The sequence below is a fragment of the Rugamonas violacea genome (assembly GCF_016461825.1).
In the GTDB taxonomy this organism is placed as follows: Bacteria; Pseudomonadota; Gammaproteobacteria; order Burkholderiales; family Burkholderiaceae_D; genus Rugamonas.
Window position 1 is genome coordinate 5,159 of record NZ_JAEMNU010000134.1, and the last position, 55,691, is coordinate 60,849.

Below are 55,691 nucleotides of genomic sequence, written 5' to 3' on the forward strand. Positions count from 1 at the left end.
CGAGGCGCCGGCGGCGCCGGCCCATGCCGGCGGCGCCGGCGCGGCCGGGCCGGCGCGGCAGCCGCTGCAGCAGCGCCTGTATCCCAACCTGCGGCCGGTCGGCTTGGACCCGAACGCGCGGGAGCAGGCTTTTTCGCTGCACGAGTGGTATGGCAGCTACGGTATGCGCGGCAGCGGCGGCCGCGGCCTGTACGTGCCCAACGCGCGCTACGTCTTCGTGCGCACGCAGGGCGGCGAGACCTTGATGCATCCGCGCCTGCGCCATCCTGCGCTGGCGCGCGGCGAGCCGGTGCGCTACGCCGGCGAGGCCTACTTCGAGAGCGGCGCGCTGCGTTGGTGGAGCAACGCCTCGGGCCACTACCGGCCCGACCCGCAGCACGCGCCGCAGGCCGGGCTGCCGATGGCGCTGTTCCGCAGCTGGGACGACGTGGTGCGGCGCGGCACCCGGCCCGCCGGGCCGGCGCCGGGCAAGTGAGGGCGGCGCCGTCGGCCGCCGGTTGGTGTTGGCTGTTTTGCCGTACTGGTTTTGTATGCGTATTTAGTTGTGCCTTCGTATCCGGCGCCGGTGCCTGTTCCGACGCTCCTGTCCACCTGTCTTACAGTTAAAGGAGTTTGCGATGTCTAGCGAAAGCAGTCAAAAGTGGTTAGAACGGAACCGCCCGCCGCGCGTGCAGATCTGCTACGAGGTCGAAACCGGCGGCGCGCTGAAGAAGCGCGAATTGCCGCTGGTGGTCGGCATCCTGGCCAATCTGGAGGGGCGCGAGGATAGCGATGTGCGCAAGCTGACCGACCAGCGCTTCATCGAGATCGACCGCGACAACTTCGACGGCGTGATGGAGAAGATCGGGCCGAAGCTGGTCTTCGGCGAGTTCAAGACCCGGCCCGGCATCGCCACCGGCCAGATCGCCTTCACCAAACTGGACCACTTCGAGCCGGGCCACCTGGTCGAACATGTCGACGGCCTCAAGGAGCTGTACGGCCAACGCCAACGCCTGCGCGACCTGATGGCCAAGATCGACGGCAACCGCGACCTGCACGACGCCCTCACTTTGGAGCTGGACAAGACCTCCGGCCAGTTCGGCGGCTGGGTCGAGTTGGCGGCGGCCAAGCCGGGCGACAAGGGCGCCGCCGTCGATCCCGCCGGCTTGACGCCGGAGGCGCTGGCCGGCCTGGCGCCGGAAGCGCTGAAGGCCGCCAGCGACGAGCAGTTGAAGGCGCTCAGCGCCGAGCAGAAGGCCGCCCTCACCGAGGCGCAGAAGGCCGCCCTGTCCGACGAACAACGGGCGCTGCTCGGCTAGCTTGACAACATACACAGGACGCCGCGGCGTCCGCGAGGAGAATTGAGATGGCAGACGAAGTGGTAGACAACAAAACCGGCACCATCAGCGCCGAGAGCAAGGCCGTGCTGGACAAGATCATCAAGGACAGCAAGATGGTGCTGGACCCGAGCAACGCCGAGGCGATGGACGCCGCCGCCCACATGCTGCGCGAGTTCGCCCAGCAGGCGGCGGCCAACAAGATCAAGTCCGACGAGAAGAAGGGCATCCTGAAGGCGCTGGGCGACGCCGTCGCCAGGCTCGACGAGGAACTCAGCAGGGGCCTCAACGAATTGATGCACGCGCCGGAGTTCCAGCGCCTGGAGAGCACCTGGCGCGGCCTGCACGGCCTGGTCAAGAACAGCGAGACCGGCGAGCGGCTCAAGCTGCGCCTGCTCAACGCCAACAAGGGCGACCTGTTCGACGACCTGACCAAGGCGGTCGACGTCGACCAGAGCCAGTTGTTCAAGAAGATCTACGAGGAGGAGTACGGCACCTTCGGCGGCGCGCCCTACAGCATGCTGGTGGCCGACCTGAGCATCAGCCGCAGCCCGTCCGACATGATCCTGGTGAAGGAACTGGCGCGGGTGGCGGCGATGGCCCACGCGCCGCTGATCGCGGCGGCCGATCCGGCCCTGTTCGACCTGGCCGGTTTCGGCGACCTGGGCAAGCCGCGCGACCTGTCGAAGACCTTCGAGGCGGCCGACGCGGCCGAATGGCGCGCCTTCCGCAACAGCGAGGATTCGCGCTACGTGGCGCTGACCCTGCCGCGCTACCTGCTGCGCCTGCCGTATGGCGAAAAGACCCGCAAGGTCACCCAATTCACCTTCGAGGAATTCGGCGCCTTCAACTGGAGCTTCGACGCCGACGGCCTGGCCGTGCCGCCCACCGACGGCGACGCCAACCGGCGCCACAACGCCTACCTGTGGGGCAATCCGGCCTACCTGCTGGCGCAGCGCGTCACGGCCGCCTTCGCCCGCTACGGCTGGTCGGTGGCGATCCGCGGCGTCGAGGGCGGCGGCGCGGTGGAGGACCTGCCTGTGCACACCTTCAACACCGGCGAGGGCGACCTGGTGATGAAGTGCCCGACCGAGGTCACCATCACCGACCGCCGCGAGAAGGAGCTCAATGACCTGGGCTTCATCGCCGTGGTGCACAAGAAGAACGAGAACCTCGCCGCCTTCTTCGGCGGCCAGACCGTCAACAAGCCGATCAGCTACAACACGGCGCTGGCCAACGCCAACGCCGCGCTGTCGTCCAAGCTGCCGTGCATCCTGGCGGCGTCGCGCTTCGCCCACTACATCAAGGTGATCATGCGCGACAAGATCGGCAGCTTCGCCACGCGCGACAACGTCGAGACCTACCTCAACAACTGGATCGCCGACTACGTGCTGGTCAACGACAACGCCTCGCAGTCGCTGAAGGCGCAGTATCCGCTGCGCGAGGCGCGCATCGACGTCACCGAGGACCCCAACAAGCCGGGCGTGTACAAGGCCACGGTGTTCCTGCGGCCGCACTTCCAGCTCGAGGAGCTGACCGCCTCGATCCGCATGGTGGCGGAATTGCCCGCCTCGGCCGGCGCCTGAGCCGGCCGGCATGGCGCTACCACACAGGGCGCGGCCGTGGCCGCGCCTGATATTCAACCTTGGGGAGAACTGACGTGGATGTAATTATCTTGGATATGCCTGGTATCGGCGGCGAGTGCCAGTTGAAGGATTACGTGAGCAAGATCGAATGCCTGTCCTTCAGCCACGCGGTGGCGATGCAGATGACCAGCGACGTGAGCAACAAGGAGCGCACCTCGGGCAAGCCGAACGTGCAGGACTTCACGCTGTCGAAGTACCTCGACGTTTCCTCGCCGGTGCTGAACCAGGCGTGCTGCGAAGGCCGCAAGATCGGCGAATGCAAGGTGACGGTGGGGCGCAACGAGGGCGGCGCGGTGATGCCGATGATCGTCTTCACGCTCAAGGAGGTGCTGATTTCCAGCGTCAGCGCGGCATCCTCGGGCGGCGACAAGCCGGCCGAAACGCTGACCCTGAACTTCACCGCGATCCAGTGGGACTACACGGCGCAAAACACCGATTCCACCAAGCAGGGCAACGCCCCCGGCAAGTGGGACATGAAGACCAACACCGCGGCCTAAGGCATGGCCGATCTGGACCTGTTGCAGGGCGCCCGCGCGCCCCTGTTCGAGCGCTTCGGCGGCGACGCCGCCGAAGCCGGTTTCCTGCCGTGGCGGCCGGGCCGGCGCGACGGCCTGGAGCTGGCGCTGTCGGCGCTGGAACGCTCCATCGGCGCCGAGCTGGCGCGTCTGCTCAACACCCGCTGCGCCGCCTCGATGGCCCAGCTGGCCGAGCGCGAACGCACCGTGCTCGATTACGGCCTGCCGGATTATTCGGCCTATTACACCGGCAGCCTGGACGACCGGCAGCGCTTGACGGCGCTGGTGCGCTCGACCATCGTCGCCTTCGAGCCGCGTCTGCGCGATGTCGACGTCGAGCTGGCCTTGCCCGGCCACAGCCGCCAGGCGCTGGACGTGACGGTGCGCGCCGGGGTGATGCTGGAGGGCCGGCTCGAACCGGTGGCCTTCCAGGTCGCCGCCCTGGCCGAGAAAGGGGCGGCATGATGCGCAGCGGCGGCGACGAAATGCTGGACTACTATCAGCGCGAGCTGGACTACCTGCGCCACGCCGGCGCCGAATTCGCGCGGCGCCATCCGCAGGCGGCGGCGCGGCTGGAACTGGGTGGCGCCGAGTCGCCCGACCCGCATGTGGAACGGCTGCTGGAGGCCTTCGCCTTTTTGACCGGCCGGGTGCGGCGCGAACTCGACAGCGAATTCCCCGAGATCGCCAGCGCGCTGCTGGAGGCGCTGCTGCCGAACGTGACGGCGCCGCTGCCGTCGATGACCATCGTGCAGCTGGCGCCGGACCACAAGCAGGGCCTGGCCGCCGCCGGCCGCACCATCGAGGCGGGCACGCCGCTGCACGCGGCGGCGCGGCGCGCCGAGGCCGGCGGCGAGGAGATCAGTTGCCAGTTCCGCACCTGTTATCCGCTGACGGTATGGCCGCTGCAGGTCGACTACGCCGGACTGGAGGCGCCGCATCTGCACCGCGGCCTGGCCGAGCGGCCGGAAGTGGCCAGCGTGCTGCGCCTGCGGCTGCGCTGCGGCGCCGGCGCCAGCTTCGGCGCGGGCGAGGGCGCCATCGCGCCGGACAGCCTGCGCTTCCACCTGCATGGCGATTGGGACCGCGCCGGGCCGCTGTACGAACTGCTGTTGTGCCAGGTCGCCGAACTGCTGCTGGTGGCGCCGGACGGCGACTGCGCCGACGCCATGGGCGGCGCCGGCCAAACGGCGATGCGGGCGGGCTGGCGCGAGGTCGGCTACGCCGCCGACGAGGCGGTGCTGCCGGCCGCCGGCCAGGCCCACCCGGCCTACCGCCTGCTGCAAGAGTTCTTCGCCTTCCCGCGCAAGTTCCTCTTTTTCGAGGCGCATAATCTGGCCGCGCGGCTGCATGCGCTGAGCGCGCCGGCCGGCGGCATCGGCGACAGCGTCGACCTGCTGTTCCTGCTGAACGGCCAGGCGCCGTCCGGCCTGCGCGTCGGCGCCGGCGATTTCCTGCTCGGCTGCACGCCGGCCATCAACCTGTTCCCACGCACCAGCGAAACGCTGCGGCTGGACCAGCGCAGCGTCGAATACCGCCTCAGTCCCGACGCGCGGCGCGAGGCCAGCACCGAAATCCACAGCATCCTCTCGGTCGACGCCAGCTATGCCGACGGCCAGCCGGCCATGGCGCTGGCGCCTTACTACGGCTTCGGCCTGGCCCGCCCCGGCGAGGCGCCGCTCGACCACCACACGGCTTTATGGATGGCGCGCCGGGTGCCGGCCGCCGCGCCCGGCATGGGCGGCACCGAAATCCAGCTGTCCTTCGCCGAACTGGATCACCACCCGAGCCTGCCGCACGCCCCTCTGGTGTCCGCCCGCACGCTGTGCACCAACCGCGAACTGGCCGCCACGATCCGCCCCGATCCGCCCGGCGGCGCCACCTTCCTGGCGGCGCCGGCGGCCGGCGTGCTGCCGGTGCGCTGCCTGTACCAGCCCAGCCGCCAGCAAAGTCCGCCGCTCGACGGCGGCCAGCTGTGGCGGCTGGTCTCGCTGCTCCACCTGAACCAACTGACGTTGGAGCAGCTGTCGGCCGAGCCGGAGGCGGGCAGTCTGGCCACGCTGCGCCAGTTGCTCGAACTGTGCGCCAGCGTCGGCGCGCCCGGCGGCGCACGACATATCCGCGCGCTCAGGCGGGTGCAGTGCCGCCCGGTGGTGCGGCCGGTGCGCGGCGGGCCGGCGCCGGGCTTCCGCCGCGGCTTCGAGATCACCCTGGATCTGGCCGACGGCAATTACGGCGACGGCACGCCGCTGATGCTGGCCGCCGTGCTGCAACGCTTCTTCTGCCTGTACACCCCGATCAATTCCTTCGCCTGCGTCAACGCGACCCACGGCGAAGAGAAAGTCAAAGCATGGCCCCCCGCGACCGCCGCCTGTTGAGCGGACCGGCGGCGCAGCTGCTGCGCCGGCCGGCCGACTTCGACTTCTTCCAGGCCGTGCGCCTGCTGGAGGAGGCGCGCCCGGAAACGGTTTCGCTGGGCACCGGCAGCGAGCCGCGACGCGAGGCGGTGGCCCTGCGCTCGGCCATCGGCTTCGAGTTCCCGCTGGCCGATCTGATGCAGGCGCACGGCCCGGACGCCTACGAGCGCACGGTGCTGGAGGTGGCCTTCATGGGGTTGGCCGGCGCCGACGGGCCGCTGCCGGCGCCCTACACGGAGCTGGTGCAGCAGTGCGCCCGCGCCGACGGCGGCGTGGCCGGCATCGATCCGCCGCCGCGCTACGGCCCGGACGACGACGCCCGCGACTTCCTCGACATCTTCAACCACCGTCTGTTGTCCTTCTTCTACCGGGCGCGCAAAAAGCACCGGTTGGCGCTGGGCGCCTCGGGCGAGGCGCCGGTCGAGCGCATGTTGTACCGTCTGATCGGCTTCGGCGAGGGCCTGACCCTGCCGTGGTTGCGCCGGCCCGCCGCGCTTGGCGTCGGCGTCGGCGTCGGCGCCGGCCAGGGCGCCGCGCCGGCGGCGGTGGCGCCGGCCGCGCCGGTGGCCAGCCGCATGCTGCTGCGCTATGCCGGCCTGCTGGCCTGCCAGAGCCGCTCGATGGCCGGCCTGCTGGCCATGCTGGCCGACGCCTTCGCCGTGCCGGTCGAGGGGCAGGAGCATCGCGGCCGCTGGCTCGACATCGAGCCGCGCTTCCAGAGCGCGCTGGGGCCGCATCATGGCCGCAATTGCGCGCTCGGCGTCGACATGGTGCTCGGCGCGCGCGCCTGGGAGCCGGACGGCGCCATCGGCCTGCAGCTCGGCCCGATGGACCTGGAGCACTTTCGTTCCTTCCTGCCGGGTGGCGCGGCGCACGACGTGCTGACCTTCCTGGTGCGCTTTTATCTGCGCCAGGACCTGGATGTCCAGATCACGCTGCTGCTGACGGCCAGCGACGCCGAACTGGATCGCGCCGCACAACTGAACAGCGGCCAGTTGGGCTGGACCACCTGGTTGCGCCAACAGCGCGGCGCCAGGCAGGCCGTGGCGAGCGGGCCGCCGGCGCCGCGGCCATCCGCTGCGCCGACAGCATCGGCAACAGCGGCAACAGCGGCGGCAACGGCGGCGGCAGCGCTGGCGCCGCCGCAGCACCGCACCAGCTTCGCCTTGCCGCGCTGGGCCGCCGGGCGGGAGGCGCCATGAGCGGCGACGTCCTGGCCCTGGGTTTCAGCGGCGCCGGCGGCAAGCTGACGCTGGTCGGCCTGCACGGCGAGGAGGCCATGGGCGAGCTCTTCGTCTATCATCTGGAACTGTTTTCCGCCGACGCGGCGATCGATTTCTCCAGCGTGGTCGGGCAAAGCGCCAGCGCCAGCGTCACGCTGGCCGACGGCAAAAAACGCTACTTCAGCGGCGTGATCAGCCGCTTTGTGCAGGCCGGCGGCCTGCCGGGCGGCGCCAGCTACCGCGCCGAACTGCGGCCCTGGCTGTGGTGGTTGCTGCTGGAAGTGGACGCCCGCATCTTCCAGCAAAAGAGCGCGCCGGAGATCATCACCGCCCTGTTCGACGAATTCGGTTTCAGCGACTACCGCAACAGCCTGAGTGGCAGCTACAGCACGCGCGACTACTGCGTGCAGTACAACGAAAGCGCCTTCCACTTCGTCTCGCGGCTGATGGAAGAAGAGGGGATTTTTTACTACTTCGAACACGCCGCCGGCAGCCACACGCTGGTGTTGTTCGACGGCGGCGGGGAATATCCCGCCTGCACCGGCCTGACCAGCGCCCACTATCAGGAAACCGGCATCAGCCGCGACGCCTTTGACCTGGTGTACCGCTGCGAAGCCGAACAGTGCGCCGTGCCGGCCAAGTTCGCCAGCGGCGATTTCAGTTTCCAGACGCCGGACGCGCCGCTCAGCGCCGCCGCCGAAGGCAAGGGCGGCCGCATGCGCGTCTACGAATACCCCGGCGGCTATGCCGTGGCGGCCGACGGCGGCACCTTGGCGACGCGGCGCATGCAGTCGCTGGCGCAGGGCCGCCAGGCCATTCGCGGCGACAGCAGCTGCCGCGCCTTCACCGCCGGCCACCGTTTTGCGCTGGCCGGCCACTACCGCGCCGATCTGAACGCCGGCTATGTGCTGCAGCGGGTGCTGCACAATCTCAGCCACGACAGCTACAGCAACAGCTTCGACGCTTTTCCGCAGAGCCTGCCGTTCCGTTCGCCGTTGCGCACCTCGCGTGCGCGCATCCTCGGCACGCAGACGGCGACCGTGGTCGGCAAGGCCGGCGAGGAGATCTGGACCGACAGTTTCGGCCGCATCAAGGTGCAGTTCCACTGGGACCAGCGCGGCAAGAACGATGAGAACAGCTCCTGCTGGATCCGCGTGGCGCAAAGCTGGGCCGGCAAGGGCTGGGGCAATTTCTTCCTGCCGCGCATAGGCCAGGAGGTCGTCGTCAGCTTCCTCGACGGCGACCCGGACCGGCCGCTGGTCACCGGCGCCGTCTACAACGCCACGCAGACGGTGCCGGAGCCGCTGCCGGCCAATCAGACGCGCAGCACCATGCGCAGCCGTTCCAGCAAGGACGGCAAGGCCGGCAACGAGCTGCGCTTCGAGGACAAGCTCGACGCCGAGGAACTGTATCTGCACGCGCAGAAGGACATGAACACGGTGGTCGAAAACTGCCGCAGCACGCGGGTGGTCGAGGGCAAGGACAGCCTGGCGGTGGAAAAGGGCGAGCGCAGCGTCAACGTCAAGGGCGACGAGGAGCACGTCAACCAAGCCAATTTCACGCACAAGGTGACGGGCAACTTCACGCATCAGGTGACCGGCAACTACGAGTTGAAAGTGGATGGAAATTTAACCATCACGGTTGCAGGTAACATCAGCATCAAGACCGACGGCAGCTTCAGCTGCGAGGCCGGCACTTCGCTCAGCAACAAGTCCGGCACCAGCTTGGCCAACAATGCCGGCACCACCTTCGCCAACAAGGCCGGCACCAGCATGAACAACGAGGCCGGCACCTCGCTGGAGAACAAGGCCGGCACGACGATGGTCAACGAGGCCGGCATTTCGCTGACCAACAAGGGTTCCGCTTCGCAGACGGTCGATGGTGGCGGCATGCTGACCTTGAAGGGAGGGATCGTCAAGATCAACTGAGATGAGCAGCGTGCCCCCGCCATCGCCGCCGGCCGGTATCGTGCCGCCGAGCCCCGTCGCCAGTCCGCTCAACGGTCAGGTGGAAAGCCATACGCCGCAAGGCGCGCTGGCCAGCCGCGCCCAGTTCGTCGGCGGTTTGTTGGACGGTTTGCTGGTGCTGTACGACGAGATGCAGCGGCCGAGCCAGCGCGCGCTGTACCGGCGCGGCCTGCAGCACGGCAGGACGCAGTTGTTCGGCGACGGCCACCTGCTGGCCGAGGTCCAATACTGCGACGGCCTGCGCGAGGGCCTGAGCTGCACCTACGACGACGCGGAGCAGATCAGCAGCAAGGTGCAGTACGTCGCCGGCCGCCAGCACGGCGCCGCCAGCTACTACTATCCCGACGGCGCGCTGGCGCGCAGCGCGCAATTCTTCAACGGCCTGGCGCACGGCGAGCAGCGCGATTACAGCCCGGCCGGCAAGCTGCTGATGGTGACGCCTTACGTCAACGGCAAGCGCCACGGCGCGCAAACGCGTTTCCATCTGAACGGCGCGCGCCAGGAGGTGATTCATTTCAAGGACGGCAAGCCGGTGGGCGAGCCGGTTCTGTATAACGAACAGGGCGAGCCGATCGGCGCCGCGTCGGCCGGCGAGCCGCCGCGCCGATCGCTGCTGGCGCGTCTGATCGAAGGCTAGGAGCAAAAAATGGAATATCGATTTTCATTCAACAAACGCATGCTGGTCTGGCTGGGCGTGGCGCAGTTCCTGCTGTTGGCGCTGTGCTTCGCGATAGGGCTGGTGTCGGGACAGTATCGCAGCCACCAGGCGGCAGCGGCGCTGCCGTCCGCGCCGGCGACCACGTCGCCACATTCGCCGGCGACACCGCCGCAGGCCCAGGCGTCGGGCAAGATCAAGAGCGGCGGCATCGCGCTCAACGAGGGAGAGTGACATGGCCAATTCAAGGGGTGTACTGATTCAAGCGCATTTTGTACACGGCATCGTCGGCGCGCCGTCCTCCGGCGCGCGGTCCGGCGCCGTGCAGCGCCGCGCCGACGCCAACATCATACCGCTCGCCGCCGGCCAACTGCAGCTGGCCGGCAGCGTCGGCCGCGCCCTGCCGGACTCGGTGCAGCGCAAGATGGAGGCCTTCTTCAAGGCCGATTTTTCCGACGTGCGCATCTACCAGGGACCGCAGGCCCAGTCGATCGGCGCGCACGCCTTCACGATGGGATCGAGCATTTACTTCGCGCCGGGCCAGTATTCACCGGACACGGCGCGCGGCCAGCAACTGCTGGGCCATGAGCTGACCCACGTGCTGCAGCAGCGCGCCGGCCGGGTGCGCGCGCCGCAGGGCGGCGGCACGGTGGTGGTCAACGATCACGGGCTGGAGGCCGAAGCGGACCGCATGGGCAGCCGCGCGGCCGCGTTTCGTCTGCCGCCGGTGCAGGCCAAACTGGCGCCGCCCGGCATGCCGCAGCGCGCCCAGCAGGCGGTGGCCTTGCAGGCGCGCCAGGCCGGCCACAAGTTGGTGATCGGCGCGTACATGCACCAGGGCGCGGCCGGCGCCGGCGCCCCGCCCGACTTGGCCGGCCACGCCTTCGTTTCGCTGCAGGGGCCGGCCGGCGGCCGTCAGACCTGGGGCTTCTCGCCGGAGAACTACAGCCGCTACGACCCGCGCAAGGATCTGGGCAAGCTGCGCGCCGGCGTGCCCGGCGTGGTGCACCGCGACGACCAGGCCTTCTCCAAGCCGGGCGTGAAGACGCGCAGCTATGCGCTCAGCCCGGCCCAGGCCAAGGCGGCGATGGCCAAGATCGACGAATACCGCACGCGCCACTACAGCTTCAGCGCGCAGTCGCGCCAGTGCACCACCTTCGCCAGCGACGTGCTGCGCGCCGCCAACGTGGCCGGCGCGCCGGCCAGCCGCATGGCGCCGGCGGATTTCTACCGCAAGATTTGAGTCTGCCTAGAGTTGCGCGCGGTCGATGTCAAAGGGAGGCCGCAAGTCCGGCCTCCCTCATTTGACGACGATGCGGGCCCAGACATAGGTGACGGATGCGCCGGCATACGGCAGCAGCGCAATTTGGGCGACCGATAGCGCAGTATTTTTTTCGACATGGCCAATCTTGAAAAGAGCCTCTTTTTCTTTTTTATAGCCTTCCGGCGGCGTATCGCTGCATTCTTTTTTGCTTAGATATTCGGCGTCGATCAAAGACATCTCGTTCAACGTTACTAGTGCGTCGCCTCGCTGCGGGTAGGACGAATGGCGGTAAATATCGCTGTACTTGAAACGGAGCAGCGTATAACGGGCGCTCTTGACATCGTAACTGCCCAAGTAGACCCAGGCGAAACTGCAGTCCACGCCGGCCGCCGGAACGATTTTCCCCTTCGGCATATTACCCTCCGACGCTTTACCGATGGACGCGCCGTACGCGAGCACGCCAACCATCAAGACGAGAAATACAGACATTTTCGCGGCGACCGGAGCATTCCAAAAGAAGTAGGCGGCGATGAGCGAAATACAGATGATCGACAAGGCCAGAATTCCCAATGGACTCGCGGATGCCTGTTGAATAATGGACGGTAAAGTCTCGACGAATTTCAAGATGAGCTCCAGCAAGCCCTCGTGCGCGATATTGGACATTGTTTTCCTTTTCTATCCAGATAAATCCGTTTTCGAACACCGCCGGGGTCAACAAACACCGCCGGGGTCCACCGCCGGGGTCAGCACCGCCGGGGTCAGTGCCGACATTCGTACACGAACCCAGCATTAAAAAGTTCGGCGGAAAGGCTAGGGATGAGGTCGTGTCCGAATGTCGGCACTGACCCCGGCGTTCCTTACCCCGGGGTTTTGATACTACGCTTGGACTCTTGACCATGCGTTGCTTCCTTGGCTGCTTTGCTATTTTCGTTTGGAGAGCTCGGCGACGCGGCGCAGTTGTTCGCCGATCGGCGCCATGTCGGCGCTGAGCTTGGTTTGCACGGTGGCCAACTGCTTGCCCAGCGCGGCCAGCGATTTGTTCAGGTTGTCGTTCATCTCCTTTTGCAGCGCGCCGTTCTGCACGGCGCGCGCGCCGCTTTGGTCGAGCGCGCGTTTGCCCTGCGCCGCCAGCTGCGACTCGAAGTCGCTCAGTTGTTGGCGCAGCTGCGCCAGCGCCTCGGCGGACTGTTGCAGCGCCAGCTCCTGCCGTTGCGCCGCCGTCTCCAATCCTTCCTGGCGCGGACCGATGATCTCCAGACCCTGACGCAGTTGTGCACCGATGCCGGCCAGCGCCGTGCTGTCGGCCAGCAGTTCGCGGAAGGCCTGGGTGCCGCGCTCGACCTGCTCGGCCAGGCGCCGCGTGTGGTGCATGGTCTCCATCTGTTCGTTGCGCTGCTTGTCGTGCAGATCGAGATTGACGGCCACCATGTCGGACAAGGTGCGTAGCTGCAGGTTGAACTGCGCGACGATGCGTTGGTTGAAGTCGGCGATGACTTCGCCGAGCGCGGCGGCCAGCTGCTCCAGGCTGTGCTGGCTCAGCTGCTCGCCAAGGGCGAGGAAGTCGGCACGCAGCGCGTCGGCGGCGGCCAGTTGCGCCGCGTTGAAGGCGTGCTGGTTGCTGGTGTGGCGGTCGATTTGTTGGGTGAGTTGGATTTGCAGCGCGAGCAGGGTGCTGCTCTGCTGGGCCGACAGCGTCAGGCACTGGCGCTGGAAGCGCCACAGCGCCAAGCCAAGGCCGATCAGCACGATCATGGTCAGGACGGCGATAGCATTGGCTAGGCTCATTGACGATCTTTCTGCAAGTCGGTGCGGCGGCGTTGTGTGTGCCGTCTTGCCGCATAGCGCCGCTGTGGCGGGCGCTGGGGGAGCTGTCTATTTTAAGGCTGTCTTGTCAATTTTGCCAGCCTTGCCGCCAGCTTGTGCGAGCGGATCGCACACGCCCGACGGCGCCCGTTGCGGGCGCGCGTCGGCGGGCGCACTGGCGCGTGGAACTGCGGCTTAGAACTCGGCGTGCAGGCGCATGGCGTAGATGTTCACCGGACCGCGCGCGCGGTTGTAGGCCGGGTTGTTGGCACGCTGTAGATCGAGGCTCAGGCTGAGGTGCTGGTTCAAATGCGCCGAGTAGTAGGCTTCGACGATTTTCTCGGCACCGTAGCTAAGGCCACCGTCGCCGATCAGGATGCCGATGCCGCCCTGGCTGAAGTAGCCGCGCGCGGCGTGCGACAGGCCGTTGGCGACGGCGGCCACGCCGACGCTGTCCTGCGGCCGGCCCCAGCGCGCGCCGCCGACCACGGCGCCCAGCGACAGCGAGCGGTTGATCTCGGTGAACTCGTAGGCCTCCTTGCCGCCGTCGTTGACGCTGGCGCGGGCGAACAGGCCGACGTCGCCGTCCAGTTCCTGCTCCAGGTTGAGCGCCACGCCGCTGCGCCAGGCGCTGCGGCGCACCTGCGCCAGGTCCGGCACGCCGCCGTCGCGCCGGGCCAGCCGCACGGCGTCGTCGTAGCGCGCCATGTTGGCGTGGTTGGCGAAGCCGAGCAGCTTGATTTTGCCGGGGTGCTCGCGCCATTGGTAGCGTTGTTCCAGTTCGGCCACCAGCATGTAGGCCTTGCTGTCGACGCTGGTGATCTTGCCGTTCGGTTCACTCGACAGCTGGAACAGGCCGGCGCGCGCGCTGCGCGTGCCCCGGTTCCATTCCGCCGCCAGGCCGTAGCTGAAGCCCCAGGCGTCGGCGGCGTAGTCGAAGGCGCCGGCGTCGATCACCGACCAGTTGAGGAAATCGCCGCGCGGGTCGTGGGCGTAGCGGTTGCCGTCAAAGATGTCGGTGACGGAGAATTTGCCGAAGGTGACGGTGACATTGTCGCTGGCCTGGCTGCCGGCCAGCACGTTGGCGCCGCCGGCCAGCGCCTCGCGCTCCTCGCCGAGGGCGAACACGCTGCGCACGAAGGCGCGCGGCAGGCGCAGATAGGGCGTGTTGGCGCCGACCTTGTAGGCCTCGCCGCTGGGGAAGCCGGCCATGCCGACGGTGTTGGACAGGCCGAAGCCCTGGTCGATCTCCGGATTGATCCACAGCTCGGTGTTGCTGGCCAGGCGCAGGCCGGCGTACAGCGTGAGGTCGGTGGTCTGCTCGGTGCGGCCGTGGCCGTCCAGGCTGTTCTGGCCCTGGTAGGGCGCGTCGAAGCCGGAGTGTTTTTGCGTGACGTTGGTCAGTTGGCCGTGCAGCGCCCAGGTTTGCGGCGCGATGGTTTCGTCGGCGGCGGCGTGGCCGGCGGCGCCCAGCAGGCCGGCGGCCAGCTGCAGCATCAGTGGGGTGGTGTATTTTTTGCGGGTCATCGGGTGTGGTCCTTTCTGATGGTGTTCTGTTTTAGCCTTGGCCCAGCGTGGCGAACATGGCGACCACGGCCAGCGCCATGGCGCCGGTGGCCAGCCAGCCCAGCCACTTCAGGCGGCGGGTGATGACGAAGCGGCCCATGACGGCGACGCGCGCGCTCATCAACATCATCACGGCCATGATCGGCACCGAGATCACGCCGTTGACCACGGCGCTCCAGTACAGCGCCTTGATCGGATCGATCGGCATGAAGCCGAGCGCCACGCCGGCCAGGGTGGAGACGGCGATGATGGCGTAGAAGCGCTTGGCCATGGCCGGCTTGTGCTCCAGGCCCTTTTTCCAGTCGAAGGCGCCGGCCATGGCGTAGGCGGCCGAGCCGGCCAGCACCGGCACGGCCAGCAGGCCGGTGCCGATGATGCCGGCGGCGAACAGCAGGAAGGCGAACTCGCCGGCGATCGGACGCAGCGCCGTGGCGGCGTCGGCCGAGGTCTGGATGGTGTCGATGCCGTGCGCGTGCAAGGTCACGGCGGTGGTCAGGATGATGAAGAAGGCCACCAGGTTGGAGAAGCCCATGCCCAGCGCGGTGTCGATGCGAATGCGGCGGAAGCCGGCGCGGGCCTGCTCGGGCGCCTCGATCAGCGGCTGGCGGCCGGGCGTGGCCTGCATCTCTTCGACTTCCTGCGAGGCCTGCCAGAAGAACAGGTAGGGGCTGATGGTGGTGCCGAACACGGCGACCACGGTGGTGATGGTGGCGGCGTTCCACTCCAGCTTGGGCGCGATCAGGGCCAGGCCGACCTGCGGCCAGGAGATCTGCACGGCGAACGCCACGCCGACATAGGCCAGCAGGCCGAGAGTCAGCCATTTGAGCAGGCGCACGTAGCGGCTGTAGGGTACGAACACCTGCAGCAGCAGCGAGACGATGCCGAAGCCGGCGGCGTACAGGTGGGCCGGGCCGCCGGCCAGCAGGGCCAGCGCGTCGCCCATGGCGGCGACGTCGGCGGCGATGTTGATGGTGTTGGCCGCCAACAGCAGGCCGACAATGGCGTACAGCAGGGCGCGCGGGTAGTGCAGGCGGATGTTCCCGGCCAGCCCCTTGCCGGTGACGCGGCCGATGCGCGCGCTGATGATCTGGATGCCGACCATCAGCGGGTAGGTGAAGAACATGGTCCACAGCAGGTTCAGGCCGAACTGGGCGCCGGCCTGCGAATAGGTGGCGATGCCGCTCGGGTCGTCGTCGGCGGCGCCGGTGATCAGGCCGGGGCCGAGTTTTTTCAGCCAGCTGCGCAGGGGACGGGCGGCCGTCAAGCCGGCGAAGGGGAGGAACGATTTTTGCATACTAATTCTCGCTACAAGGGATGGCCGAGGCGCATCCGGTCGTGATCAAGCGCCCGTCGGTAAGGACGGGCACGACGTGTTTGACTTGTGGCGTAGTGATACTGACGAACGACGCTTGCATCCTGACAGCCCATCGTGACGCCTTGGTGACAAGGCGCGCGGCCACGCGACACGCGCACGGCAAAACCGGCGCGCCAAGGCGCGGGCCACGAGGGGCGAAACCAGGAGTGAGAACTTGCAGCATCAGCGGGGCGGAAGTACTCCGGCCCGGTGGGACGCCATCATCCGCGAGGAGCAAGATGACGGCAGAAGAAGGGTTCTGCGTTTATCTTGTTCCGGCGGTGCCAGCTAGGCGCTGGCCACTACAATCACCTGAACAACTGCCCATGACGGGGCTCCATAAAATGAAAACATCGTGAATGTAAGTGTTTGGCCCGGCAAAGTCAATCCGTAAAACCCTGATGGCGATCTTCGGCAGGTGGTTGGGTCGCGCTTAACATTCATTTTAAATACATGTTAAGATGTGTTCCTCCACATATGAAAGGAAGCACGCCATGCTATCGACCGAACACCGCGCCATCGTCACCGCCACCGTCCCCATCCTGGAGCAGGGCGGCGAGGCGCTGACCCGCCACTTCTACCTGAAACTGTTCGCCGACTTCCCCGAGGTGGCGCCGCTGTTCAACCAGGCGCACCAGCAGAATGGCGCCCAGCAGCGCGCGCTGGCCAACGGCATCCTGATGTATGCCAAGCATATCGACCGCCTGGAAGAACTGGGACCGCTGGCCTCGGCCATCGTCAACAAGCACGTCGCGCTGCAGATCCTGCCGCAGCACTATCCGATGGTCGGCGCCAGCCTGCTCAAGGCGATCCGCGAGGTGCTCGGCGCCGAGGTGGCGAGCGACGCGGTGATCGAGGCCTGGGCCGCCGCCTACGGCCAGCTGGCCGACCTGCTGATCGGCGAGGAGGCCGGCGTCTACGCGCGGCATGAGGCGGCGGCCGGCGGCTGGCGCGGCGCGCGCCGTTTCCAGATCGCCGCCAAGGTCGAGGAAAGCAGCGAGATCACCTCCTTCGTGCTCAAGCCGGCCGACGGCGGCGCCGTGCTCGAATTCGCGCCAGGCCAGTACATCGGCCTGCGCGTGCTGGTCGACGGCGCCGAGATGCGTCGCCAATATTCGCTGTCGGACGTCAGCAACGGCCGCGACTACCGCATCAGCGTCAAACGCGAAGAGGGCGGCAAGGTCTCCGGCCACCTGCACCGGTTGGTGGTGGGCGACAGCGTCGAGCTGTTCCCGCCGTCGGGCGACTTCACGCTGCGCGACAGCGCGCGGCCGCTGGTGCTGATCAGCGGCGGCGTCGGCATCACGCCGACCATCGCCATGCTGGGCGCGGCCTTGAAGACGGGACGGCCGGTGCACTTCATCCACGCCGCCCGCCACGCCGGCGTGCACGCCTTCCGCAGCCAGGTCGACCATCTGGCGCAGCGCCATGCGCAGATGACGCGCCATTACTGCTATGCCGAGGCGAGCGAGGGCGGCGCGCAGCCGGATGCCGTCGGCCTGCTCGACCGCGCCCAACTGGCCGCCTGGCTGCCGGCCACGCGCGACGTCGACGCCTACTTCCTCGGCCCGCTGCCGTTCATGCGCGCCGTCAAGGGCCACCTGAAGGAGCTCGGCGTGCCGGAGGCGCAGACCTACTACGAGTTCTTCGGCCCGGCCAGCGCGCTCAATTGAGCCATCGATCCGACCATTTGATCTGATGATGGCAGGAAGGGCGGCGGCAGATCGTGGCGGTGCACGCGCGCCAAGTCAGGTTGGCGGCCGGCGCCGACCTGGCCAACCTGGTCAACAAGCCGGTGTCGATCTTGCGCCAGCGCAGATGGCGGGCGGGCATTTTCCGGAGAATTTTGATCTGCGTCAAACGCGACCGATGACTTGGCGGGGGGCGCAAGTTACATTGAGTGGCCAGAGTTGCTGGCGCTACCACGGAGATTGTTCATGTTATCAAACCATGTTGTTGCCTGGATCGACCACGCACAGGCCCATGTCATCCACTTCAATCCCGCGGCGGCCGAGACCGAGGTCATCAAGACTCATTCCAGCCACCCGCACAACAAGGCCAACAGCGCCGAAAGCGCGCATTACTTCAACGCCGTCGCCAGCGCCTTGAACGGCGCCCGCGAGATCCTGCTGGTCGGCCCCGGCTTGGAAAAGCAGGCCTTCATGAAGCACCTGGAACAGCATCACCAAGGCGTCGCCAAATGCGTGATGGGTGTCGAGACGGTCGATCATCCGACCGACGGCCAACTGCTCAAGTACGCCCGCAAGTACTTCCTCAAAGTCGATCAGATGCTCTGATCGATACCGGGGTAAGCCATGCATAGCCAGTTCAGCCTAGCGTCGGAGCGCAGCATGACCGCAATGCGGCTGGAGCAGCCCGGCCTGGGCCTGGTGCTGCGGCGCGTGGCGATTCCCGTGCCGGCGCCGCACGAGCTGCTGCTGCGCGTAAGTGTCTGCGGCGTTTGCCGCAGCGACCTGCATATCGTCGACGGCGAGCTGCCGGCGCACCGCCTGCCGCTGATTCCGGGCCACGAGGTGGTCGGCCATGTGGTGCAGGCCGGCTCTCAGGCGAGCGGTTTCGCCGTCGGCGAGCGGGTCGGCGTCGCCTGGCTGGGCGGCAGCTGCGGCCATTGCGCTTATTGCGGTGACGGGCGCGAGAACCTGTGCGACGGCGCCAGCTTCACCGGCTACCACCGCGACGGCGGCTATGCCGAATACATGGTGGCGGACTCGCGCTATGTGTTCCGTTTGCCGGAACGGTACGACGACGAACAGGTGGCGCCGCTGCTATGCGCCGGCTTGATCGGCTACCGCGCCTACGCCATGGCGGGGCCGGGCAAGCGCCTCGGCCTGTATGGCTTCGGCGCGGCGGCCCACATCATTGCCCAGGTGGCGCGCCACCAGGGCCGCGAGGTGTACGCCTTCACCCGTCCGGGCGACGTGCGCGCGCAGAACTTCGCGCGTCAACTGCGTGTCGTTTGGGCCGGCGGTTCCGACGAGCCGACACCGGAGGAACTCGATACCGCCATCATCTTCGCCGCCAACGGTGATCTGCTGCCGAAGGCGCTGGGCGACGTCGGCAAGGGCGGCAGTGTGATCTGCGCCGGCATCCACATGAGCGACATCCGGAGTTTTCCGTACGCCTTGTTGTGGGGTGAGCGCAGCGTGCGCTCCGTCGCCAACCTGACGCGCGCCGACGGCGAGGCCTTCTTCCGCATCGCCGCCGAGCTACCGCTGCGCACCCGCACCACGGCGTTCGCGCTGCGCGACGCGCAGAAGGCGCTGGACGCGCTGCGCGCCGGCGACGTCGACGGCGCCGCCGTGCTGCGCTGCCGCGACTGACTGGATGTGGCTCTGCATGACACAGCAGAATCGGTAAATATGCCTCGCCATACCGAGCCACTTTATCCCGTGTCTAGACGAAGCGGCCACCGCCGTCAATGTGCAAGACTTCGGCATTCATGTAGCTATTGCTCAATAGCAATACAATCGCCTGCGCGACTTCATCCGGATAGCCGGCGCGGCCCCCAGGCAATGTATCGGCCGCCTGCTTGAATATCGCGGCGCGAACCTCCGTACCGAATGAGTCAAACAGTGGCGTTTCAACGAGGCCGGGCGAGATGACATTGACCCGGATCGGTTTGAGTTCGAGAGCCAGGGCTCGCGCCAGCGCTTCCACGCCGCGCACAGCGGCGGCGACGACCGCAGTGCCGTTATCCGCCGGACGGTCCGAATACTGCCCGCCCGTCAAGACGATCGAAGCGGTGGGCGGCATCAGCGGCAGGGCGGCTTTGATGGCATAGAGCGCGCCGGCGATACGTTCCTTGACCGCCGACAGTAGTTGGTCCGGATCCGTATCGGCCAACCTGCCGACAGGCAGACCACCGGCGGTGATCACCAGATGATCGACCCGCGTCATGCCGTCGAATACGGCTTCAACGCTTTTTCTATCCGCGATGTCGGCGACCGCTGTCCGGGCGCCGCCGATTTCGCCGGCAGCCGCCGCGAGCTTCGCCAGTGTTCGTCCGGCGAGGGTGACGGTGGCGCCTTGCGCTTTTACGGCCTTGGCCGTCGCCAGACCAATGCCTGTGCTGCCGCCAAATACGACGACATGGGCGCCGTCCAAGGATGTTTTCGTTACTGTGTTCATCAGGTTTCCTGGGAAAAGAGGGGTGGAGACGAAATGTTATGTCATTCCAAATGGCACAGGAACGTGAGAGAATTGAATATAGCCTATGCCACAGGAGAATGACTTGGATTCAATTCAGTCGCTGCGACTGTTCACGCGCGTGGTCGAATTGGGCAGTTTTTCGGCTGCGGCCCGCGAGGAAAATACCGGCCAACCGACGATCAGCAAGGTCATCGCCGCGCTGGAGCGCAAGCTTGGGGTCCGGTTGTTGGAGAGAACGACGACCAGTTTGACGCTGACCGACGAGGGCGCGCGGTTCTACGAGCGCAGCAAGCGCGTGATCGAGGAGTACGCCGACGCGGTGGCGGATGTGCGGGGTCAGACACAACGGCTTGCCGGAACGCTGCTGGTGAATGCGCCCGTGGGACTGGGAGAACTGCGCCTGAATGCCCTATTGCTCGAATTTCTTGCCACCTATCCCGAGATCGAAATCGAGCTCGTTCTGAACGACCGGGTGATCGATCTGATCGAGGAAGGGGTCGACGTGGCCATACGGCTTGGCGATGAGCTGCCGCCCCACGTCGTGGCGCGGCATATCGCGTCGTCGCCGCGTGTGCTGGTGGCGACGCCCGAATACATCAAGCGCAGCCAAAAGGTGCGCCGGCCCGAAGACCTGGCGCAGCACGAATACATTCGCTATGCGGGAATCGCCTCCGGAAGCATGATGGAATTTTCCAATGCAGCTGAAAAAATTGTCGTTGCGACCACGGGGCGTTATCGCGTCAACAGTTCGCTGGCCCTGCGCCAATGCTTTCTTGCGGGGATAGGCTTGGGTACAGCCCCGGCATGGTTGGTCCAGGATTTGATCGACACCGGTGCGCTGGTTCAGCTGCTCCCAAAATGGCAGATGGCTTCCCAGGCGGTTCACTTGGTGTACCCATCCCGCAAATACCAGCCGTTGAGGACGCGCACCTTGCTGCAGTTCCTGGCCGGGAGGGTCCCGCACCTGCCCGGGCTTCGCGCCGCCGTAAGTTAGCGGCTGCCACAACGGCCTTCACGCTTCAAATACCGTTTGCAGCTTTGGGTGCCAGCGCGCTCAGGCGGCCGTACAGTCGCACCGCCGCGAACAGGTTCCACCACAAGGCCAGGCAGGACGCGCACAGCAGCGCCGCCGCCGGCCGCGCCAGCATGGCCGGCTGGTAGCAGGCCGCCAGCAGCAGCGCCAACGCCAGCAGATGCAGGCCGAGCTGCCAGCGCGCGTGGCGCTCGGCGATGATGCGGTTCACCCCCGGCACCAGGCCGGCGGCGCGCGCCGGCGTCGGCTGCAGGTGATACCAGACCAGGAAGGGCACGATCTTGTACAGCATGCCGTTGATCGACGACAGTCCGAAGCCGACGATCATCAACACGCCCAGCGCCAGCGGCCTGGCCGTCGCCGCGTAGGGCAGCAGCCAGACCAGCGGCGCCGCCAGCAGGCTGGCCATGGCGCAGCGCCAGAAGATGGTGGTCGGTTCGGCGCGCGGCCGCTTGCGCCGCGCCAGCAGCCACAAGGTGCTCAGCGCGAACAGCGCGAACACGGCGCCCAGCAGCAGCGCCACGGCGCGGCGCGGCAGGCCATCGCCGGCATCGTCGCCGAGAGCGTAACCCAGGCTCAAGGCGGCGAGCAGCAGGAAGGCCAGCTTGCCGAACCAGCGCGTCAGGTAGGGCGGATACGGCTCGGTGACCTGGAACATTGGAATCACCTGGAAGGCGACGCCGGCCACCAGTACGCCTAGCCAACCGAGCAAGCCCCATGCGACATGCAGGTCGAGCAGGGTGGGTAGTGACGGCGTGTTCGGTGCGACGGGGAAGAAGGCGACGCTCCAGGCGGCGGCAACGGCGCGCGACGCCGCTGACACCGTTCTGGCGAAGCCGGCCGGCCAGGCGAAGGCGGCGGCCAGCAGGCCGCCCAGGGTGACGGTGACGGCCAGCGCGGCCAGCGCCAGGCGGATGCCGGTGACGGTGGGGCTGGCGTCGCCGCGCGCCTGTTGTTTGAGCTCGCCGGCGTGGCGCCATAGCCCCAATGCGCAGGCGGCGAGCAGCATCAGTAACGCCGGCAGCAGCGTGGCCAGGGCCAGCTGGAACAGCAGCGGACGTTGCAGCCAGAAGCCGGCCGCCAGCAGCAGGCTGCCGGCGCACAGGCCGAGGTGGGCGACGTTGCTGACCAGGGCGGCGCGCGGCAGGGCCACGCCGGCCACCACCGGCAGCAGTTGCAGCAGGGCGCCGACCATGGTCATGCTCAGGCAGCCCAGCGTCAGCAGATGGGTCAGCGCCAGCGTGGCCGGCGACCAGCGCGAACTGAGCGCGTCGGCGCCCTGCATCAGCAGCAGGCCGGCGGCCAAGGCGGCGAACAAGGGCGCGCTGAGGAAGTAGCGCAGCGGCGCCGACAGCGGTGGATTTCGCTCGAACGCCAGCACGCGCCGTACCGATGGCGTGGCGGCTGCGGCTACGGCTGTCAACGTTGAGCTTCCGCCTGTCCCGGACGGCCGGCGCGCAGCGGCTCCCAGATGCGTACTTCGAAGCGGTAGTCGTCGCGCACGGTGGTGTGGTGGGCGTAGCCGTTCTTCTCCAGGATGCCGTACAGCGGATGCGGCTCGCGGTCGATCAGCACGCACAGGCGCTGGCGGGGACCGATGCGGTCGAGCGCGTCCAACACGCGCACCATCGGCTCCGGCGGCGCCAGGCCGCCAACGTCAAGCACGCTTTCCTCCCAGTCGTCGCCTTCATCGTAGGGGAGGTTCATCATGCGACTCCTTCCAGTTGACTGTGGCCGAGCGGTGCCTGGTGGTGGCTGGATTTGGCCATGTCGGCCATCGCCGCCAGCACCGCCGCTACCTGCGGCGGCGCCAGCATGCGGTCGGCCATCGGGTAGAGGATGCCTTCCTCCTTCAGATTATGCTGGCGCATCAGCATGCGCAGCGTGTCGGCGTGGTCGAAGAAGTCGTCCTGCTCGCGCTGCGCGATGGCCGCGTGCATGTCCTGCAGGATGGCGCGCATGTGACCATGCTCGCCGCGCATGACGGCGGTGGGGCCGTTGGCGCTGCCCATGGCCTGCTCCAGCGCCGGGAACATCACCTGCTCCTCCATCGCCAGGTGGCCCTCCAGTTGGCGGCGGAACACGGCGAATTCGGCGCCGGCGCCGTCCCAGTCGCCTTGGTTGACCAGCGCCTCGGCGTGGGCGTAGCGCTGGTCGCAGTCGTGGTGATCCTGTTCCAGGTAATTGCCAATGCTGCTCATTCGATTTCCTTTTGCTTTCGTGTTGTTGTTGAGCACATTGTCACACTCGGCCAAGGTCGGTTTCTTTGATACACATCAAGAATTTCGAGGATGCCTGGACGCTAATGGGGCCGCCGCAGGGTAAAACGGGGGAACAGCGCCTCGACCTGGGCGATCACGTCCTGGCCGGGGTAGCCCGGCTGCGCGTGGGCCTTGAGCGCCGCGTCGTTGCAGCCCTCCGGCCGGAACTCCTGTAGCACGTAATTGCGCACGCCCATGCCGGCCAAGGTGCCGGCCAGCGCGACGATGTCGTGCGGCCGCAGCAGCGTCGGATGGATGGTGGTGCGGCACTCGTAGTCGACGCCGCTGTCGACGATGACGCGGGCGCAGGCCTGCGCCTGCTCGCCGCTGTCCGGCGCGCCGGTGATGCCGGCGTAGTGCGCGAACGGCGCCTTGATGTCGAAGCCGACCCAGTCGACCAGCGGCAGCACCTCGGCCAGCCGCTCGGGGTAGATACAGGCCGTGTGCAGGCCGATCTTGAAGCCGAGCGCGCGTGCCTGTCGCATGGCGCCGGCCAGCGCCGGGTCGATGGTCGGCTCGCCGCCGCTGAACACCACCGCGTCGATCAGGCCGACGCGGCGCTCGAGCAATGCGAGCACGTGCTGCCACGGCAAGGGGCTGTGCGCCGGGCGCGCCTGCAGATGCGGATTGTGGCAGTAGCCGCAGCGCCAGGGGCAGCCCTGCACGAACACCACGGCCGACAATTGGCCGGGGTAGTCGGTGGCGCTGAACGGCGTGATGCCGCCCACCTTCAACTGTCGCGTCGCCGGCGCCGTGGCGCCGCCGTCCATCCTCACCAGGCGCGCTTCCATCTTAGTGGCAGGCGGCCGCGCACGGCTCCTGGAAGTATTTGCGTTCGTAGAACTCGCCTTTTTTGCCGGTGTTGAAGGACGAGACGGGGCGGTGGTAGCCCATCACGCGGGTCCAGATTTCGCACGGTTGGCGTTCGCTGTCGTCCAGCATGACGGCTTGGTTGGCGGCGTGCAGGGTCAGGCTCAGATCGGTCATGGTGATTCCTTGGTCGTGGTGGTGGAAGTTGAAGTTGAGGTTGAAGTTGAGGTGCGCAGCGTCCGTCTAGGCTACGGCCAGCTGCTTTTTGGCGATCAGGTCGGCGTCGCATTTCGGGCAGAACTTGTGGCTGCCGTTCAGATAGCCGTGCTTCGGACAGATCGAGAAAGTCGGCGTGATCGTGATGTAGGGCAGGCCGAAGCGGCTCAGCGCGCGCTTGACCAAGGTGCGGCAGGCGTCCGCGCTCGACAGCGCCTCGGTCATGTACAGGTGCAGCACGGTGCCGCCGGTGTACTTGCGCTGCAGCGCGTCCTGCTGTTCCAGCGCCTCGAAGGGGTCGTCGGTGTAGCCGACCGGCAGTTGCGAGGAGTTGGTGTAGTAAGGCATATCCTCGGTGCCGGCCTGTAGGATCTCCGGATAGCGCTTGCGGTCCTCCTTGGCGAAGCGGTAGGTGGTGCCCTCGGCCGGCGTCGCCTCCAGGTTGTACATATGGCCGGTCTCCTCCTGGAATTCGAGCATGCGGGCGCGCACGTGGTCGAGCAGGCGCAGGGCGAAGTCGCGGCCCCAGGTGCTGGTGATGTCGTGCTGGTCGCCGCTGAAATTGCGGATCATCTCGTTGATGCCGTTCACGCCCAAGGTGGAGAAGTGGTTGCGCAGCGTGCCCAGGTAGCGTTTCGTGTACGGGAACAGGCCGTTGTCCATATGCCGCTGGATCACCTTGCGCTTGATTTCCAGGCTCTGTTTGCCCAGCTCCATCAGACGGTCCAGCGCGGCCAGCAGGCCGTCCTCGTCGCCCTGGTATAGATGGCCGAGGCGGGCGCAGTTGATCGTCACCACGCCGAGCGATCCGGTCTGCTCGGCCGAGCCGAACAGGCCGTTGCCGCGCTTGAGCAGTTCGCGCAGATCGAGCTGCAGGCGGCAGCACATCGAGCGGATCATGTTCGGCTTCAGCTCCGAGTTGATGAAGTTCTGGAAGTAGGGCAGGCCGTAGCGCGCCGTCATCTCGAACAGCAGCTCGGCGTTCGGGCTGTGCCAGGCGAAGTCCTCGGTGATGTTGTAGGTCGGGATGGGGAAGGTGAAGGCGCGGCCCTTGGCGTCGCCGGTCATCATGATCTCGATGTAGGCGCGGTTGATCATGTCCATCTCGTCTTGCAGCTCGCCGTAGCAGAAGGCCATCTCCTGGCCGGCGATCAGCGGCACCTGCTCGCGCAAGTCCTCCGGGCAGACCCAGTCGAAGGTCAGGTTGGTGAACGGCGTCTGGGTGCCCCAGCGCGACGGCACGTTGAGGTTGTAGATCAGCTCCTGGATGTACTGCTTGACGTCGGCGTAGCTCAGGCTGTCCTTGCGCACGTAGGGCGCCATGTAGGTGTCGAAGGAGCTGAAGGCCTGCGCGCCGGCCCACTCGTTTTGCAGCGTGCCGAGGAAGTTGACGATCTGGCCGATGGCGCTCGACATGTGCTTCGGCGGTCCCGATTCGACCTTGCCCGGCACGCCGTTCAGGCCCTCGTTGAGCAGGGTGCGCAGCGACCAGCCGGCGCAATAACCGGCCAGCATGTCGAGGTCGTGGATGTGCAGGTCGGCCTCGCGGTGGGCCTGGCCCACCTCGGGCGGATAGACGTGGTTGAGCCAGTAGTTGGCGATCACCTTGCCCGACACGTTGAGGATCAGGCCACCCAGCGAGTAGCCCTGGTTGGCGTTGGCGTTGACGCGCCAGTCCTGCTGGTTGAGGTATTCGTTGATCGAGGTTTCGACGTCGATCAACGACTTGCGGTCCTGCCGCAGCGCCTGGTGCTGCGAGCGGTAGATCACGTAGGCGCGCAGGGTCTTGCGGTAGCCGGCGTCGTACAGCACGTTCTCCACCAGGTCCTGCAACACCTCGACGCTGAGCATGCTGTGGTGGTCGATTGCGCTGCGTCGCAGCACCACCGTTTGCGCCAGGTTGCCGGCCGTGTGGGCGTCGTATTCGCCGCTGGCCTCGCCGGCGCGTTGCAGCGCCGAGACGATCTTGGCGACGTCGAACGCCTGCGTGCTGCCGTCGCGTTTGATGATGTTGCTATGGAAATTAACTGCTGCCACGATCACTCCTCGTCACTAGATGTAGTTGGTTTGAGTAGGTTAATCACTAGCCATGGTATGGTCAACCAAAGTTGCGGCAATTTTCACAGTTCTTGATTCAAGTTAATTCCATCGCCGCCCCGGCCCTTTTCAGAGCGTTTTGAGCGCCGCCAGCAGTTGTTTGAGGAAGAGCGGATCGGGCGTCACATCGAGCTTGCTGCTGGCCGTCTGCACGCTGCCGGCGCCGTCGAGCAGGGCGATGCGGGTGGTGTGGTTGATCTCGCCGCCGCCCAGCACGCGGTACTTGATGTTCAGCGCCGAGGCCAGCATGCGGGTCTGGCTCTCGTCCTTGGCGACGGCGATGCGGAACTGGCGCGGGTCGAGTTTGTGGGTGCTCATCAGCTGGCCCAGCGAACCGGGCGTGTCGTGGAAGGGATCGAGGCTGACCATCAGCACAGTCAGTTTTTTTCCATTGGCGCCGAGCGCCGTCACGGTCTGCTTGAGGTTCTCGATGACGATCGGGCAGGCGGTGTTGCAGTCGCCGTAGAACATGGTGATCAGCAGCGGCTTGCCGGCCAGGTCGGCCAGGGTGAAGCGCTGGTTCTGCGTGTCGACCAGCGCGGTGTTGAGGCGGTACAGCGAATCGCCGGGCAGGGCGGCGGCGTGCAAGCAGTGCAGCGGAGCGACGGCGGCCGTGATGGCGGCGCATTGCAGGAAGGTGCGGCGTTTCATGGTGTGCTTTCTTGGGTGGTCGGGACGGCGTCGCGGGCGCAGCGGAAGCCGAGGTTGGCGCCGTCCTGGTTGCTTTCCATCGCGGCCAGCAGGGCCAGGCGCATCAGCACCGCGTAGTTGCGCCGGTCGGCCAGGGTGACGGCGGCGCCGCCGCAGTAGTCGAGCTGCTTCTGCTCGCCCTTGGCGCGGCTGTCGGCGTTGACGAACAGGCCGTTGTAGTCCTCCACCCATTCCCACACCAGGCCGTGCATGTCTTCGATGGCGTAGTAGTTGGGCGTGCCCTGGCCGATGGCGCCGGGCGGCGTGTTGCCGGGCCGGGAGTACCAGTTGAGGATGCGCGCCAGCCAGGCCGGATCGTCGCGCGCGTCGGCGCGGCTGTCGTCGGCGGCGCCGGCGAATTCCCACTCGTGCCAGCGCGGCAGGCGCGCCTGTTCGCTGGCGCAGTAGGCCTGCGCGGCGTACCAGCTGACGTTGATGACCGGGGCGGCGTCGGCCAGCGGCGCCGGCGCGTCGTCGCCGCCCCAGCCGCGTAGATAGGTGGGGCTGGCGAACAGCGCGGCCACCTGGCCACGGCGCCACTCGGGATGCTGTTGGATGAAGTCGCGGAACTCGGCGTTGCTGACCGGCCGCGTGCGCAGCTGGAAGGGCGCCACCAGCGCCGGCGCGTCGACGCCGTCGCCCGGCAGCACGCTGCGCAGCGAACCGCCGGGCACGGGGCGGTAGTCGGCGCCCATGCCGGCGCGGGCGGCCGCCAGCGCCGGCGCCGCGTTCTGGATATTGAGCGGAGCGCCGTCGGCGCAGAGGGCACTGGCGGCGCTGCCGGCATACAGCAGGCCGACCAGGGCCGTCCGTGCCGCCAGTGTGGCGCGGCGAGGCAGGCCCGGGCCCATTACTTGGTCAAGCGCATATCGCGCACCTGGGCCGGCGTCAGCAAGGCCTTGCCCTTGTTGAAGTCCGTGCTGACGTAGTTGATGACGGCGGCGACGTCGTCATCGCTCAGTTCCTGCGGCGGCATCACGCCGCTGTAGTGTTCACCGTTGACCACCAGTTCGCCGCTGCGGCCGTTGATGACGATGTGCGCCATCTCATACGGACGTTGTTGGAAGAAGTCGGAATTGGCCAGCGGCGGGAAGACCCCGGCGACACCTTTGCCGTCGGGCTGGTGGCAGGCGGCGCAGGTGGACTCGTAGACTTCCTTGCCGCGCACCTTCTGCGCCGGTGTGGTGGCCACGGCGGGGGCGGCGGCGGGTTTGGCGGCCGGCTTGGCGCCCGGCGCCGCCGGCAGCGGGGTCTTGACGCCTTTGCCGTAGATGGCGAAATTGTCCGGACCGCTGACCGACAGCAGGCCGATGGCGCCTTTGTTGAAGGCCCGCGTCAACGAGTGGTCGACGATGGTCAGGTTGCCCGGCACGCGCGGGGTGAACTCGACGATGGTCGAGCCGCCGGCCGGCACCATGGTGGTCTGCACGTTTTCCTGGAAGTGCTTGCCGCCCTCGGTGTAGACCTTGTCGAAGATCGCACCGATGATGTGGAAGCTCGACGTGGTGTTGGGGCCGCCGACGCCGAAGTACATGCGCACCGATTCGTTGGTCTTGGCGGTCAGCGACTTGGCGCCGGTCAGCGCGCCGTCGGCGCCGTTGAACAGCACGTAGGTCGGCTTCTCGTCGATGGCTTTTTGCATGTCGAAGGCTTGCAGGCCGGGCGCGCGGTAGGCGCCGGTGGTGTAGAAATCGCCCTGCATGACGTAGTATTCCTTGTCGACCGGGGTCATGCCTTCCTTCGGCTCGACCAGGATCATGCCGTACATGCCGTTGGCGACGTGCATGCCGACCGGCGCGGTGGCGCAGTGGTAGACGTACAGGCCGGGGGCCAGCGCCTTGAAGGTGAAGCTGGCTTCGTTGCCCGGCGCGATCAGGGTCTGGCTGGCGCCGCCGCCCGGGCCGGTCACGGCGTGCAGGTCGATATTGTGCGGCAGCTTGTTGTTTGGCAGGTTCAGCAGATGCAGTTCGACGGTGTCGCCCTCGCGCACGCGGATCATCTTGCCCGGCACGGTGCCGCCGAAGGTCCAGAAGGTGTAGCTGGTGCCCGGCGCGATTTCGCGCTCGATTTCCTCGACGGTCAGGTTGACCACGACGTGGGCGGCGGTCTTGCGGGTGATGCGCGGCGGCAGCGATGGCGGCGCCACCAGCTCCTGCACCACCACGGGCAAGCCGTCCGACGCGGGTGCGGCGACTGGCGCGCTGCCGACCGGCGACATGCAGAGGGCGGCAGTGACGCCGGCAAGCCAGGAGGCGGCAAGTTTGTAGTTCTTTTTCATCTGATTCACCTTGTTTTTTATTAGGGTCATGACATCGCTCAAATCTTGATGTCCTAACCATGCTATGCGTAGGGACGAACACTTTCCTTGATGTAAGTTGTGTATTTGCCTAAGTAAAGCAGGGAATCGGGCACGCTTGATCTGGAACTGGACAAAGCTTGTCCAATGTCAATTCGGTCTTCTTGCATTTGTAGGCATGCCAAGGTCTGGCGATGCTCGGTACCTTGCGGCTACAATGAGTTTCGATAAAGAAAAGGTAACTATGCAACCATCACGCGTGCCGTCCACCAAGCGAAGTGCCTCATGGGCTCGGCATATCGGTTTCTTGCTGCTGATACCGCTGACATCGATATTTTTGTCCGGCTGCGCCTCTCCCAAGCGGACTGATTTGAGCTCAAAGAACCTGCACGAGACACTAAAAATTCTTGCGGAAACACACCATGTCTGCGCTGTGTCGCTTGCTGTCATCAAGGACCGAAAACTTGATTCGATTGATTCCGCGACCGGCTGCCCGCCAGCTCCATCGCCGAATCCAGACAGCGTTTTTCAAGCGGCATCTCTTAGCAAACCGGTCTTTGCCTATGCGGTGTTGAAGTTGGTGGCGCAAGGAAAATTGGAGCTTGATGCGCCCGTAATGAAGTATTTGCCGCAAGGGTATCGACACCAATTCGATCCTTTGAAAGCGGAGCCTTCCGATCTGGTGAGCGATCCCCGACTTGCGGCGATCACCGTTCGGATGGTTCTGAACCACACATCCGGATTGCCGAATTGGGCCTCCGGGCCACTGAATTTCGATTCGACTCCCGGAGAAAAATGGAATTATTCAGGGGAAGGCTACGTGTTGCTGCAGCGCGCCGTGGAGGCGGTCACCGGCCAGCCACTGGATCAATTCATGCGCTCGCAGGTATTCAAGCCCTTGGCCATGGACCACAGTGATTACGTATGGAACGAAGGAATCGCGCAAAACCTTCTGCCTGGAACCAAGGCGAATGGGACGCCGAGGACGACAATGGCGCTGAAAAACCCGATTGCCGCTTTTTCCCTCCACACCACGGCGGCGGATTATGGAAAATTTCTCGTCAAGCTGCTAAACGATGACGATGTGGTCAAACAGTTGATCGCATCACCTGTCTCTGTTGATCCAAGCCTCGGTCTCAGTTGGGGCTTGGGTTGGGGAATGGAGCGCGATCAGGACGATTCCTATCTTTGGCAGTGGGGCAACAATACCGGTTACCGCGCATTCGTCATGGCATCTGTTCGAACGGGAGACGGCTTTGTGATGCTGACCAACAGTGAAAATGGATTGGAACTGGCGGAACCAATCGCACAAAAGATCCTACCGGGCGAACACAAGCTTTTTCAGTCTTCCATACTGGGCAAGGACATCACGAATTTGCTCTGCAATAGATTGCGTTTGTGCCTTTGACTACTATCCACACAGGATCGTCATCATCAAATTTATCGGCACCCACGGGGCGCCTGAATCGGGTTTATGAAATTCTAAGCGGCGCCCATCCGCTAACGTTGGCGATGATCCGGCGCCTGCACGAAGGGCTGGGCATTCCGGGCGAGTTGCTGATCCAACCGGGCCGGCGTGGACTTGAAGCTTTCTCGCAACCCGTCGGTGCGCAGAGTTTGGCGGATGGTCCGGCGGAAGGCTAGAACGGCAGCGCTTGCTTGCTGACGGCGACGATGTAGCCGAAACAGGCGAGGGCGGCGGCGAAGGCGGTGGCGCGCACGGCGCGGGTCTTGCCGCGCTTGAGGGCGATGGTGCCCAGCACGATGTAGAGCAGCAGGGCGACCACCTTGGCGCTCAGCCAGCCCTGCGCCAGCGGATACTGCGCGCTCGTCACCGCCAGGGTGACGGCGCTGGCTATCGCCGACGCCATCCTCGACCGAATCATGCAGCGCAACCACCGCTTCACGCTGACCGGCGACTGCGGCTGCACTTGGACCGCTAACAAATCGACCCGTTGGTGCTCTTGCCGGTTGGTACGTCGAGACCGAAATAGCACGAATATCCATCGTCCTTGGTGTAGGTGCAGGAGAGATCGCCCCTGTTCCGTTCCCTGTAGCCCGCAGCGTCGCTGCAAGACATCTTTGCGTCAGGACCGATTTGATTGAACAGATCTTTCGCAAGCGGCCCCTTGAACATGAATGCCACCTTTCTATCTTTGCTCGTGGGAGGAATTGCTTCGGATAGGGTGCCACCATACACTTGGTAGTCTCCTTTGAGCGGCTTTGGCGTGCCGTCCCAGGCCGGCGGAACTTTCTCGGCTGCCTGCGCCAGCGAATACAAGCCCAGCACGGCGGCAATGAACACCATGCGCGTGCTCATGATGCCAACCGTGCCCAGAGTTCAACATGGAAGTGGTCGTCGTGGCGCAGTTGACTCGTCACGCGGCTGCCCAGCGCTCCCTGTATATTGGGGTCGTTGAAGTAGACGAGCTTCACCCATGGATGTTCCACGAACAGGCAGATGAGCCAAAGCGTGGCCTCGAAGTCGTACACGGCGGTGTCTCGATACGAACAGCGCGCGTCCTGGCCGGTCATCATGTCCTTGCGAACTGGGCGACAGTCCATCTCGATGCCCTTTTGGTGGGACTTGTGACTGTCGTACTGCTTCCCCCCGTCAATGCTGATGTTCCCGATCCCGAACTTGCGATTGCAGATGGCCTGCCAGTCACGCTCAATCTGGAAGATTAGGGTGAGCAGCTTGGGGTGCGCGTACTGGGCCAGGCGCCCCGTTCCCGGCACGTAGTGCAGGTTCCCGTACACGTAATAGCCGGCGTCTTCTGGCGCTTGCGGCAACATATAGTAGCCGCGGGAATCCTTCGGCTGAATTGGCACTCCGGTGGCATCCATGACCGCCCCCTAAGCGCAGCACTTTTTGGCGTTCAGATCCCATCCGCCGGCAGTGCTACCGCTACTGCCTCCGGCGATCTTCTGCTGCGTGTACGTCCACTTCACCTTGGAGAAGCACAACCCGAACTCGTCGAGGAGCAGGCCGCCGTCGCGCATCAGCTGGTCCATGTGGGATAGCAGAACGTTTTCCAGTTCGACCTGGTAATACTTCACCGGCTTGCCGTCGCCATCGGCCCGCATGAATTCCAACCTGGCCTTCGGAATCGTTTTGCCCATAGAGCAGTGCTGCATCAGGATCGGCGAGGCGAGATCCGCAAGCTTGGTAAGCGACAGGGAGCGATGCTCGGAGTGACCTGTCGTGTGGCCGCCGCCGGTGGACATGCTGCTGCTTTTGGGCTGCGTTACACCCAGGTGTGCCGAGGTTATTTCGATCCATCCCAGGTGCGCCGAGTCGGCCGACTCGCCCTTGATGCCGTCAATTTGTAGATATGCGTCGATTGCCATGATGTCTCCGAATAATTGAGGGAACGTCCAGGCATTGTTGTCCACCCCCCGCATGGACGGATTGGGCGGTGTCAACCGGCGTGTAACTTGGGAAGGTTTGTTGGTCGATGCTGCGCAGAATTTGGCGGATGGTCCGGCGGAAGGCTAGAACGGCAGCGCTTGCTTGCTGACGGCGACGGCGACGATGTAGCCGAAGCAGGCGAGGGCGGCGGCGAAGGCGGTGGCGCGCACGGCGCGGGTCTTGCCGCGCTTGAGGGCGACCGTGCCCAGCACGATGTAGAGCAGCAGGGCGACCACCTTGGCGCTCAGCCAGCCCTGCGCCAGCGGATACTGCGCGCTCGTCACCGCCAGGGTGACGGCGCTGGCCAGCAGCGCCGTGTCGATGATGTGGGGAGCCACGCGCACCCAGCGCTGTTGCAGCCGGGCCGGCTGGAACAGCATCCAGCAGCCGCGCAACAGGAACAGGCTGCCGCTGAGGGCGGCGCAAGTCATGTGCAGGTGCTTGAGCGCGTAGTAGTCCATAAGTCGTTTAATCCAGTGATTCGGTGACCAAGAAGTCGATGACGATCTCGCCGGGCTGGCGCGAAACGTAGCCGACCTTCACTTTGGAGCCGAAGAAATTGTTGATTTGCTGGAGCAGCGGAATCGGATCGTGGTCGTTACAGAACCGCATGACTTCTCCAGGGTTGAGGGCGTCCAGGGCGCCGAAGATGGCGGCGTGGCGGAAGCGTTTGGCGACACCGCGCGCGTCGAATGGGTAGATGCCTTCGGGGCCGGTGGGGTGCGAACAATCGTGTGCCATTTTATAAACTCCAGGTCATTTAGTCAAAGCGGGGAGGCGGCCGACCGGCGGCCTCCCCGGGCTTACTTCTACTTCTTACTTCTTACTTCCTACTGCTTATTTCATTGCAGATCCAACCTCAGGCGCGGTTGCTGCCGGCCACGGTTTGCGCGGCGCTGGCTTTTTTGCCGCCCGTCAGCAGGCGCCAGGCGAACAGCGCCAGGAACAGCGTGCCGATGGCGAACACCACGTCGCCGGGGACGCGCATCCAGACCAGGGTTTCCATCAGTTTCGAGTGGATCACCTCGGGCGAACGGGCGAACCACATGCCTTTGCTGACGCTGGCCCAGGCCTGGTAGATGCCGGCCGGAACCAGCGAGATGAACACCATCATGCCCAGGCCGATATTCAGCATCCAGAACATCGGTGCCAGCAGGCGGTCGGACCAGGCGGCGCGGTCGCTCAGGCCGCGCAGGCAGAACAGCAGCAGGCCGATGCCGAGCATGCCGTAGACGCCGAACAGGGCGGCATGGCCGTGGGCGGCGGTCAGGTTCAGGCCTTGCATGTAGTACAGCGCGATCGGTGTGTTGATCGAGAAGCCCAGCAGGCCGGCGCCGATGGTGTTCCAGAAGCCGACGGCGATGAAGCACAGGATCGACCATTTGTAGGTGGCGACCCACGGTGCGACCTTGGAACGTTGGTAGTTGCGATAGGCTTCGATGCCGATCAGCGACAGCGGCACCACTTCCAGCGCCGAGAACATGGCGCCGATGGCGATGACGAAGGTCGGCGTGCCGGTGAAGTACAGGTGGTGCAGCGTACCGAGGATGCCGCCGAACAGGAAGACGATGGTCTCGAGCACGATGGCGCTGTTGGCGGTGGCGGCGCGGATCAGGCCCAGTCGGGTGAACAGCAGGGCGATGACGGCGGTGGCGAAGACCTCGAAGAAGCCCTCGACCCACAGGTGGACCAACCACCAGCGCCAGTATTCGATCATCGAGTAGTGGCTATGGCGACCCCAGGTCAGCGAGGTGGCGTAGAAGCCGCCGATGCACAGCGCGGCGAGGAACACCATGACGATCAGGCCACGGCTTTCCGACGGTGTGCGCAGCGCCGGCCACAGGGCGCGGCCGAGCAGGGTGACCCAGAACAGCAGGCCGACGAACAGCAGGATCTGCCAGATCCGGCCCATGCTGGTGAACTCCAGGCCCTGGTTGCCGATCCAGAAGGCGAAGGCGGTGCCCTTGTGTTGCAGCGAACCGATCCAGCCGAAGGCGGTCGAGCCGACGACGATGAACAGCAACGCGTAGAACAGCAGGTTGACGCCGAGCTTTTGGAACTTCGGCTCGTGGCCGGAGATGGCCGGGGCGATGTACAGGCCGGTGGCCAGCCAGGCGGTGGCGATCCACAGCACGGCGAACTGGGTGTGGATGGTGCGGCTGACGACGAACGGCAGGATCTCGGCCAGCGGGTAGCCGAAGAAGCTTTGTCCCTCGACGGCGTAATGGGCGGTGATGACGCCCATGCCGACCTGGGCCAGGATCAGGCCGATGACGACGAAGAAGTACTTCTTGGTGGCCAGCATGGACGGCGTCGGCTTCAGGTTGAACAGCGGGTCGGCCTTGGGCGCGACGGGATCGCCTTCCTCCTTGGCGGTCGAGTGCAGCATCACCATGCCGGCGATGGCGCCGATCATCAGGATGATACTGGCGATCGACCAAATGCCGGCGCCGGCGCTGGGACGGTTGTCGACCAGCGGTTCGTGCGGCCAGTTGCTGGTGTAGCTCAGGTCGACCTCGTTGGGCCGGTCGGTGGCGGCGGCCCAGGCCGACCAGAAGACGAAGGCCGGCAGGGCGCGCAGATCGTCCTGGTCGGTCAGCGAGTTGCTGTTCATGGCGTACTGGCTGCGCAGGGTGTCGAGTTCGCGGGCGTCGCCGAACAAGTCCATATAGTGCTTGGCAACCTGGCGCACGGCTTCGGCGCGGTCGGCCGACAGGGTGATGGTGGCGCTGTTGGCGTCGTAGCTGTTATGCCGCATCTCTTCCTTCAGGCGGGCGTTCAGCGCGCCTTTCTTGGACACGTCGAGCTGCTCGAAGGGCGCGCCGAACTCGCGCTGGGCCCAGATCTCGCGCAAGGCGACGGCTTCGCGGTGCAGCCAGTCGGCCGACCAGTCCGGCGCCACATAACTGCCGTGGCCCCAGACGGAGCCGAGCTGCTGGCCGCCGGCCGACAGCCAGGCTTGCTGGCCACGGTCGACCTGGCCTTCGGAGAACAGCACTTTTCCTTCGATGCTGATCACTTGTTTGGGAATCGGCGGCGCGGTCAGATAAATCTCCGCACCCACCCAGCCGAGGACGGCGAAGGAGAGTGCGCAGATGACGGCGAGCCAGGTCCAGAGTTTGCGCGTAGCGTGCATGGCTTGGTTCCTCTTTGTTGTAGTTGAAAAACTGTGGCGAACGGGCATGACCAGATCGTCTGGTGCCGATTCTAGGCCTGTTTTTGTAAAGAGGCATACAAAATATATCTTTTTCTTGATCCAAGTTATGAACATATATTTGAGATGCATCAATAATGTGTCCAGGCCGGCATGGTGCCGGCCGCCCCCATTTTTGAACGGATGCAAGCATGAGGCTGACCGCATACACCGACTACACCTTGCGCGCCCTGATCTTTCTGGCAGGCAACCGCGAGCGCCTGGTCAAGATCCAGGACATCGCCGACCAGCACGGCATTTCCAAGAACCATCTGACGAAGGTGATCTACCAACTGGGCTTGAGCGGTCTGATCCAGACGGTGCGCGGCCGCAACGGCGGCCTGCGCCTGGCGCGCGAGCCGGAGGCCATCAATATAGGCGCCGTGGTGCGCGGCACCGAAACCGACTTCTTCATGGCGGCCTGCTTCGACGCCGGCCGCGAGGCTTGCCCCTACGCCGAGTGCTGCGGCCTGAAGGGGCTGCTGGGCCGCGCCACCGCCGCCTATCTGGCGGTGCTGGACGCGGCCAGCCTGGCCGACCTGCTGGCCGGGCCGCAACTGGCGTCCGGCCAGCTGACGGCGCAGCCGTGGCAGCGCATGTTGGCGGGGACTAGTCACTTTGGCGGAGGCCGCTAGGCCGATTGCCTTGCTGAATTATCCCTCCGGCCAATAGTGTCTTTTAGTATCACCGCTTACCCTGACGTCATCGGATTGTGTCTGTCGGGAGAAGGAAAGTGGCAACTACTGTAAAAAGCAATAACAAGGCGGTGCAGGTGCTGGCGAGCAGCACCTTTGCCTTCACGATCTGTTTCGCCATCTGGATGATGTTCGCCGTGCTGGGCATTCCCATCAAGAAGCAACTGGGTCTGAACGAGACCGAATTCGGCCTGCTGGCCGCCATGCCGGTGCTCAGCGGCTCGCTGGTGCGGGTGCCGCTGGGCATCTGGTGCGACAAGTTCGGCGGCCGCATCGTGTTCTTCCTGTTGATGTTGGCCACCGTCGTGCCGATCTACCTGATCGGCCTGGCCACGGCCTACTGGCAGTTCCTGGTGCTGGGCCTGTTCGTCGGCCTGGCCGGCGGCTCGTTCTCGGTCGGCACGCCGTATGTGGCGCGCTGGTTCCCCAAGGAGCGGCGCGGTCTGGCGATGGGTATCTTCGGCGCCGGTAACTCCGGCTCCGCGCTGACCAAGTTCGTGGCGCCGGCCATCATCGCCGCCTGGGGCTGGCAGAGCCTGCCGACGGTGTACGCCGTCGCCATGCTGGTCACGGCGCTGGCGTTCTGGGCCTTCTCGGCCAGCGACCCGTCGCACCTGGTGGCCGGCACGGTGAGTTTCGCCGAGCAGATGAAGGTGTTGAAGGACCGCCGCGTCTGGCGCTACTGCCAGTACTACTCGGTGGTGTTCGGCGGCTATGTCGGCCTGGCGCTGTGGATGACCAAGTACTACGTCGCCGAATACGGCTTCGACCTGCGCCTGGCGGCCCTGCTGGCGGCCTGCTTCTCGCTGCCGGGCGGCGTGCTGCGCGCCATGGGTGGCTGGATCGCCGACCGCTACGGCGCCTACAAGGTGACCTGGTGGGTGATGTGGGTCTGCTGGGTGTGCTTCTTCCTGCTGTCGTATCCGCAGACCAGCATGGTCATCAAGACCGTCAAGGGCGACATGGTGATGAACCTCGGCCTCACGCCGTGGATGTTCACCGCGCTGCTGTTCGTGGTCGGCACCGCCATGGCGATCGGCAAGGCCTCGGTGTTCAAGTTCATCGGCGACGAGTTCACCGACAACATCGGCGCCGTCTCCGGCGTGGTCGGCCTGGCCGGCGGCCTGGGCGGCTTCATCCTGCCGATCATGTTCGGCGCCCTGGTCGACCTGACCGGCGTGCGTTCCAGCGCCTTCATGCTGTTGTACGGCACGGTCTGCGTCTCGCTGATCTGGATGCATTACTCCTTCCCGCCGGCCGCCAAGGCACCGGCGGCCGGCGCCGTGGCAGTCTGAGCGGCGGCGAAAAACCTATACATTCAGCGCACCCCGCGCAGACGACACTGGAGATTGAAATGAGCAAATATATGATCAACACCTGGGAGCCGGAGGCGCCCGCATTCTGGAAGAGCGAAGGGCGCGGCACCGCCAACCGCAACCTGTGGCTGTCCATCCCCGCGCTGGCGCTGGCCTTCGCCGTGTGGATGGTGTGGAGCGTGGTGGTGGTCAACCTGCCGACCATCGGCTTCAAGTACAGCACCAACCAGCTGTTCTGGCTGACCGCCTTGCCCGGCCTGTCCGGCGCCACCTTGCGCATCTTCTACTCCTTCATGGTGCCGATCTTCGGCGGCCGCAAATGGACCACCATCTCCACCGCCTCGCTGCTGATTCCGGCGATCGGTATCGGCATGGCGGTGCAGGACGTCGGCACCGGCTATCCGACCATGCTGATCCTGGCGTTGCTGTGCGGTTTCGGCGGCGGCAACTTCGCCTCCTCGATGGCCAACATCAGCTTCTTCTTCCCCAAAGCGCAGAAGGGCTACGCGCTGGGCATGAACGCCGGCCTGGGCAACCTGGGCGTGTCGGCGGTGCAGTTCATCGTGCCGCTGGTGATCACCGCCGGCGTCTTCGGCAGCCTGGGCGGCGAAGCGCAAAGCGTCACCAAGCTGGGTCATCAAAGCAGTCTGTGGCTGCAGAACGCCGGCTTCATCTGGGTGCCCTTCATCGCCGTCAGCGCCGTGCTGGCCTGGTTCGGCATGAACGACCTGTCCTCGGCCAAGGCCTCCTTCGCCGAGCAGGCGGTGATTTTCAAGCGCAAGCATAACTGGCTGATGTGCTGGCTCTACACCGGCACCTTCGGCTCCTTCATCGGCTACTCGGCCGGCTTCCCGCTGCTCATCAAGACTCAGTTCCCCGACGTGAACCCGCTGCAGTACGCCTTCCTCGGCCCGCTGGTCGGCGCCCTGGCGCGGGTTGTCGGCGGCATCATCGCCGACAAGCTGGGCGGCGCCAAGGTCACCGTCTGGACCTTCGTCGTCATGTGCCTGGCCGTCTACGGCGTGCTGCAGTTTCTGCCGCACGGCGGCGTGGCCGGCAATTTCACCGGCTTCTTCTGGATGTTCATGCTGCTGTTCGCCGGCACCGGCGTCGGCAACGCCTCGACCTTCCGCATGATTCCGGTGATCTTCCTGACCGAGCGCCAACGCGCCGCCGCCGGCAAGCCGAAGGCCATGCAGGAACAGGCCATCGTCGACGCCAACAAAGAGGGCGCCGCCGTGCTGGGCTTCACCTCGGCGGTGGCTGCCTACGGCGCCTTCTTCATCCCGAAAAGCTACGGCACCTCGATCGCCTTGACCGGCGGTCCGGACGCGGCGCTGTGGTGCTTCATCGGCTTCTACGTCAGCTGCATCGCCATCACCTGGTGGTGCTACGCCCGTAAAAACGCCGCCATGCCTTGCTAACCGGAGAACAAGCATGAACCAGCCCGCCAGCGTGATCAAGATCACGCCCTCCGTCGAGTTCGACGCCGCCCTGGTGCGCAAACTGAACCAGATGGGGCCGCGCTACACCTCCTACCCGACGGCCGACCGCTTCGCCGGCGACTTCGGCGCGGAGCAGTACCGCCACGCGGTCGGGCAGGTGCGCGCGGCCGGCCAGCTGGCCGACCTGTCGCTGTACATCCACATCCCGTTCTGCGAGTCGCTGTGCTACTACTGCGCCTGCAACAAGATCATCACCCAGGACCACGGCAAGGCGGTGGAATACCTGGACTACCTGCGCCGCGAGATTTCCATGCAAGGCAAGCTGTTCGCCGGCGTGAACCGGGTCGAGCAGCTGCACTTCGGCGGCGGCACGCCGACTTATTTGAGCGACGAGCAGATGGACGGCCTGCTGGCGGACCTGCGCCGCTGGTTCGACTTCGCCTCGGACGAGGAGGGCGAGTTCTCCATCGAGGTCGACCCGCGCACCGTCTCGCCGGCGCGCATCGCCCGCCTGCGCGCGCAGGGTTTCAACCGCATCAGCCTGGGCATCCAGGACTTCGACCCGCTGGTGCAGCAGGCGGTCAACCGTGTGCAACCCTATGAGCAGACCATGGAGGTGCTGCTGGCGGCGCGCGCCAGCGGCTTCCGCTCGATCAGCGTCGACTTGATCTACGGCCTGCCCAAGCAGACCCTGGCCAGCATCGCGCCGACCATGGACAAGGTGATCGCGGCGCGGCCCGACCGCATCGCGCTGTACAACTACGCCCATCTGCCGCACCTGTTCAAGGCGCAGCGCCTGATCGTCGCCGAGGACCTGCCCGACGCCGAGACCAAGCTGCAGATGCTGGGCCTGTGCATCGCCCGGCTGACCGGGGCCGGCTACGTCTACATCGGCATGGACCACTTCGCGCTGCCCGAGGACGACCTGGCGCGCAGCCAGCGCGAGGGCGGGTTGCAGCGCAATTTCCAGGGCTACTCGACCCACGCCGATGCGCCGATGGTGGCGCTGGGCGTGTCGGCCATCAGCGCCGTCGGGCGCAGCTACAGCCAGAACGAGAAGGTGCTGAGTCACTACTATGAACGGCTCGACCGGGGCGAGCTGCCGGTGGCGCGCGGCATCGCCCTGAACGATGACGACCTGTTGCGGCGCGGCGTCATCGGCGTGCTGATGTGCGACTTCGAGCTGGACCTGGGCGCGCTGGCGCTGCCCGGCGGCGTGCCGGCCGGGGCCTACTTCGGCGCCGAACTGGAACGCCTGCGGCCGTTGGCCGAACAGGGTTTGCTCAGCATAGATGGCCTGCGTTTGACGGTGAGCATGCGCGGCCGCCTATTGATCCGTAATATCTGCATGGTGTTCGATCACTATTTGCACGCGCCACGACCGGAAGGCCCAAGTCCGGCACGCTACTCCAAGACCATCTGAGACCTATCATGGACAAGACCAAAATCAAGGTACAGACCTTCCTCTCGCGCGTGCCGCTGTTTAACTCGATGCGGCCGGAGGAGCTCGACCGCATCGCCCTCGGCACCACCGAGGTGCGCGTCGAGCGCGGCCAGGCCATCTTCCAGCGCGGCGATCCCTGCGTCGGCTTCCATGTGGTGTTGTACGGCCAGGTCAAACTGTCGTTCATCTCGGCCCAGGGCGCCGAGAAGGTGATCGAGCTGATCGGCCCCGGCCACAGCTTCGGCGAGGCGCTGATGTTCATGGGCAGCCCCTACATCGTCTCGGCCCAGGCGATGACGGACACGCTGCTGCTGCACGTGTCGAAGCCGGCGATCTTCCGCGAGATCGAGTCCGACTGCGGCTTCGCTTGCAAGATGCTGGCCGGCCTGAGCCAGCGCATGCACAGCCTGATGTGCGACATGGAGTCCTACTCGCTGCGTTCGGGCACCCAGCGCGTGGTCGGCTACCTGCTGAAGGACCGCGCCGTCGACTGCGTCGACGAGATCACGCTGCCGGTGGCCAAGTCGGTGCTGGCCTCGCGCTTGAACCTGACGCCCGAGCACTTCTCGCGCATCATGGCCGATTTGAGCAACCAGCAACTGATCGCTTTCAAGGGCCGCCGCGTCACCATCCTCGACGGCGACAAACTGCGCCTGTGCGCCGGTTGATCCGCACCGGCCAGCGTTTATCCGCGCCGACCGTTGCGCCGGCCTCTTTGTGGAGTACACCATGCTCAAGCCCTTGAACAGCCGCATGCGGCTACTCTTCGCCGCCGGCCTGTTGGCCGTGTTGCTGGTGGTCGGCGGCGCGGCCGGCTTGATCGTGCTGGCCGGCGGCGTGGAGGCCGGCACCGGCACGCGCATCGTATGCCTGGCCGCCGTTTGCGCCGGCGTGCTGCTGTCGATCGCCGCCGGCCTGCTGCTGCAGCGCAGCGTCGTGCGGCCGCTGCGGCAGGCCTGGCGCGAGGCGGGCGGCGTGTGCGGCGACAGTGCCGCCGTCGAGGCGCGCCGGCTGCGCGCCTCGCTCGATGAGATGAACCACAGCCTGGCGCGGATCGGCCAGATCGTCGGCGCCATCAACGATATCGGCGTCGACACCCGGAGCCCGACGCGGGCAGGGCAGGCGCCGCAGGGCGGCGCCACCGTGCTGGCGCTGGACGCGGCGCGCGAGCGCCGGCGCAGCAGGGCGCCAATCGCCTGCGCCGAGGTCGCCGCCGCCGCCGCCGCTGCCGCCGCCGACGACACCTCGCCACAGCCGGCCCGGCGTCACGACGCCGACGCCGGCCGGGGCGACACCTAGCAAGGAACCATCATGGAAGACATCGAAAAATTCGTCCACGGCTTCAGCCGTTTTCAACAGCAGTACTTCAGCGAGTCGCAGACCTTGTACGACAATCTGCGCGCCGGCCAACGGCCCGGCACCCTGCTGATCGGCTGCTGCGACTCGCGGGTCGACCCGATACTGCTGATGGGCGGCGACCCCGGCGACCTGTTCGTCGTGCGCAACATCGCCAACCTGGTGCCGGAATGCACGCCGACGGCCTCGGCCGGGGTCAGCTCGGCCATCGAGTTCGCCGTCTGCAACCTGGAGGTGGCGCGGGTGATCGTGCTGGGCCACGCCCGTTGCGGCGGCATCCGCGCGCTGATGGCGCCGCGCGAGCCGGTCGCCGAGACCGACTTCGTCGGCCAGTGGATGCGCATCGCCGAGCCGGTGGCGCAGCGCGTGCGGCGCGACCTGGCGCACCGCAGCTCGGAGCAGCAACACAAGGCCTGCGAGCTGGCCAGCATCCTGCTATCGCTCGACAACCTGCTGACCTACCCGTGGATCAAGCGCCGCGTCGAGCAGGGCCAGCTCAAGCTGCACGGCTGGTACTTCGACATCGAGAGCGGCGCCTTGATGGCCTATTCGGCGCGCCAGCAACAGTTCCTGCCCTTGGTGTGTCCGCTTCGGCCGGCCAACGAGAGGGCCGCCGCGGCGGCCGCATGAGCTTGAAAGGTTCGAATTCGCGGCCTGTCAGCTGTGACAAAGCGCGCATTTTTCGTATGGGCAGGATGCTATGCTTTAAGCGGTTGGCGGAGTGGCACCAAAAGCGGCGGTGTTGCATAAATCGAATTTGACGGCGAAGTCAATGAACATTGTCCCACGCGCATTGAAGTCCTGGCCGGCGCGCATCGCGCTGGCGCTGCTGTTGATCGTGCTGCTGCCGCCGCTGGTTGTGGTGCTGCTCAATGTGCGCGAGGCATCGGATACCGATCCGGGGCGCGGCGCGGCCATCGTCGCGCAGGACGTGTTCGGCGACAGCTTCACCGAGGTGACCTATCTCGAGCAGAACTGGAAGCCCGAGGACAGCCTATGGTTCTACAGCACCACCCAAGGCTCCGACCTGCTGCCGTACGACTTCTTCATGGCGCTCGAACAGCCCGGCTCGACCAAGCTGTTCCGCGCCAACGAGAACATGAACAACTACCGCTACCTGCCGCAGCGGGCCACGGCGTCCAATCCGGACGCGCTGCCGGTCGGCTTCGTCAAAGACGGCTACCTGAACAAGAATTACGTTGGCCTGACCTGCGCCGCTTGCCACACCGGGCAGATCAATTACCGTGGGCTGGGCATGCGCATCGACGGCGGGCCGGGCGGCGCGGACATGGTCGGCTTCCTCGACGCGCTGACCAAGGCGATGACGGCGGCGCGCGACGATGCCGCCGTCCAGCAACGCTTCGTCAAGGCCGTGCTGGCGCGCGGCGCCTATGCCAGCGCGGACGAGGTCGTCAAGGACATCGCCACCTACACCCAGCGCCTGGTGAGCTACAACGTCATCAACCGCAGCGCGACCAATTACGGCTACGCGCGCCTGGATGCGTTTGGCCGCATCTATAACCGCCTGCTCGAACACCTGCTCAACCGCAGCCAACTGGAAGCGGTGCTGCGCAACATCCTGACACCTGAGGAAATCGCCGTGGCGCTGCAGGGCGTGGGGGAAACGCTGAGCTCGGCGCAGCGCGACCAGGTCATCCTGCGCGTGGCGAAGAAACCGCGCGATATCGCTTGGCTGAAGCGTGAACTGTTCATCAAGGCCGACGCGCCCGTCAGCTACCCTTTCCTGTGGGACGTGCCGCAGCATGACGTGGTGCAATGGAATGGTCTCGGCAACAATGCCGGCCTCGGCCCGTTGGGGCGCAATACCGGCGAGGTGATCGGCGTGTTCGGCTCGCTCGAATGGCAGGACGGCAGCGAGTATTCGCTGGTGTCGCTGCTGGCCGGGCAGGGCCTCAAGCGCCAGACCACCCACTTCAACTCCTCCGTCAACGCCGACAACCTGCGCCGCATTGAGAACCATCTGGTCTCGCTGCAGTCGCCCCAGTGGCCGGTCAAAGTGTTCGGTGCCGGCTCGGTCGACGCGGCGCGGGTGGCGCGCGGCGAGCGCCTCTTCAACAATCATTGCGTCGGCTGCCACGCCGGCATCGAACGGAGCTCCCCGGCCCGCCGCATCGTCGCCTATATGTCGAAGGTGGAAGAGGTGGGCACCGATCCGACCATGGCGAACAACAGCGTCCAATACCTGGGCTATTCGGGCATCCTGCGCAACAGCTACGTGGGGGCAGGGGTGGGCAGCATCCTGCTCGACAAGAAGGCGCCGATCGCGGCCCTGCTGACCAAGGCCACCACCAATGTGCTGAACACGCGCGATCCCGACAAATCCTTCGTGCAACGCTGGGCCGAATGGCTGGTCAACATTGTGAGAGCTTTTCTCAGCAACGAAATCAAGCCGTCCAACAAGCAGGGCAACTACGTGATCGACACCACCATCAGTCCGTACGCGTCGCTGCGGGCCTACAAAGGCCGCGCGCTGAACGGCATCTGGGCCACGGCGCCCTACCTGCATAACGGCTCGGTGCCCACGTTGTACGATTTGCTGCTGCCGGCGGCATGCCCGGCCGGCGACCAGGACGCGGAGTGCCGGCCGGGCAAATTTCAAGTTGGATCGCGCGAATTCGACCCGGTCAAGGTCGGCTTGAAAAGCGACGGCTACCAGGGCTTCACCTTCGACACGCGATTGGCCGGCAACAGCAACGCCGGCCACGAATACGGCACGGTCGCAATCGTCAGAGGTGAAACGACCCTGCAGCCGCTGAGCAAAGAGGAGCGCCTGGACTTGCTCGATTACTTGAAAGTGCAGTAATGCAGCTTGCCGCCTGGCTGTCCAAGACTTATGGGCAACTCGAAAAACCGTCATTCCGCATCGGCGGACCGCCGCGCAGGCGGGAATCTATACCCCGCATGTTCATTGGCTCAGCATGGGTTCCCGCCTACGCGGGAACGACAATTTGGTGGTTTTTCGAAGTTCCCTTATTGCTGCACTTTAATTGGGATTGTCGCTGACCGGAGCAGTTTCGATGTGGTTTCCATGGCACTCGACAAACTCAGGGTATTGCTCGCCTGTTGTTCCTCGTAAGCGAACCAGCCGGATTTTGCCCATTGCCGGGTGGCAGCCAGTTTTACTTGATATTCTCTGTGCAGCTTGCCGTGTTCGCCGCCGAATTGCTTCATCAACATGGAAATGCCTTCCAGGCCCATGCGGGCGCGGCCATGATACAGGCCAAGTTTGCTCATGCTTCGGCGTACCCGTTTCTGCGTGCATATCAAGTTGTTCGCCCATTCCTGCAACTCTTTCATTTGTACCGGGCTGATGTTGGGATGGTTCCATACCAGATTTCTTGAATTGTATTTGCGTAGATCGAATTCAAAAATACCATATTTTTGCTCGATCAGGCGGCGTTGCTCGGTGCGGGGGTAGGGCGTCAACACTTGAATTTGTGCCACATCGAAATCCTGTTCCGCCAGCAGTTGTATATCCTCCTTAATGGATTCCGGCGTGTCTTCTTCGAATCCAAGTATGTAGAATATTTGCGCGAACATATTATGCTTGCCCAGCAACTTGAGCATGTCCAAATTATTATGTTGATCGGTCCGTTTCGACGCCCCGCTTAGTGAACGATCATTCAGGCTTTCAATACCCAAGTGGGCGCCGAACATGCCATGTTCATGCCAGAATTCGAAATTTTTTCTTAAGGTGTCGACCCGCGTCAACGCCACCCACCTGAGATTGTTCTTATGCAGAATTTTGACAACCTCTTGGGCATGTTGCTTGAATGTACCGAAATTTTCATCCAGAATATTGATTCCGCTCACGCCTCTTTTTTTGTAGGTCCACACTATGCGTTCGATCTCTTCCAGGGGGACCATGGTCGCTCGGCCATAGAAGTCTGGCGTCTGGCAGAAATTGCACGTGAACGGGCAACTGCGGGAGGTGAACAAGGTGCCTGAGAACAGCATGCGGGGAAATAGATTGGTGCCGACCACGCCATAGATTTCGGGATGGATCAGTTTGGTGTTGACGTCCGGCTCCAGGCCCATGATTTGCGCGAGCTTGGCTTCACCCCAACCCTGCACCACGTGATCGAATTCGCTCACAATTTCCGGTGTATAGGAGCCGAAATTGCCGGCCCAGATCTCTTTCACCCCCAATTTCCGGGCATGGCGCGCCATGGCGAGCGCTTGTTCTGTTTCATTGATATAAAAAGAGATACCCAACACGTCCGGCAGCGGATTCAAGCTCTTGCAAAAATCCTCCCAGGTGGGATAGTGTAAAACTTTCACCGGAAGATTTGCCTCCAGAAAAGCGAGTGCGGGATGATGCAGAAAGCTCATGATCATTCGCATGCCCTTGCTCGACTTGTCCCATGAGTAAATATCCGGGGAAACGCCACCGATCGGCTGCACTGGCGAGGTTATTACAACGTTACGCATCATGATGCACTCCGTGAAATAGTATTTCTTACGCTTTACAAGGCCAGTGTCAGTGTGTTACTTTTTTGAAAAGTATCTGCCCCTGCCGATCCAATGTCAAGCTCACTTTTCAAAGGACGAAAAAATGAAGGTCCATCGCCTGCGGACGTCGACATGATCGTTTTTCTTATATTCATAAGTGCTTTGTTTGGTATCGGAAGGTTTTTTGTCAGCGGGCATGTGTTGACGGTTCCGGGGACATATGAAACCTTCGCGCATATCTGGTCGGGCTTTTTACTGGCAGTGGCCATGCCGGAATTTGCGTGGGTGTTCAGTTCCGCCAAGAGCCTACTCAGGCATACGCCGATTCCGCCCATGCCGCCCACCAAAGGCGCCGCCGGATTTTCTGTGCTGATTATTTCGATGATTGAACTGTATATGTTCAACTATCAGGGATGGTTGGCCGCCACCTTCGGCTAGGTGCGGTGGAAGACGCGATCCTCGTCAAGTGGCGGTCGTGGCGGCTACCACACCTGGTTTGCCTTATACGCGACGGCGGTGGCCTCGATCTCGAACAGCATGCCGAGCAGCGCCAGGCGCGGTACCGGAATCAAGGTGCAGGCCGGCGCCCGCTCGCCCCAGATGGCGCGCACGGCGGCGCTGAAGACGGCCAGCCGCTCCTCGCTGTGGTGGACGATCAGCGCGGTGAGCTTGACCACGTCGGCCGGCGTGGCGTCGGCCGCCGCCAGCGCGGTGCGCAGATTCGCCAACGCCTGGCCCACCTGCTCGGCGAAGTCGGGCGACAGCTCGCCGAGCTGGTTCTCGCCGCCCTGGCCGGCGACATAGATCAGCCGGGCCGGCGTGCTCGCCTCGACGACGTGGCTGTAGCCGTTTGGCCGTGGGTCGTACAGGCCGGGGGGATTGCTGAAGGTGTGCGATGGATGCGAGCTGCTCATGGGGCCTCTGTGGTTGCGGTGGATCGGTGTGAGCGGAGTGCCACACCGGACAGAGGCCACTGTAAAACATCAAGTCAACTTGAGGTCAAGCGCTTTTTCAGAGCGGGCGCTTAGCCGATCTTCAGCGCCTTCTTCTGGATCTCGGCGTCCAGCTTTTCCTTGATCTTGGCGGCGATTTTCTCCTCGATGTTTTGCCGCGCGGCCGGCGGCATGTTCGCTACGTCGCTTTCCTTCAGACCCATCGAGTCCAATGCCGCCGCGCGCATGCGCTGGGCCGGGGTCATTTTGGCGTAGGCCGCCAGCTCGGCCGCCGGCCCCGATTCGGCCGCAGTGGCCGCCGCCAAATACGAGCCGAAGCTGACGCCTTTGTTGGATACGCTGACGCTGACCGAGGCGGCCGGGGCGCTGCTGTCGTTGACTGTTTGAATTTTCATGGGTTCTCCTGACGGGTGGTTGATGGTGGATGATGCCGCGCCGGCGCGATGGGCGGCGTGATCGCCTAAGCGGAGGGCGATGGATACGCCGCCGCGTGGCCGCGTCGGCGGCCATATCATCACGCTAGCCGGAAGCGGCAGGCGGATCTCGGAGCGTAAATCCTCGGCGGGGCGGGAGAGTTTTCTCGGACGGTATTTTGAGTAGAAAAAACGTGGTAGCCTGACGGTCGAACGTTGGAGGATGATGTGATGACGCCGTCGCCAAAAAATATGCTCGTGTTGTCGCCGGCCGTTGCGGCGGTTCGCCCCCCAGCTGTATTCAAGCCGCCGCCGCCAGCGGCGGGCGGCCTGGCACAACGTGCCAGCGGAGGTGGCGTGCTTGCTGTTCCGGCGGTGTTCCGGCCACCGTCCGCCATCCGCACCCTGCAAGCGAAATCGGCAACGATGGCGCCGGCCGGCGCGCAACTGGCCCGGCGTCCGCCTCCATCCACTGCCGCACCAGCACCAGCACCAGTACCAGCACCAGCACCAGCACCAGCACTCGCAGCGGCACTGGCGCCTCATCGCTCGCTCGTACCTCGGCAGACACGCGGGCCTGGCGCGTTGCCGCCGATACCGCCAGCGTTTCGAGCGGCAGCCGGCGTTGGGCCTCTACAGGCCAAACTGGCCCCCGCCTTGGGCAAGCCGATTGGCGTCTCGCCTTTCCGTCCGCCCGCACCCGCACCCGCACCCGCAGCGGTGCGCGTTCCGGCGAGCGGCTGGCCACACGCGATACTGCGGCCCGGATCGCTGATCGCTCCGGCAACAGCTGACCGCGCGAGGCCTGGGTCGATACCGAGGGCAGCGCTGGCGCAATTGCGTGCCGCGCCGGCGAGTGTTCTTCCGCCGTCGGGTGTGGCCGGTGCCGGTGTCGGTGTCGGGATGAGCGTGCTGCAGATGAGCCGGCGCGGGCAGGACCGGCAAAGCCGGCAGTCGAACAAGACTCAGATGCGATTCCAGAAGGAGCAACGCAGGCAACAGGAAGCGCCGCCCAAAAAAACCAGCGCGCGGGCGGCGCGGCGCCAGCCGCCGCCGCGCGGGGCCGCCAGCCCCAGTGCGCCGCAGACCTGGGGGCTCATGCACTATCTGGTGTTCTATTTGGCCTTGAGCGCGATGCTGGCGCCGGTGTCCGGCAGTCCGGTGGCGCGACGGGACAGGGCGCGTTTGCCGGCCGAACCCGGCCCCGGCGGACCGTTGGGAACTGCCGTCGGCAGCGCATCGTCCGGCCTCAGCCTGGGAAATTGCACGGCGACCGACGGCGCCGTCGAGTTCCGCCGCGCCGAAATGGGACGGTTGGACAGCCGCATGGAGCAGCTGCGGGCAGAGCTGCCGTCCTGCCCGACCATCCGCGACATGGACTCGGTCCGCGAGCAAATCAAGCAGTTGTACGCTGAGACGCCCGTGCACTATCGCAACCGGGCGCTATGTAACCCGAATCCGAGCAAGGGCAGGGTGGTGGCAATGGTCGGATTGCCGGGCAGCGGCAAGTCGACCAAGCAGAACGAATGCACGGCGCTGGGCTACCACGAGTATGATGACATCGGGCGCTATTGGCCGGACTTGCACGAGGTCGGGGAGCGCGCTCGCAGGGGCGAGAATGTGGTGATGTCGGACATTGTGCTGACCAACGATCGCACGCGGGCGCAGAAAGAGAAGGAACTGGGACTGCCGATCGACTACATCTATTTCGCGAACAATCCGGAGCAGTGCAAGAAGAACGCCGTGTATCGCCAAGCCACGACGCACCCGGAACGCGACGTAGCTGGCGAGCGTCGCAATATCGATAGCATGTCGCGCGACTACCACCCGCCAGAAAACGCCCATCCAGTGGGCGTGGCGCCGGAACTGCCGACGGCAAGCGGCGGCCCTGGCGGGGGCCGTTGATGCCGGCTGCGGCTTGCCGGTCAGCTCCAGGCAGCTCCAGGCAGCTCGAATATGGCGACTTGGCTAAAAAGATGAATTGCTCAGCGCTTCCTTAGCGCAATGTGTCGTCCGTACTGACGACACGTACGTCATGCATTTGATTCAAGTATGCTTCCAGATACGCTTTATGCGAGGCGCCAACGATAACCAAAGTACGCATGCCGGGTGTGCTCATCGTTTCTCGAATGTTCGACGCCATGCGCAAATTGCGCGCTTCCCAATATGCGACGTAAGCACGACCAAAATGTTGAGGAGAGGGTTCTTCGAGAGCCGCACCGAAATCGCTTTTGAAAACCAGGCCGGCGACGCCCCGCTCATTGTGGGCGCGGTACATCGCCAGAACGCCTGCCGGCGTATCTAGATGACTTTGTAGCGTGACGGCGATTCGCTTGCGTTCCGCCGTAAATGGATTGTCCCAGGCTTTCATAATGGCTTCGCCATATGCTTTCTCGTCAGCTTCGGACTTATCGGCGGTGTGGTCATCCATTGTGTACACCCGTTCGTGTCCGCTTTTCGCCGCGAGCGGCACGGCGATAAGATAAGTCTCGTCACGCCGCACCCGCAGCGAATGCAGCGTCGCCACCAACCGTTCATTTAAGCCGTCGCCGACGCGTCGTTCGTTCATTGGCAGGCGTAGCCATTGCACCGTTGCCGAGGCGGGTTCGCCGGCGGCCAGAAACAAGGACGCCAGCGTACGCCGCTGAGCGGCAGATGGCGATGCCGGCAAGACGCTCAGGAGCTGCTCGGCCTGCGCCATGGCCTCGACAGTATCAAGGCCAGTTGCGGCTTTGGCGGCCGAAGTATCCTGGCAATAGGATTTGACCGTGTCGCTGTAGCGCTGTGGGTAGCTTCGCAAGTAAGCGCACTGCAAGCCGGAAATCTCTTCTATCGCGATGGCCTTTGGTTGCCAATTTGACAGGCGCTCATTCAGCAGACTTAATTGGCCCGCGTCGAACGACTTTGGCAATTGCGATAAATGCGGTGTACCGAGTACCAACACCTCGTTTATTTGCCCCCTCGCCAGTTTCAGCGTACTGGGAGAAAATTCCGATGTATGGGGTTCAGCCGCGAATACTTGGGCATGAACGCCAGCCACAAACAAAATGCAAACGGATAAGCGACGCATGGGTTTCCTGAACTTGGTTGAGAACGAAAGATTGACAATACATGATTTCTTTCTTCGGTTTCGTGGATTGCGACAGACCGCCACATCGAGAACGCAGAAAGCAAATTTGAGGGACGGACGGCAACCCGCAGGCGGCCGTCGAGGCGCCGTTGCATGAGGGCGGCCGCGAGGAAATCCTCTCCAACGAAGCGGGAAATGCATCATCGGTGACTGAGCGATGTCAAGCCGGCCGCAGCGGATCCGCCCGCCGGTCGCGGGCATGCGTAGCATGGCTGCTGTTGCCAATCATGGAGGCGAGCGGGCGCAAGCATGCGGATAGCGATACTCGGCTTTGTCGCCGGCGCGGCCTGGCTGCAAACGCAGGCGGCCCTACCGGAGTTTCCCTGGTTGCTGCCGGGGGGAGGGTTGGCGTTGGCCGGCGCGCTGTTGGCAGCATATGCGCCGGGCGGGCCGCCGGCGCGGCGCATGGCGCTGCCGCCGCGCCGCCTGCCGCCGCGCCGCCTGCTGGCGTTGGCCGCCGGCCTCATGCTCGGTTTCGGCTGGGCCGCGCTGCTGGCGGCGCGCGCGTTGGCGCCGCAGCTGGCCGCCGCCGACGAGGGGCGCGACCTGACCTTGATCGGCGTGGTGGATAATCTGCCCTATCGTTTCAGCGACGGTGTGCGCTTCCAGTTCAAGGTTGAGAGTGTGGTCGGCGGTGCGGCGCTGGTGCCGCCGCGCGTGGCCTTGTCGTGGTATGCCGGCCAGCGCGGCGTGGTCAACCAGGTCGGCGCGGTGCGGCCCGGCGAGCGCTGGCGGCTGACGGTGCGCCTGCAACGGCCGCACGGCAATGCCAACCCGTATGGCTTCGATTACGAGGTGTGGCTGCTGGAGCAGGGCGTGCGCGCCACCGGCTATGTGCGGCCGGCGGGCGGCAACCGGCGGCTGGACGGCTTCGTGGCCAGCGTTGGCAACGCGGTCGAGCGTTGCCGCGACGCGCTGCGCGAGCGTATCCTGACCGCCTTGCCGGGGCGCGAATACGCCGGCGTGTTGGTGGCGCTGGTGGTGGGCGAGCAGCGCGGCATCGCCCAGTCCGACTGGCAGGTGTTCAACCGTACGGGCATAGGCCACCTCATTTCCATCTCCGGTTTGCATATCACGATGGTCGCCGGCTTGGCCGCGCTGGCGCTTTCCGCGCTCTGGCGGCGCTCCTTCTTCACGCATGCGCAACTGCCGCTGCGGCTGCCGGCGCAGAAGGTCGCCGCATTGACCGGCGCCGGCGTGGCCTTGTTGTATGTGCTGTTGGCCGGCTTTGGCGTGCCGGCGCAGCGCACCTTGTACATGCTGGCGGTGGTGGCCGTCGCGTTGTGGCTGGACCGGATCACCAGCGTCTCGCATGTGCTCTGCGCGGCGCTCGGCCTGGTGGTGCTGCTCGACCCGTGGGCCGTGCTGTGGCCGGGCTTCTGGCTGTCGTTCGGCGCGGTGGCGCTGATCATGTACGCGACGGTGGGCCGCACGCTCGAGCGGATCGACGACGCGGCCATGGCCACGGCCGGCTTGGCGCCCGCCGCCGCACTGGCGCGAACGCGGGCGCGGCGCGCCTGGCTGGCTTTGCGTTTGGGCGCGCACACCCAATACGTGGTCACCTGCGGATTGGTGCCGTTGACGATGCTGTTGTTCGCCCAGGTGTCGCTGGTCAGTCCGCTCGCCAATGCGGTGGCGATTCCGCTGGTTAGTCTGGTGGTGACGCCATTGGCGCTGCTGGGCAGCGTGATGCCCACGCCGCTGGCCGTGCCGGTGCTGGGCCTGGCGCATTGGCTGGTGCAGGCGTTGGCGGCCTGCCTGCAATGGTTCAGTGGCTGGGAACTGGCGGTGTGGTGCGCGCCGACGCCGTCGTGGTGGTTGTTCGGCTGGGCCATGCTCGGCACCTTGTGGCTGCTGGCGCCGCGCGGCTGGCCGGGCCGCTGGCTTGGACTACTGAGCTGGATTCCGCTGTTGACGGCGACGCCGGCGCGGCCGCCCGCCGGCCAATTCTGGGTCACCGCGCTCGACGTTGGCCAGGGCATGGCGCTGCTGGTCGAGACGGCCGGCCACCGGCTGCTGTACGACACCGGGCCGACGTATTCGCCCGAGTCGAACGGCGGCAACCGGGTGATCCTGCCGTACCTGCGGGCGCGCGGCATCGCCGAGTTGGACGGCATGGTCGTCAGCCACAGCGACATCGACCATGCCGGCGGCGCGTTGACGGTGCTGGGCGGCGTGCGGGTCGGCTGGCTGCTGTCCTCGCTGAGCGCGGACCATGCCATCGTGCGCGCGGCGCCGCGCCACGCGCCATGTGTGGCGGGGCAGGGCTGGAGCTGGGACGGCGTGCGCTTCGAGGTGCTGCATCCGCTGGCCGACAGTTACGCCGACGTCGGGCTCAAGCCGAACGCGCGCGGTTGCACACTGCGCATCAGCGCCGGCGGCCGCGCCATGCTGCTGGCGGCCGACATCGAGGCGGCGCAGGAGGCGGCGCTGCTGGCGCGCGCGCCGGACCGGCTGCGCGCCGACGTGTTGTTGGCGCCGCACCACGGCAGCGGCACCTCGTCGACGCTGCCGTTCCTGCTGGCGGTGCGGCCCGAGCTGGCGCTGTTCCAGGTCGGCTACCGCAACCGCTACCACCATCCGAAGGCCGAGGTGTTCGAGCGCTACGGCGTGCTGGGCGTGCGGCGATTGCGCAGCGACGAGGCCGGCGCCGTCACGCTGGCGTTCGGCGCCGAGCTCGATGTGGCGGCCTACCGCCAGCAACATGCGCGCTACTGGTACGCGCGCTAGTTGATGCGGTGTCTTTGCTGCGCCCTCGGTACGAACCATGCACCTGAAATGACGCGACACCTATCGGGGCGTGGCGCGGCGGCGTCAATGCCAGCGGCCAGCACTCGCCGGTCGTGGCTGACGCCGGAATTTCACTTGGTCAGGCCGGCTGGTGGCAGGTTTTTAGGCCCGACTGGTCAAAGCGACGTCTCAAAAAAACATAGCTGCAGGGCAGAACATGCCATGCCGGCAAGCGCTTCTTGCCCCGCCAAATCGCAAGGACCGTCGCGATCAAATTGCTCGCACCAGGACATGCAACCGGCCGCAACATCGATCACGCGCAGAGAAACACGCGCCCCGGCGGCGGCGGCGCGCACGCTTCCCTCAAGCACATGGGTGATTTTCCGGGCCTTCCCGGTCAATGCCTGGCTCTGCGCGAAGTGGTTCGGGACGATGCGATGGGAAAAAGCGTGGAACAGGCGGAATGCGAGTTCCTCGTTCAATCCTTGCGTGAATGCGCTCGCGTCCCTCCCAGGATTGCAATTCACCAAGGGCACGACAGACAGCAGCATTGCCTCATCTAGCGCTTTGCCCCCCGGCGTCACGCGGGCGATGATGGGGCGATAGCTCCCAAGGGGCACGGAAAAGCGGTATGCCGAGGCCGCGCCGGCCTGTGCGTAGTAGTGGGCCAGTCTTTCGCGCAGCCGCCCCATCTGCACGCGCACGATCGGGTCCTCACAGGTGCTGTAGCTCCTCGCGTCGCGGTCAAACACTTCCATCCCCACGGCGTACTCACATAGGCTTGCGGTTTCGCCCATCAGCTCCGCTTCGATCAGGAAGGTGATCAGCCGGGACATTCTTTGGGCTTTGGAAAAATTTATACTCGCCAACAATTGTTGCAGCGAAAGGCGTATCGCGCAGGCCTCGCCGTCGTCGATATCCCGGTCCGCCGCGTTGGCGCGCGCCACTGCGGCGTAGCCTTGAGACGGTAGTGAGAACAATGAACAGTGTTGCATTTTTCACTCTCTGACATGAATGCAAAAAAAGAAAGATTAGTAAGGATGCATTTGCATCGATGCTTGGGTTAGACTCTACAAGGCGCCGGCGAAACTGACCTTCCGATAGTCTTCCTTTTTCCAAGCATATGATTTCATTCAGTATTTTCTGCTGTTCTGCATATGCAAACCGAACCTGAACGGCGCCCGGAAAGGTTGAAGCCGGCGGCTTTTTTGTTTGGCGATTGGCGCGTCGCCCAGGCCAGCAACTCCATTCAGCAAGGTGAGGTCAGCCGCCAGCTGGAACCCAAGGCGATGGATGTCCTGGTGGCCTTGTGCAGCAACGCGGGTAATGTCCTGAGCGCGGAGGAATTGCTGGAGCGGTGCTGGGGAAGCACATTGCACGGCGACAATCAGGTGCACAAAACGATCACCCAGCTGAGAAAGTTGCTCGGCGATCGAGCCGGTACGCCGACGTATATCGAAACCATACGCAAACGCGGCTATCGCGCGATCGCTGCCGTGACGCGCGACGAACAGACAACTGCCTGGCTGGCAGAATCCCCGTTTCGCGGCCTGGAAGCGTTTGAAGCCCGCCACGCGGCCGTATTTTTCGGCAGGGAGGCGGACAGCCGCCGCCTGCTCGACGCCGTCCACGCCCAGGCCGGATCGGCTCATGGCCTGGTGATCGTGCTTGGACCTAGCGGGTGCGGCAAGACGTCGCTGATTCAGGCGTCGTTGGTGCCGGCCCTGGAGCGGGGCGCGGACGACCGCGCCGGCCTGTCGTTCACGTCACTCGATCTCGGTTTGCCCGCGCCCGGGCGGCTGTTTGTCGAACTGGGCAGCGCGATGCTGGAC

54 protein-coding genes (1 of these 54 cut by a window edge) are annotated in these 55,691 nt (G+C 65.2%); 28 read left to right on the plus strand and 26 right to left on the minus strand.

Annotation, left to right across the window (positions count from 1 at the left end; genetic code table 11):
• From H7U20_RS25130 to H7U20_RS25180, 11 genes are all read left to right on the plus strand, one after another.
• The coding region (locus H7U20_RS25130; protein ID WP_199761882.1) for a hypothetical protein at nucleotides 1-475 on the plus strand (475 nt) is incomplete at its 5' end.
• Nucleotides 476-617: 142 nt separating this feature from the next.
• On the plus strand, nucleotides 618-1,298 hold the full coding sequence (tssB, locus tag H7U20_RS25135; RefSeq protein ID WP_199761883.1) for a type VI secretion system contractile sheath small subunit: 681 nt from the start codon (nucleotides 618-620) through the stop codon (nucleotides 1,296-1,298).
• A 47-nt stretch (nucleotides 1,299-1,345) separates the two neighbouring features.
• A complete protein-coding gene (gene tssC / locus H7U20_RS25140) occupies nucleotides 1,346-2,902 on the plus strand; it encodes a type VI secretion system contractile sheath large subunit (protein ID WP_199761884.1) in 1,557 nt (518 codons plus the stop codon).
• A gap of 74 nt (nucleotides 2,903-2,976) precedes the next feature.
• A complete protein-coding gene (locus H7U20_RS25145; RefSeq protein WP_199761885.1) occupies nucleotides 2,977-3,459 on the plus strand; it encodes a type VI secretion system tube protein TssD in 483 nt (160 codons plus the stop codon).
• A 3-nt stretch (nucleotides 3,460-3,462) separates the two neighbouring features.
• Nucleotides 3,463-3,942, plus strand: coding sequence for a type VI secretion system baseplate subunit TssE (tssE, locus tag H7U20_RS25150; RefSeq protein ID WP_199761886.1), 480 nt, complete (start codon nucleotides 3,463-3,465; stop codon nucleotides 3,940-3,942).
• The gene (tssF, locus tag H7U20_RS25155; RefSeq protein WP_199761887.1) at nucleotides 3,939-5,855 is read left to right on the plus strand and encodes a type VI secretion system baseplate subunit TssF; all 1,917 of its coding nucleotides are present in this window, start codon (nucleotides 3,939-3,941) and stop codon (nucleotides 5,853-5,855) included. Before tssE ends, tssF begins: the two co-directional genes overlap by 4 nt.
• Nucleotides 5,828-7,096: a type VI secretion system baseplate subunit TssG gene (gene tssG, locus H7U20_RS25160; protein WP_199761888.1), complete on the plus strand. Its 1,269-nt coding sequence runs from the start codon at nucleotides 5,828-5,830 to the stop codon at nucleotides 7,094-7,096. The genes tssF and tssG overlap by 28 nt, the downstream gene beginning before the upstream one ends.
• Nucleotides 7,093-9,045, plus strand: a complete 1,953-nt coding sequence (gene tssI / locus H7U20_RS25165; protein ID WP_199761889.1) for a type VI secretion system tip protein TssI/VgrG — start codon at nucleotides 7,093-7,095, stop codon at nucleotides 9,043-9,045. Before tssG ends, tssI begins: the two co-directional genes overlap by 4 nt.
• Before the next feature lies 1 nt (nucleotide 9,046).
• Nucleotides 9,047-9,721 (plus strand): toxin-antitoxin system YwqK family antitoxin, encoded by a 675-nt coding sequence (locus tag H7U20_RS25170; protein WP_199761890.1) that lies wholly within the window; start codon nucleotides 9,047-9,049, stop codon nucleotides 9,719-9,721.
• 9 nt (nucleotides 9,722-9,730) lie between these two features.
• On the plus strand, nucleotides 9,731-9,973 hold the full coding sequence (locus H7U20_RS25175) for a hypothetical protein (RefSeq protein ID WP_199761891.1): 243 nt from the start codon (nucleotides 9,731-9,733) through the stop codon (nucleotides 9,971-9,973).
• 1 nt (nucleotide 9,974) lies between these two features.
• Nucleotides 9,975-10,982 (plus strand): eCIS core domain-containing protein, encoded by a 1,008-nt coding sequence (locus tag H7U20_RS25180; protein ID WP_199761892.1) that lies wholly within the window; start codon nucleotides 9,975-9,977, stop codon nucleotides 10,980-10,982.
• Nucleotides 10,983-11,039: 57 nt separating this feature from the next.
• On the opposite strand, the gene H7U20_RS25185 is transcribed toward H7U20_RS25180, so the two are convergent.
• The 4 genes from H7U20_RS25185 to H7U20_RS25200 all read right to left on the minus strand — a co-directional run bounded on the left by H7U20_RS25185 (nucleotide 11,040) and on the right by H7U20_RS25200 (nucleotide 15,666).
• On the minus strand, nucleotides 11,040-11,666 hold the full coding sequence (locus tag H7U20_RS25185) for a hypothetical protein (protein WP_199761893.1): 627 nt from the start codon (nucleotides 11,664-11,666) through the stop codon (nucleotides 11,040-11,042).
• 258 nt (nucleotides 11,667-11,924) lie between these two features.
• Entirely contained in the window at nucleotides 11,925-12,788 is an 864-nt protein-coding gene (locus tag H7U20_RS25190) for a hypothetical protein (RefSeq protein WP_199761894.1), read from the minus strand.
• A 213-nt stretch (nucleotides 12,789-13,001) separates the two neighbouring features.
• On the minus strand, nucleotides 13,002-14,333 hold the full coding sequence (locus H7U20_RS25195; RefSeq protein ID WP_199761895.1) for a carbohydrate porin: 1,332 nt from the start codon (nucleotides 14,331-14,333) through the stop codon (nucleotides 13,002-13,004).
• 31 nt (nucleotides 14,334-14,364) lie between these two features.
• Entirely contained in the window at nucleotides 14,365-15,666 is a 1,302-nt protein-coding gene (locus H7U20_RS25200) for an NRAMP family divalent metal transporter (RefSeq protein ID WP_199761896.1), read from the minus strand.
• Between the two features lie 554 nt (nucleotides 15,667-16,220).
• Between H7U20_RS25200 and hmpA the strand changes: the two genes are divergently transcribed.
• The 3 genes from hmpA to H7U20_RS25215 all read left to right on the plus strand — a co-directional run bounded on the left by hmpA (nucleotide 16,221) and on the right by H7U20_RS25215 (nucleotide 19,067).
• On the plus strand, nucleotides 16,221-17,399 hold the full coding sequence (gene hmpA, locus H7U20_RS25205) for an NO-inducible flavohemoprotein (protein WP_199761897.1): 1,179 nt from the start codon (nucleotides 16,221-16,223) through the stop codon (nucleotides 17,397-17,399).
• Nucleotides 17,400-17,663: 264 nt separating this feature from the next.
• Nucleotides 17,664-18,023: a translational machinery protein gene (locus tag H7U20_RS25210; protein WP_199761898.1), complete on the plus strand. Its 360-nt coding sequence runs from the start codon at nucleotides 17,664-17,666 to the stop codon at nucleotides 18,021-18,023.
• A 54-nt stretch (nucleotides 18,024-18,077) separates the two neighbouring features.
• Nucleotides 18,078-19,067, plus strand: coding sequence for a zinc-dependent alcohol dehydrogenase family protein (locus H7U20_RS25215; protein WP_199761899.1), 990 nt, complete (start codon nucleotides 18,078-18,080; stop codon nucleotides 19,065-19,067).
• A 73-nt stretch (nucleotides 19,068-19,140) separates the two neighbouring features.
• Here H7U20_RS25215 and H7U20_RS25220 read toward each other — a convergent pair whose 3' ends face one another.
• Nucleotides 19,141-19,875: an SDR family oxidoreductase gene (locus H7U20_RS25220; RefSeq protein ID WP_199761900.1), complete on the minus strand. Its 735-nt coding sequence runs from the start codon at nucleotides 19,873-19,875 to the stop codon at nucleotides 19,141-19,143.
• A 103-nt stretch (nucleotides 19,876-19,978) separates the two neighbouring features.
• Between H7U20_RS25220 and H7U20_RS25225 the strand changes: the two genes are divergently transcribed.
• Entirely contained in the window at nucleotides 19,979-20,890 is a 912-nt protein-coding gene (locus H7U20_RS25225) for a LysR family transcriptional regulator (RefSeq protein WP_199761901.1), read from the plus strand.
• A gap of 25 nt (nucleotides 20,891-20,915) precedes the next feature.
• On the opposite strand, the gene H7U20_RS25230 is transcribed toward H7U20_RS25225, so the two are convergent.
• From H7U20_RS25230 to nirK, 9 genes are all read right to left on the minus strand, one after another.
• Nucleotides 20,916-22,352, minus strand: a complete 1,437-nt coding sequence (locus H7U20_RS25230; protein WP_199761902.1) for a permease — start codon at nucleotides 22,350-22,352, stop codon at nucleotides 20,916-20,918.
• On the minus strand, nucleotides 22,349-22,639 hold the full coding sequence (locus tag H7U20_RS25235) for a DUF2249 domain-containing protein (RefSeq protein ID WP_233411071.1): 291 nt from the start codon (nucleotides 22,637-22,639) through the stop codon (nucleotides 22,349-22,351). The genes H7U20_RS25230 and H7U20_RS25235 overlap by 4 nt, the downstream gene beginning before the upstream one ends.
• Entirely contained in the window at nucleotides 22,636-23,130 is a 495-nt protein-coding gene (locus tag H7U20_RS25240; RefSeq protein WP_199761903.1) for a hemerythrin domain-containing protein, read from the minus strand. Before H7U20_RS25240 ends, H7U20_RS25235 begins: the two co-directional genes overlap by 4 nt.
• 101 nt (nucleotides 23,131-23,231) lie before the next feature.
• Nucleotides 23,232-23,960: an anaerobic ribonucleoside-triphosphate reductase activating protein gene (locus H7U20_RS25245; RefSeq protein ID WP_199761939.1), complete on the minus strand. Its 729-nt coding sequence runs from the start codon at nucleotides 23,958-23,960 to the stop codon at nucleotides 23,232-23,234.
• Between the two features lie 22 nt (nucleotides 23,961-23,982).
• A complete protein-coding gene (nrdD, locus tag H7U20_RS25250) occupies nucleotides 23,983-24,177 on the minus strand; it encodes an anaerobic ribonucleoside-triphosphate reductase (RefSeq protein WP_199761904.1) in 195 nt (64 codons plus the stop codon).
• Nucleotides 24,178-24,243: 66 nt separating this feature from the next.
• Complete coding sequence (locus tag H7U20_RS25255) at nucleotides 24,244-26,253, minus strand: ribonucleoside triphosphate reductase (protein WP_370593251.1); 2,010 nt, start codon at nucleotides 26,251-26,253, stop codon at nucleotides 24,244-24,246.
• Nucleotides 26,254-26,382: 129 nt separating this feature from the next.
• The gene (locus tag H7U20_RS25260; protein ID WP_199761906.1) at nucleotides 26,383-26,964 is read right to left on the minus strand and encodes an SCO family protein; all 582 of its coding nucleotides are present in this window, start codon (nucleotides 26,962-26,964) and stop codon (nucleotides 26,383-26,385) included.
• Nucleotides 26,961-27,854, minus strand: coding sequence for a formylglycine-generating enzyme family protein (locus H7U20_RS25265; protein WP_233411073.1), 894 nt, complete (start codon nucleotides 27,852-27,854; stop codon nucleotides 26,961-26,963). The genes H7U20_RS25260 and H7U20_RS25265 overlap by 4 nt, the downstream gene beginning before the upstream one ends.
• Nucleotides 27,854-29,281, minus strand: coding sequence for a copper-containing nitrite reductase (gene nirK, locus H7U20_RS25270; protein ID WP_199761907.1), 1,428 nt, complete (start codon nucleotides 29,279-29,281; stop codon nucleotides 27,854-27,856). The genes H7U20_RS25265 and nirK overlap by 1 nt, the downstream gene beginning before the upstream one ends.
• Before the next feature lie 235 nt (nucleotides 29,282-29,516).
• On the opposite strand from nirK, the gene H7U20_RS25275 reads away from it, so the two are divergent.
• Nucleotides 29,517-30,707, plus strand: coding sequence for a serine hydrolase domain-containing protein (locus tag H7U20_RS25275; RefSeq protein WP_199761908.1), 1,191 nt, complete (start codon nucleotides 29,517-29,519; stop codon nucleotides 30,705-30,707).
• Between the two features lie 232 nt (nucleotides 30,708-30,939).
• On the opposite strand, the gene H7U20_RS25280 is transcribed toward H7U20_RS25275, so the two are convergent.
• The 7 genes from H7U20_RS25280 to H7U20_RS25310 form a co-directional block, all read right to left on the minus strand.
• Nucleotides 30,940-31,170 (minus strand): SirB2 family protein, encoded by a 231-nt coding sequence (locus H7U20_RS25280; protein ID WP_233411074.1) that lies wholly within the window; start codon nucleotides 31,168-31,170, stop codon nucleotides 30,940-30,942.
• A 68-nt stretch (nucleotides 31,171-31,238) separates the two neighbouring features.
• Nucleotides 31,239-31,619, minus strand: a complete 381-nt coding sequence (locus H7U20_RS25285; protein WP_199761910.1) for a hypothetical protein — start codon at nucleotides 31,617-31,619, stop codon at nucleotides 31,239-31,241.
• A complete protein-coding gene (locus H7U20_RS25290) occupies nucleotides 31,616-32,146 on the minus strand; it encodes a penicillin-insensitive murein endopeptidase (protein WP_199761911.1) in 531 nt (176 codons plus the stop codon). Before H7U20_RS25290 ends, H7U20_RS25285 begins: the two co-directional genes overlap by 4 nt.
• Nucleotides 32,147-32,155: 9 nt before the next feature.
• Entirely contained in the window at nucleotides 32,156-32,650 is a 495-nt protein-coding gene (locus H7U20_RS25295) for an Hcp family type VI secretion system effector (protein WP_199761912.1), read from the minus strand.
• A 144-nt stretch (nucleotides 32,651-32,794) separates the two neighbouring features.
• A complete protein-coding gene (locus H7U20_RS25300) occupies nucleotides 32,795-33,172 on the minus strand; it encodes a SirB2 family protein (RefSeq protein ID WP_199761913.1) in 378 nt (125 codons plus the stop codon).
• Between the two features lie 7 nt (nucleotides 33,173-33,179).
• Nucleotides 33,180-33,452 carry a DUF2249 domain-containing protein gene (locus tag H7U20_RS25305; protein WP_199761914.1) on the minus strand — a complete coding sequence of 91 codons (273 nt, stop codon included), beginning with the start codon at nucleotides 33,450-33,452 and terminating at the stop codon, nucleotides 33,180-33,182.
• Nucleotides 33,453-33,570: 118 nt separating this feature from the next.
• Complete coding sequence (locus tag H7U20_RS25310; RefSeq protein ID WP_199761915.1) at nucleotides 33,571-35,847, minus strand: nitric-oxide reductase large subunit; 2,277 nt, start codon at nucleotides 35,845-35,847, stop codon at nucleotides 33,571-33,573.
• 209 nt (nucleotides 35,848-36,056) lie between these two features.
• Here H7U20_RS25310 and H7U20_RS25315 point away from each other — a divergent pair, with 209 nt between their 5' ends.
• The 8 genes from H7U20_RS25315 to H7U20_RS25350 all read left to right on the plus strand — a co-directional run bounded on the left by H7U20_RS25315 (nucleotide 36,057) and on the right by H7U20_RS25350 (nucleotide 44,984).
• Nucleotides 36,057-36,539, plus strand: a complete 483-nt coding sequence (locus H7U20_RS25315) for an RrF2 family transcriptional regulator (protein ID WP_199761916.1) — start codon at nucleotides 36,057-36,059, stop codon at nucleotides 36,537-36,539.
• Between the two features lie 185 nt (nucleotides 36,540-36,724).
• Entirely contained in the window at nucleotides 36,725-37,894 is a 1,170-nt protein-coding gene (locus H7U20_RS25320) for an MFS transporter (protein ID WP_233411077.1), read from the plus strand.
• A 59-nt stretch (nucleotides 37,895-37,953) separates the two neighbouring features.
• Entirely contained in the window at nucleotides 37,954-39,339 is a 1,386-nt protein-coding gene (locus tag H7U20_RS25325) for a NarK family nitrate/nitrite MFS transporter (protein WP_199761917.1), read from the plus strand.
• 13 nt (nucleotides 39,340-39,352) lie between these two features.
• On the plus strand, nucleotides 39,353-40,783 hold the full coding sequence (hemN, locus tag H7U20_RS25330) for an oxygen-independent coproporphyrinogen III oxidase (RefSeq protein ID WP_199761918.1): 1,431 nt from the start codon (nucleotides 39,353-39,355) through the stop codon (nucleotides 40,781-40,783).
• An 8-nt stretch (nucleotides 40,784-40,791) separates the two neighbouring features.
• Nucleotides 40,792-41,472 carry a Crp/Fnr family transcriptional regulator gene (locus H7U20_RS25335; RefSeq protein WP_199761919.1) on the plus strand — a complete coding sequence of 227 codons (681 nt, stop codon included), beginning with the start codon at nucleotides 40,792-40,794 and terminating at the stop codon, nucleotides 41,470-41,472.
• 61 nt (nucleotides 41,473-41,533) lie between these two features.
• A complete protein-coding gene (locus H7U20_RS25340) occupies nucleotides 41,534-42,103 on the plus strand; it encodes a hypothetical protein (protein WP_199761920.1) in 570 nt (189 codons plus the stop codon).
• 12 nt (nucleotides 42,104-42,115) lie between these two features.
• Entirely contained in the window at nucleotides 42,116-42,790 is a 675-nt protein-coding gene (locus H7U20_RS25345; protein WP_199761921.1) for a carbonic anhydrase, read from the plus strand.
• 142 nt (nucleotides 42,791-42,932) lie between these two features.
• Entirely contained in the window at nucleotides 42,933-44,984 is a 2,052-nt protein-coding gene (locus H7U20_RS25350) for a di-heme-cytochrome C peroxidase (RefSeq protein ID WP_199761922.1), read from the plus strand.
• Nucleotides 44,985-45,151: 167 nt separating this feature from the next.
• On the opposite strand, the gene H7U20_RS25355 is transcribed toward H7U20_RS25350, so the two are convergent.
• On the minus strand, nucleotides 45,152-46,615 hold the full coding sequence (locus H7U20_RS25355) for a B12-binding domain-containing radical SAM protein (RefSeq protein ID WP_199761923.1): 1,464 nt from the start codon (nucleotides 46,613-46,615) through the stop codon (nucleotides 45,152-45,154).
• Between the two features lie 150 nt (nucleotides 46,616-46,765).
• On the opposite strand from H7U20_RS25355, the gene H7U20_RS25360 reads away from it, so the two are divergent.
• Nucleotides 46,766-47,071, plus strand: a complete 306-nt coding sequence (locus tag H7U20_RS25360) for a hypothetical protein (protein ID WP_199761924.1) — start codon at nucleotides 46,766-46,768, stop codon at nucleotides 47,069-47,071.
• A gap of 44 nt (nucleotides 47,072-47,115) precedes the next feature.
• On the opposite strand, the gene H7U20_RS25365 is transcribed toward H7U20_RS25360, so the two are convergent.
• Entirely contained in the window at nucleotides 47,116-47,547 is a 432-nt protein-coding gene (locus H7U20_RS25365) for a RidA family protein (RefSeq protein ID WP_199761925.1), read from the minus strand.
• 110 nt (nucleotides 47,548-47,657) lie between these two features.
• The gene (locus H7U20_RS25370; protein WP_199761926.1) at nucleotides 47,658-47,981 is read right to left on the minus strand and encodes a hypothetical protein; all 324 of its coding nucleotides are present in this window, start codon (nucleotides 47,979-47,981) and stop codon (nucleotides 47,658-47,660) included.
• A gap of 921 nt (nucleotides 47,982-48,902) precedes the next feature.
• Here H7U20_RS25370 and H7U20_RS25375 point away from each other — a divergent pair.
• The gene (locus H7U20_RS25375; RefSeq protein WP_199761927.1) at nucleotides 48,903-49,904 is read left to right on the plus strand and encodes an ATP-binding protein; all 1,002 of its coding nucleotides are present in this window, start codon (nucleotides 48,903-48,905) and stop codon (nucleotides 49,902-49,904) included.
• Between the two features lie 91 nt (nucleotides 49,905-49,995).
• On the opposite strand, the gene H7U20_RS25380 is transcribed toward H7U20_RS25375, so the two are convergent.
• Nucleotides 49,996-51,069: a DUF5694 domain-containing protein gene (locus H7U20_RS25380; protein ID WP_199761928.1), complete on the minus strand. Its 1,074-nt coding sequence runs from the start codon at nucleotides 51,067-51,069 to the stop codon at nucleotides 49,996-49,998.
• A gap of 309 nt (nucleotides 51,070-51,378) precedes the next feature.
• On the opposite strand from H7U20_RS25380, the gene H7U20_RS25385 reads away from it, so the two are divergent.
• Nucleotides 51,379-53,859, plus strand: coding sequence for a DNA internalization-related competence protein ComEC/Rec2 (locus H7U20_RS25385; protein WP_199761929.1), 2,481 nt, complete (start codon nucleotides 51,379-51,381; stop codon nucleotides 53,857-53,859).
• Between the two features lie 176 nt (nucleotides 53,860-54,035).
• Here the strand turns inward: H7U20_RS25385 and H7U20_RS25390 are convergent, their stop codons facing one another.
• Nucleotides 54,036-54,854: a hypothetical protein gene (locus H7U20_RS25390; protein WP_233411075.1), complete on the minus strand. Its 819-nt coding sequence runs from the start codon at nucleotides 54,852-54,854 to the stop codon at nucleotides 54,036-54,038.
• Nucleotides 54,855-55,016: 162 nt separating this feature from the next.
• Between H7U20_RS25390 and H7U20_RS25395 the strand changes: the two genes are divergently transcribed.
• On the plus strand, nucleotides 55,017-55,691 hold the 5' portion of the coding sequence (locus H7U20_RS25395) for an nSTAND1 domain-containing NTPase (RefSeq protein WP_199761931.1). It continues 2,607 nt past the right edge of the window; only the first 675 of its 3,282 coding nucleotides appear in the window; its start codon is at nucleotides 55,017-55,019; the stop codon falls past the right edge of the window.

Excerpts from the sequence above, each read along its gene's own strand:
- tssE (WP_199761886.1), top strand. The coding sequence starts at position 3,463 with ATGGCCGATCTGGACCTGTTGCAGGGCGCCCGCGCGCCCCTGTTCGAG.
- H7U20_RS25295 (WP_199761912.1), bottom strand. The coding sequence starts at position 32,650 with ATGGCAATCGACGCATATCTACAAATTGACGGCATCAAGGGCGAGTCG.
- H7U20_RS25285 (WP_199761910.1), bottom strand. The coding sequence starts at position 31,619 with ATGAGCACGCGCATGGTGTTCATTGCCGCCGTGCTGGGCTTGTATTCG.
- tssG (WP_199761888.1), top strand. The coding sequence starts at position 5,828 with ATGGCCCCCCGCGACCGCCGCCTGTTGAGCGGACCGGCGGCGCAGCTG.
- H7U20_RS25370 (WP_199761926.1), bottom strand. The coding sequence starts at position 47,981 with ATGAAAATTCAAACAGTCAACGACAGCAGCGCCCCGGCCGCCTCGGTC.
- H7U20_RS25350 (WP_199761922.1), top strand. The coding sequence starts at position 42,933 with ATGAACATTGTCCCACGCGCATTGAAGTCCTGGCCGGCGCGCATCGCG.
- H7U20_RS25260 (WP_199761906.1), bottom strand. The coding sequence starts at position 26,964 with ATGAAACGCCGCACCTTCCTGCAATGCGCCGCCATCACGGCCGCCGTC.
- H7U20_RS25360 (WP_199761924.1), top strand. The coding sequence starts at position 46,766 with ATGATCGTTTTTCTTATATTCATAAGTGCTTTGTTTGGTATCGGAAGG.
- H7U20_RS25235 (WP_233411071.1), bottom strand. The coding sequence starts at position 22,639 with ATGATGAACCTCCCCTACGATGAAGGCGACGACTGGGAGGAAAGCGTG.
- H7U20_RS25180 (WP_199761892.1), top strand. The coding sequence starts at position 9,975 with ATGGCCAATTCAAGGGGTGTACTGATTCAAGCGCATTTTGTACACGGC.
- tssB (WP_199761883.1), top strand. The coding sequence starts at position 618 with ATGTCTAGCGAAAGCAGTCAAAAGTGGTTAGAACGGAACCGCCCGCCG.
- nrdD (WP_199761904.1), bottom strand. The coding sequence starts at position 24,177 with ATGACCGATCTGAGCCTGACCCTGCACGCCGCCAACCAAGCCGTCATG.
- H7U20_RS25245 (WP_199761939.1), bottom strand. The coding sequence starts at position 23,960 with ATGGACGGCGGCGCCACGGCGCCGGCGACGCGACAGTTGAAGGTGGGC.
- H7U20_RS25240 (WP_199761903.1), bottom strand. The coding sequence starts at position 23,130 with ATGAGCAGCATTGGCAATTACCTGGAACAGGATCACCACGACTGCGAC.
- H7U20_RS25195 (WP_199761895.1), bottom strand. The coding sequence starts at position 14,333 with ATGACCCGCAAAAAATACACCACCCCACTGATGCTGCAGCTGGCCGCC.
- H7U20_RS25355 (WP_199761923.1), bottom strand. The coding sequence starts at position 46,615 with ATGATGCGTAACGTTGTAATAACCTCGCCAGTGCAGCCGATCGGTGGC.
- H7U20_RS25265 (WP_233411073.1), bottom strand. The coding sequence starts at position 27,854 with ATGGGCCCGGGCCTGCCTCGCCGCGCCACACTGGCGGCACGGACGGCC.
- H7U20_RS25315 (WP_199761916.1), top strand. The coding sequence starts at position 36,057 with ATGAGGCTGACCGCATACACCGACTACACCTTGCGCGCCCTGATCTTT.
- hemN (WP_199761918.1), top strand. The coding sequence starts at position 39,353 with ATGAACCAGCCCGCCAGCGTGATCAAGATCACGCCCTCCGTCGAGTTC.
- H7U20_RS25185 (WP_199761893.1), bottom strand. The coding sequence starts at position 11,666 with ATGTCCAATATCGCGCACGAGGGCTTGCTGGAGCTCATCTTGAAATTC.
- H7U20_RS25345 (WP_199761921.1), top strand. The coding sequence starts at position 42,116 with ATGGAAGACATCGAAAAATTCGTCCACGGCTTCAGCCGTTTTCAACAG.
- H7U20_RS25170 (WP_199761890.1), top strand. The coding sequence starts at position 9,047 with ATGAGCAGCGTGCCCCCGCCATCGCCGCCGGCCGGTATCGTGCCGCCG.
- H7U20_RS25380 (WP_199761928.1), bottom strand. The coding sequence starts at position 51,069 with ATGCGTCGCTTATCCGTTTGCATTTTGTTTGTGGCTGGCGTTCATGCC.
- H7U20_RS25220 (WP_199761900.1), bottom strand. The coding sequence starts at position 19,875 with ATGAACACAGTAACGAAAACATCCTTGGACGGCGCCCATGTCGTCGTA.
- H7U20_RS25290 (WP_199761911.1), bottom strand. The coding sequence starts at position 32,146 with ATGGATGCCACCGGAGTGCCAATTCAGCCGAAGGATTCCCGCGGCTAC.
- H7U20_RS25190 (WP_199761894.1), bottom strand. The coding sequence starts at position 12,788 with ATGAGCCTAGCCAATGCTATCGCCGTCCTGACCATGATCGTGCTGATC.
- H7U20_RS25310 (WP_199761915.1), bottom strand. The coding sequence starts at position 35,847 with ATGCACGCTACGCGCAAACTCTGGACCTGGCTCGCCGTCATCTGCGCA.
- H7U20_RS25385 (WP_199761929.1), top strand. The coding sequence starts at position 51,379 with ATGCGGATAGCGATACTCGGCTTTGTCGCCGGCGCGGCCTGGCTGCAA.
- hmpA (WP_199761897.1), top strand. The coding sequence starts at position 16,221 with ATGCTATCGACCGAACACCGCGCCATCGTCACCGCCACCGTCCCCATC.
- tssF (WP_199761887.1), top strand. The coding sequence starts at position 3,939 with ATGATGCGCAGCGGCGGCGACGAAATGCTGGACTACTATCAGCGCGAG.
- H7U20_RS25300 (WP_199761913.1), bottom strand. The coding sequence starts at position 33,172 with ATGGACTACTACGCGCTCAAGCACCTGCACATGACTTGCGCCGCCCTC.
- H7U20_RS25175 (WP_199761891.1), top strand. The coding sequence starts at position 9,731 with ATGGAATATCGATTTTCATTCAACAAACGCATGCTGGTCTGGCTGGGC.
- H7U20_RS25375 (WP_199761927.1), top strand. The coding sequence starts at position 48,903 with ATGAGCGTGCTGCAGATGAGCCGGCGCGGGCAGGACCGGCAAAGCCGG.
- H7U20_RS25320 (WP_233411077.1), top strand. The coding sequence starts at position 36,725 with ATGATGTTCGCCGTGCTGGGCATTCCCATCAAGAAGCAACTGGGTCTG.
- H7U20_RS25280 (WP_233411074.1), bottom strand. The coding sequence starts at position 31,170 with ATGGCGTCGGCGATAGCCAGCGCCGTCACCCTGGCGGTGACGAGCGCG.
- H7U20_RS25305 (WP_199761914.1), bottom strand. The coding sequence starts at position 33,452 with ATGGCACACGATTGTTCGCACCCCACCGGCCCCGAAGGCATCTACCCA.
- H7U20_RS25365 (WP_199761925.1), bottom strand. The coding sequence starts at position 47,547 with ATGAGCAGCTCGCATCCATCGCACACCTTCAGCAATCCCCCCGGCCTG.
- tssC (WP_199761884.1), top strand. The coding sequence starts at position 1,346 with ATGGCAGACGAAGTGGTAGACAACAAAACCGGCACCATCAGCGCCGAG.
- H7U20_RS25200 (WP_199761896.1), bottom strand. The coding sequence starts at position 15,666 with ATGCAAAAATCGTTCCTCCCCTTCGCCGGCTTGACGGCCGCCCGTCCC.
- H7U20_RS25215 (WP_199761899.1), top strand. The coding sequence starts at position 18,078 with ATGACCGCAATGCGGCTGGAGCAGCCCGGCCTGGGCCTGGTGCTGCGG.
- H7U20_RS25325 (WP_199761917.1), top strand. The coding sequence starts at position 37,954 with ATGAGCAAATATATGATCAACACCTGGGAGCCGGAGGCGCCCGCATTC.
- H7U20_RS25335 (WP_199761919.1), top strand. The coding sequence starts at position 40,792 with ATGGACAAGACCAAAATCAAGGTACAGACCTTCCTCTCGCGCGTGCCG.
- H7U20_RS25340 (WP_199761920.1), top strand. The coding sequence starts at position 41,534 with ATGCTCAAGCCCTTGAACAGCCGCATGCGGCTACTCTTCGCCGCCGGC.
- tssI (WP_199761889.1), top strand. The coding sequence starts at position 7,093 with ATGAGCGGCGACGTCCTGGCCCTGGGTTTCAGCGGCGCCGGCGGCAAG.
- H7U20_RS25390 (WP_233411075.1), bottom strand. The coding sequence starts at position 54,854 with ATGCAACACTGTTCATTGTTCTCACTACCGTCTCAAGGCTACGCCGCA.
- nirK (WP_199761907.1), bottom strand. The coding sequence starts at position 29,281 with ATGAAAAAGAACTACAAACTTGCCGCCTCCTGGCTTGCCGGCGTCACT.
- H7U20_RS25210 (WP_199761898.1), top strand. The coding sequence starts at position 17,664 with ATGTTATCAAACCATGTTGTTGCCTGGATCGACCACGCACAGGCCCAT.
- H7U20_RS25275 (WP_199761908.1), top strand. The coding sequence starts at position 29,517 with ATGAGTTTCGATAAAGAAAAGGTAACTATGCAACCATCACGCGTGCCG.